The organism is Microbacterium sp. ER1, from assembly GCF_023383675.1.
Taxonomy (GTDB): Bacteria; Actinomycetota; Actinomycetes; order Actinomycetales; family Microbacteriaceae; genus Microbacterium.
The window spans coordinates 1-55,176 of record NZ_QCXO01000121.1 but is presented as its reverse complement, the minus strand read 5'-3'; the positions used below and the strand labels follow the sequence as shown (position 1 = coordinate 55,176).

At 70.3% G+C, this 55,176-nt stretch carries 49 protein-coding genes and 1 pseudogene; 33 read left to right on the top strand and 17 right to left on the bottom strand.

The annotated features are described in order from the left end of the window. Both BV453_RS02950 and speB read left to right on the top strand, forming a co-directional pair. Nucleotides 1–600: thiamine pyrophosphate-dependent enzyme (locus BV453_RS02950; RefSeq protein WP_249520843.1), on the top strand; the 600-nt coding region annotated here is incomplete at its 5' end. Between the two features lie 32 nt (nucleotides 601–632). After that, nucleotides 633–1,580, top strand: a complete 948-nt coding sequence (speB, locus tag BV453_RS02945; RefSeq protein ID WP_025102677.1) for an agmatinase — start codon at nucleotides 633–635, stop codon at nucleotides 1,578–1,580. Between the two features lie 9 nt (nucleotides 1,581–1,589). Here speB and BV453_RS02940 read toward each other — a convergent pair whose 3' ends face one another. Further along, complete coding sequence (locus BV453_RS02940; RefSeq protein WP_249520842.1) at nucleotides 1,590–2,462, bottom strand: serine protein kinase RIO; 873 nt, start codon at nucleotides 2,460–2,462, stop codon at nucleotides 1,590–1,592. Between the two features lie 249 nt (nucleotides 2,463–2,711). Between BV453_RS02940 and BV453_RS02935 the strand changes: the two genes are divergently transcribed. After that, entirely contained in the window at nucleotides 2,712–3,908 is a 1,197-nt protein-coding gene (locus tag BV453_RS02935) for an MFS transporter (RefSeq protein WP_025102675.1), read from the top strand. 127 nt (nucleotides 3,909–4,035) lie between these two features. Here the strand turns inward: BV453_RS02935 and BV453_RS02930 are convergent, their stop codons facing one another. Next, on the bottom strand, nucleotides 4,036–4,950 hold the full coding sequence (locus BV453_RS02930) for a helix-turn-helix domain-containing protein (protein WP_249520841.1): 915 nt from the start codon (nucleotides 4,948–4,950) through the stop codon (nucleotides 4,036–4,038). A 135-nt stretch (nucleotides 4,951–5,085) separates the two neighbouring features. Between BV453_RS02930 and BV453_RS02925 the strand changes: the two genes are divergently transcribed. Continuing rightward, a complete protein-coding gene (locus BV453_RS02925) occupies nucleotides 5,086–5,547 on the top strand; it encodes a DUF3817 domain-containing protein (RefSeq protein ID WP_025102673.1) in 462 nt (153 codons plus the stop codon). A gap of 33 nt (nucleotides 5,548–5,580) precedes the next feature. Here BV453_RS02925 and BV453_RS02920 read toward each other — a convergent pair whose 3' ends face one another. Further along, complete coding sequence (locus BV453_RS02920) at nucleotides 5,581–6,384, bottom strand: MerR family transcriptional regulator (protein ID WP_249520840.1); 804 nt, start codon at nucleotides 6,382–6,384, stop codon at nucleotides 5,581–5,583. Between the two features lie 210 nt (nucleotides 6,385–6,594). Here BV453_RS02920 and dnaK point away from each other — a divergent pair, with 210 nt between their 5' ends. The 6 genes from dnaK (at nucleotide 6,595) to BV453_RS02890 (ending at nucleotide 11,879) form a co-directional block, all read left to right on the top strand. Next, nucleotides 6,595–8,457, top strand: coding sequence for a molecular chaperone DnaK (dnaK, locus tag BV453_RS02915; protein ID WP_025102671.1), 1,863 nt, complete (start codon nucleotides 6,595–6,597; stop codon nucleotides 8,455–8,457). Between the two features lie 2 nt (nucleotides 8,458–8,459). Further along, on the top strand, nucleotides 8,460–9,104 hold the full coding sequence (gene grpE / locus BV453_RS02910; protein ID WP_060921591.1) for a nucleotide exchange factor GrpE: 645 nt from the start codon (nucleotides 8,460–8,462) through the stop codon (nucleotides 9,102–9,104). A gap of 7 nt (nucleotides 9,105–9,111) precedes the next feature. Next, the gene (locus tag BV453_RS02905; RefSeq protein ID WP_025102669.1) at nucleotides 9,112–10,095 is read left to right on the top strand and encodes a DnaJ C-terminal domain-containing protein; all 984 of its coding nucleotides are present in this window, start codon (nucleotides 9,112–9,114) and stop codon (nucleotides 10,093–10,095) included. 94 nt (nucleotides 10,096–10,189) lie between these two features. Beyond that, a complete protein-coding gene (locus BV453_RS02900) occupies nucleotides 10,190–10,603 on the top strand; it encodes a heat shock protein transcriptional repressor HspR (protein ID WP_062637270.1) in 414 nt (137 codons plus the stop codon). Between the two features lie 46 nt (nucleotides 10,604–10,649). Then, entirely contained in the window at nucleotides 10,650–11,309 is a 660-nt protein-coding gene (locus BV453_RS02895; RefSeq protein WP_025102667.1) for a GntR family transcriptional regulator, read from the top strand. 126 nt (nucleotides 11,310–11,435) lie between these two features. Further along, nucleotides 11,436–11,879, top strand: coding sequence for a DoxX family protein (locus BV453_RS02890; RefSeq protein WP_060921594.1), 444 nt, complete (start codon nucleotides 11,436–11,438; stop codon nucleotides 11,877–11,879). A gap of 4 nt (nucleotides 11,880–11,883) precedes the next feature. Here the strand turns inward: BV453_RS02890 and BV453_RS02885 are convergent, their stop codons facing one another. The 4 genes from BV453_RS02885 to BV453_RS02870 are packed head-to-tail and all read right to left on the bottom strand — an operon-like array spanning nucleotide 11,884 to nucleotide 15,736. Further along, nucleotides 11,884–12,315, bottom strand: coding sequence for an ATP-binding protein (locus BV453_RS02885; protein ID WP_025102665.1), 432 nt, complete (start codon nucleotides 12,313–12,315; stop codon nucleotides 11,884–11,886). Next, entirely contained in the window at nucleotides 12,305–12,637 is a 333-nt protein-coding gene (locus BV453_RS02880; protein WP_136050608.1) for an STAS domain-containing protein, read from the bottom strand. Before BV453_RS02880 ends, BV453_RS02885 begins: the two co-directional genes overlap by 11 nt. Continuing rightward, complete coding sequence (locus BV453_RS02875) at nucleotides 12,621–14,585, bottom strand: glycosyltransferase family 2 protein (protein ID WP_249520839.1); 1,965 nt, start codon at nucleotides 14,583–14,585, stop codon at nucleotides 12,621–12,623. Before BV453_RS02875 ends, BV453_RS02880 begins: the two co-directional genes overlap by 17 nt. After that, nucleotides 14,582–15,736, bottom strand: a complete 1,155-nt coding sequence (locus BV453_RS02870; RefSeq protein WP_025102662.1) for a PP2C family protein-serine/threonine phosphatase — start codon at nucleotides 15,734–15,736, stop codon at nucleotides 14,582–14,584. Before BV453_RS02870 ends, BV453_RS02875 begins: the two co-directional genes overlap by 4 nt. Before the next feature lie 198 nt (nucleotides 15,737–15,934). Here BV453_RS02870 and BV453_RS02865 point away from each other — a divergent pair, with 198 nt between their 5' ends. The 16 genes from BV453_RS02865 to BV453_RS02790 all read left to right on the top strand — a co-directional run bounded on the left by BV453_RS02865 (nucleotide 15,935) and on the right by BV453_RS02790 (nucleotide 31,703). Beyond that, entirely contained in the window at nucleotides 15,935–16,855 is a 921-nt protein-coding gene (locus BV453_RS02865) for a carbohydrate ABC transporter permease (RefSeq protein WP_025102661.1), read from the top strand. After that, nucleotides 16,855–17,808, top strand: a complete 954-nt coding sequence (locus tag BV453_RS02860; protein WP_025102660.1) for a carbohydrate ABC transporter permease — start codon at nucleotides 16,855–16,857, stop codon at nucleotides 17,806–17,808. The genes BV453_RS02865 and BV453_RS02860 overlap by 1 nt, the downstream gene beginning before the upstream one ends. Nucleotides 17,809–17,834: 26 nt before the next feature. Beyond that, a complete protein-coding gene (locus tag BV453_RS02855) occupies nucleotides 17,835–19,199 on the top strand; it encodes an extracellular solute-binding protein (RefSeq protein ID WP_249520838.1) in 1,365 nt (454 codons plus the stop codon). A 105-nt stretch (nucleotides 19,200–19,304) separates the two neighbouring features. Continuing rightward, nucleotides 19,305–19,628 carry a bifunctional 2-polyprenyl-6-hydroxyphenol methylase/3-demethylubiquinol 3-O-methyltransferase UbiG gene (locus BV453_RS02850; protein WP_025102658.1) on the top strand — a complete coding sequence of 108 codons (324 nt, stop codon included), beginning with the start codon at nucleotides 19,305–19,307 and terminating at the stop codon, nucleotides 19,626–19,628. A 54-nt stretch (nucleotides 19,629–19,682) separates the two neighbouring features. After that, nucleotides 19,683–20,642, top strand: coding sequence for a tripartite tricarboxylate transporter substrate binding protein (locus BV453_RS02845; protein WP_249520837.1), 960 nt, complete (start codon nucleotides 19,683–19,685; stop codon nucleotides 20,640–20,642). A 59-nt stretch (nucleotides 20,643–20,701) separates the two neighbouring features. Beyond that, complete coding sequence (locus tag BV453_RS02840; protein ID WP_025102656.1) at nucleotides 20,702–21,241, top strand: tripartite tricarboxylate transporter TctB family protein; 540 nt, start codon at nucleotides 20,702–20,704, stop codon at nucleotides 21,239–21,241. Beyond that, nucleotides 21,238–22,908, top strand: a complete 1,671-nt coding sequence (locus BV453_RS02835; RefSeq protein ID WP_249520836.1) for a tripartite tricarboxylate transporter permease — start codon at nucleotides 21,238–21,240, stop codon at nucleotides 22,906–22,908. Before BV453_RS02840 ends, BV453_RS02835 begins: the two co-directional genes overlap by 4 nt. Then, the gene (locus tag BV453_RS02830; protein ID WP_249520835.1) at nucleotides 22,905–23,774 is read left to right on the top strand and encodes a dihydrodipicolinate synthase family protein; all 870 of its coding nucleotides are present in this window, start codon (nucleotides 22,905–22,907) and stop codon (nucleotides 23,772–23,774) included. Before BV453_RS02835 ends, BV453_RS02830 begins: the two co-directional genes overlap by 4 nt. Before the next feature lie 182 nt (nucleotides 23,775–23,956). Next, nucleotides 23,957–24,673 carry a FadR/GntR family transcriptional regulator gene (locus BV453_RS02825; RefSeq protein ID WP_060921604.1) on the top strand — a complete coding sequence of 239 codons (717 nt, stop codon included), beginning with the start codon at nucleotides 23,957–23,959 and terminating at the stop codon, nucleotides 24,671–24,673. An 86-nt stretch (nucleotides 24,674–24,759) separates the two neighbouring features. Further along, nucleotides 24,760–26,007: a sugar ABC transporter substrate-binding protein gene (locus BV453_RS02820; RefSeq protein WP_249520834.1), complete on the top strand. Its 1,248-nt coding sequence runs from the start codon at nucleotides 24,760–24,762 to the stop codon at nucleotides 26,005–26,007. A gap of 8 nt (nucleotides 26,008–26,015) precedes the next feature. Then, nucleotides 26,016–26,969: a carbohydrate ABC transporter permease gene (locus BV453_RS02815; RefSeq protein ID WP_249520833.1), complete on the top strand. Its 954-nt coding sequence runs from the start codon at nucleotides 26,016–26,018 to the stop codon at nucleotides 26,967–26,969. Next, entirely contained in the window at nucleotides 26,966–27,820 is an 855-nt protein-coding gene (locus tag BV453_RS02810; protein WP_025102649.1) for a carbohydrate ABC transporter permease, read from the top strand. Before BV453_RS02815 ends, BV453_RS02810 begins: the two co-directional genes overlap by 4 nt. A gap of 39 nt (nucleotides 27,821–27,859) precedes the next feature. Beyond that, nucleotides 27,860–28,945, top strand: a complete 1,086-nt coding sequence (locus BV453_RS02805) for a mandelate racemase/muconate lactonizing enzyme family protein (RefSeq protein ID WP_025102648.1) — start codon at nucleotides 27,860–27,862, stop codon at nucleotides 28,943–28,945. 14 nt (nucleotides 28,946–28,959) lie between these two features. Further along, the gene (locus BV453_RS02800; protein ID WP_249520832.1) at nucleotides 28,960–29,787 is read left to right on the top strand and encodes an SDR family oxidoreductase; all 828 of its coding nucleotides are present in this window, start codon (nucleotides 28,960–28,962) and stop codon (nucleotides 29,785–29,787) included. Beyond that, nucleotides 29,781–30,692 carry a dihydrodipicolinate synthase family protein gene (locus BV453_RS02795; RefSeq protein ID WP_249520831.1) on the top strand — a complete coding sequence of 304 codons (912 nt, stop codon included), beginning with the start codon at nucleotides 29,781–29,783 and terminating at the stop codon, nucleotides 30,690–30,692. The genes BV453_RS02800 and BV453_RS02795 overlap by 7 nt, the downstream gene beginning before the upstream one ends. Before the next feature lie 27 nt (nucleotides 30,693–30,719). Next, on the top strand, nucleotides 30,720–31,703 hold the full coding sequence (locus tag BV453_RS02790; RefSeq protein ID WP_249520830.1) for a LacI family DNA-binding transcriptional regulator: 984 nt from the start codon (nucleotides 30,720–30,722) through the stop codon (nucleotides 31,701–31,703). An 11-nt stretch (nucleotides 31,704–31,714) separates the two neighbouring features. Here the strand turns inward: BV453_RS02790 and BV453_RS02785 are convergent, their stop codons facing one another. Next, entirely contained in the window at nucleotides 31,715–32,581 is an 867-nt protein-coding gene (locus tag BV453_RS02785) for a CCDC90 family protein (protein ID WP_249520829.1), read from the bottom strand. A 202-nt stretch (nucleotides 32,582–32,783) separates the two neighbouring features. On the opposite strand from BV453_RS02785, the gene BV453_RS02780 reads away from it, so the two are divergent. Both BV453_RS02780 and BV453_RS02775 read left to right on the top strand, forming a co-directional pair. Further along, a complete protein-coding gene (locus tag BV453_RS02780; protein WP_249520828.1) occupies nucleotides 32,784–34,301 on the top strand; it encodes an FGGY-family carbohydrate kinase in 1,518 nt (505 codons plus the stop codon). Beyond that, nucleotides 34,298–35,932 (top strand): fucose isomerase, encoded by a 1,635-nt coding sequence (locus tag BV453_RS02775; RefSeq protein WP_249520827.1) that lies wholly within the window; start codon nucleotides 34,298–34,300, stop codon nucleotides 35,930–35,932. The genes BV453_RS02780 and BV453_RS02775 overlap by 4 nt, the downstream gene beginning before the upstream one ends. A gap of 13 nt (nucleotides 35,933–35,945) precedes the next feature. On the opposite strand, the gene BV453_RS02770 is transcribed toward BV453_RS02775, so the two are convergent. Beyond that, a complete protein-coding gene (locus BV453_RS02770) occupies nucleotides 35,946–36,224 on the bottom strand; it encodes a hypothetical protein (protein ID WP_060922290.1) in 279 nt (92 codons plus the stop codon). 115 nt (nucleotides 36,225–36,339) lie between these two features. Then, nucleotides 36,340–38,202, bottom strand: coding sequence for a heavy metal translocating P-type ATPase (locus BV453_RS02765; RefSeq protein ID WP_249520826.1), 1,863 nt, complete (start codon nucleotides 38,200–38,202; stop codon nucleotides 36,340–36,342). 136 nt (nucleotides 38,203–38,338) lie between these two features. On the opposite strand from BV453_RS02765, the gene BV453_RS02760 reads away from it, so the two are divergent. Continuing rightward, nucleotides 38,339–39,271 carry an endo-beta-N-acetylglucosaminidase H gene (locus BV453_RS02760; RefSeq protein ID WP_025102639.1) on the top strand — a complete coding sequence of 311 codons (933 nt, stop codon included), beginning with the start codon at nucleotides 38,339–38,341 and terminating at the stop codon, nucleotides 39,269–39,271. 1 nt (nucleotide 39,272) lies between these two features. Here BV453_RS02760 and BV453_RS02755 read toward each other — a convergent pair whose 3' ends face one another. The 4 genes from BV453_RS02755 to BV453_RS02740 are packed head-to-tail and all read right to left on the bottom strand — an operon-like array spanning nucleotide 39,273 to nucleotide 45,632. Continuing rightward, the gene (locus tag BV453_RS02755; RefSeq protein ID WP_249520825.1) at nucleotides 39,273–42,476 is read right to left on the bottom strand and encodes a glycoside hydrolase domain-containing protein; all 3,204 of its coding nucleotides are present in this window, start codon (nucleotides 42,474–42,476) and stop codon (nucleotides 39,273–39,275) included. Next, entirely contained in the window at nucleotides 42,473–43,405 is a 933-nt protein-coding gene (locus BV453_RS02750; protein WP_085605062.1) for a carbohydrate ABC transporter permease, read from the bottom strand. Before BV453_RS02750 ends, BV453_RS02755 begins: the two co-directional genes overlap by 4 nt. Further along, entirely contained in the window at nucleotides 43,402–44,289 is an 888-nt protein-coding gene (locus BV453_RS02745; protein WP_249520824.1) for a carbohydrate ABC transporter permease, read from the bottom strand. Before BV453_RS02745 ends, BV453_RS02750 begins: the two co-directional genes overlap by 4 nt. Before the next feature lie 41 nt (nucleotides 44,290–44,330). Next, nucleotides 44,331–45,632: an ABC transporter substrate-binding protein gene (locus BV453_RS02740; RefSeq protein ID WP_126893964.1), complete on the bottom strand. Its 1,302-nt coding sequence runs from the start codon at nucleotides 45,630–45,632 to the stop codon at nucleotides 44,331–44,333. Nucleotides 45,633–45,809: 177 nt separating this feature from the next. On the opposite strand from BV453_RS02740, the gene BV453_RS02735 reads away from it, so the two are divergent. After that, nucleotides 45,810–47,108, top strand: a complete 1,299-nt coding sequence (locus BV453_RS02735; RefSeq protein ID WP_249520823.1) for a glycosyl hydrolase — start codon at nucleotides 45,810–45,812, stop codon at nucleotides 47,106–47,108. A gap of 96 nt (nucleotides 47,109–47,204) precedes the next feature. On the opposite strand, the gene BV453_RS02730 is transcribed toward BV453_RS02735, so the two are convergent. After that, nucleotides 47,205–48,230 carry a LacI family DNA-binding transcriptional regulator gene (locus BV453_RS02730; RefSeq protein ID WP_249520822.1) on the bottom strand — a complete coding sequence of 342 codons (1,026 nt, stop codon included), beginning with the start codon at nucleotides 48,228–48,230 and terminating at the stop codon, nucleotides 47,205–47,207. 133 nt (nucleotides 48,231–48,363) lie between these two features. Between BV453_RS02730 and BV453_RS02725 the strand changes: the two genes are divergently transcribed. Further along, nucleotides 48,364–51,378: a glycoside hydrolase family 38 C-terminal domain-containing protein gene (locus tag BV453_RS02725; protein WP_249520821.1), complete on the top strand. Its 3,015-nt coding sequence runs from the start codon at nucleotides 48,364–48,366 to the stop codon at nucleotides 51,376–51,378. A 100-nt stretch (nucleotides 51,379–51,478) separates the two neighbouring features. Here the strand turns inward: BV453_RS02725 and BV453_RS02720 are convergent, their stop codons facing one another. Continuing rightward, nucleotides 51,479–52,066 carry a hypothetical protein gene (locus BV453_RS02720; RefSeq protein WP_025102630.1) on the bottom strand — a complete coding sequence of 196 codons (588 nt, stop codon included), beginning with the start codon at nucleotides 52,064–52,066 and terminating at the stop codon, nucleotides 51,479–51,481. Between the two features lie 121 nt (nucleotides 52,067–52,187). Between BV453_RS02720 and BV453_RS02715 the strand changes: the two genes are divergently transcribed. Together BV453_RS02715 and BV453_RS02710 are read left to right on the top strand one after the other, a co-directional pair. Continuing rightward, nucleotides 52,188–53,417 (top strand): glycosyltransferase, encoded by a 1,230-nt coding sequence (locus tag BV453_RS02715; protein WP_249520844.1) that lies wholly within the window; start codon nucleotides 52,188–52,190, stop codon nucleotides 53,415–53,417. Between the two features lie 5 nt (nucleotides 53,418–53,422). Further along, nucleotides 53,423–54,649 carry a glycosyltransferase gene (locus BV453_RS02710; protein WP_249520820.1) on the top strand — a complete coding sequence of 409 codons (1,227 nt, stop codon included), beginning with the start codon at nucleotides 53,423–53,425 and terminating at the stop codon, nucleotides 54,647–54,649. A gap of 4 nt (nucleotides 54,650–54,653) precedes the next feature. On the opposite strand, the pseudogene BV453_RS02705 reads toward BV453_RS02710, so the two are convergent. Beyond that, a pseudogene (locus tag BV453_RS02705) lies at nucleotides 54,654–55,176 on the bottom strand (hypothetical protein); the annotation flags it as partial.

Genomic DNA, 55,176 nt, shown 5'->3' with positions numbered 1-55,176 from the left:
GACCCCGCCCGTCCCGCCCGGGACCTCGCGGCCGAGCGAGCCGCGATCGAGGCGGAATCGCGGGAGACCGCGCCGGACACCGTCGCGCTGGCCGAGATCATCGCCGACGCCCTCCCTGCCGACGCGATCGTCGCCGGCGACTCCTCCCAGATCGTCTACATGGCGCTCGGCAGCGTGCTGCGGCAGGAGCAGCCCCACTCCCTCCTCTACACGCCGACCTACGCCACGCTCGGCTATGGCCTCCCCGCCGCGATCGGCGCGGCCGTCGCGCAGACCGAACGCCCGGTCGTCACCGTCATCGGCGACGGCGCTCTGATGTTCTGCGTGAACGAGCTCGTCACCGCTGTCGAGCAGCGCCTCGATATCACCGTGGTGTGCGTCGACAACGGCGGGTACGCGGAGATCCGCCAGAACGAGCTCGACCGGGGCATGACCCCGGTCGGCGTCGACCTCGTGCAGCCGGACTGGGCCGCGCTCGCCACCGCCTTCGGGGCGACCGGGCGACGGGCGGCATCGCGCGCCGACATCGCCCCCAGCATCCGCGCGGCCATCGCCGACGGCGGGGTGCAGCTCGTGCACATCCCGCAGCACGCCCTCTGAGACCCACACCTCCCGACGAACAGGAACGAGAAATGACCGACAACATCGGCCCCGTCGACGCCTCCGTGAACCCGCGGTACTCCGGCATCGCCACCTTCGCCCGCCTGCCCCGCATCGAGGACGTGCCGCGCGCCGACATCGCGGTGGTCGGCATCCCGTTCGACTCCGGCGTGAGCTACCGCCCCGGCACCCGTTTCGGCCCGTCGCATGTGCGGGAGTCGTCCCGGCTGCTCCGGCCTTACAACCCCGCACAGGACGTGTCGCCGTTCCAGCTCGCCCAGGTGGTGGATGCGGGGGACATCCCGGTGAACCCGTTCGACCTCACCGAGGCCGTGACCGAGGTCGAGCGCGCGGCGCTGGCGCTCGGTGAGCAGGTGCAGCGCCTCGTCACGATCGGCGGCGACCACACCGTGGCCCTTCCCCTGCTGCGGGCGGTGGCCGCGAAGCACGGACCCGTCGCGGTCCTCCACTTCGACGCCCACCTGGACACGTGGGACACCTACTTCGGGGCCCCCATCACGCACGGCACCCCCTTCCGCCGCGCGAGCGAGGAGGGGCTGATCGACCTCACCGCGAGCTGCCACGTCGGCACCCGCGGACCCCTGTACTCGAAGCAGGACCTCGAGGACGACGAGCGCCTCGGCTTCTCCATCGTCTCCAGCGAATACATCGAGGAGCACGGGGTGGAGGCCGCGATCGACCGCATCCTCACCCGCATCGGCGACAAGCCGCTGTACGTCTCGATCGACATCGACGTGCTCGACCCCGCGCACGCGCCCGGCACCGGGACCCCCGAGGCGGGAGGGCTCACGAGTCGCGAGCTGCTGCGCATCCTCCGGGCGCTGCGCGACCGCGACATCGTCGGCGCCGACGTCGTGGAGGTGTCGCCCGCGTACGATCACGCCCAGATGACCGGGATCGCCGCGAGCCACGTCGTGTACGAGCTGGTGACCCTTCTCGCCGCCCGACTCGCCTCCTGACACCCGGGGTCAGAACAGCGTCCCGAGGAGGTCCGCGAACAGGGCCTCGGCGTCGCACTCCACCCGTCGCCGTGCGAACCAGTCGCACACGTTGACGCAGTCGCGGTGCAGGAGGTCGAGGCCCTGCGGATTCGCGATCACGTCGACGATCTGCGGCAGGTCGATCACCCGCACCCGCCCCTCGTGCACGAGGAGGTTGTAGGCGGAGAGGTCGCCGTGCGCGAAGCCTGCGGCGGCGAAGACCCGCATGAGTTCGACCACCTGCGTGAAGTACTCCTGCATCTCGGCGTTCGACCCGCGCACCTGGGCGAGCCGGGGTGCCGCGATGCCCCGGTCGTCGCCGAGGAACTCCATGAGCACCTCGGTGCCGCTGACCTGCACGGGATAGGGGACCGGGGCACCGCGCTCCCACATCCGGCACAGGGCCTCGAACTCCGCGAGCGACCACTGGGCTGCGGCGACCTCCCGTCCGTGGGCGGTCTTCTTGGCGAGGGCGCGCGTGTCGCGGGTGTTCCGCGTGCTGCGCCCCTCGGTGTAGACGGCGGAGCGCTGGAAGCTCCGGTTCTCGATGCCGCGGTAGCGCTTGGCGGCGAGGAGGGTGCGCTGCGTCGGGTCGTCGGGCACGGCGCGCTCCAGCAGGAACACGTCGGCCTCCTTGCCGGTCTTCAGGATGCCGAGCTCGGTGTCCAGGGCGCCGGCGGAGGTCACCACCCAGGCGGGGCGGGGGTCCGGCCCTCGCTCGGTGGGGGTGGACGAGGTCCAGGTCGTCCAGCGCTGGTTGGCGCCGGGCTCGACCTCGGCGAAGGAGAGGGCGGTCTCGAGGGAGTCGAAGGAGGTGGCGTCGAAGGACGCGGCGTCCGAGGAAGCGGGGGATTCGTTCACGGTGTGGCTCCGGGAAGGGAGGCCACGCGGCGATCAGGAGCGGGTGGCCTCGAAGGGAAGGTGGTCGGCGATAGGCGCGACGACGACAGCGTTCATCTCATCGCCTCCTTCGCTCGGGCTTCCCGGGCGGATCCCGGTGCGTCGTCGAGCCTAGGGGGTCTCCCGGGGGTTGTCCAGGGCCGGACGATCGGTCGGATGCGGCGGACGACCGGTCGGGCGCGCGCCCGCCCCCGTTGCGAGTCTGGAAGCATGACCACGACCGCCCCCGTCCCTACCCTGCCGACCACCCGCGTCGACCGCATCCGCTACGGCGGACTCATCGCCCTCATGGTGATGGGCTTCCTGCTGGTGACCGCCGAGTTCCTCCCCAACGGAGTGCTCACCGAGATGGCGGACGGCCTCGGGGTGACCCCCGGCCAGGCCGGGCAGACCGTCACCGTCACCGCGCTCGTCGGGCTCTTCGTCGCCCCGACCGTCGGCCTCGTGTTCCCCCGTCTGGACCGTCGGTCGCTGCTGGTGTGGATGGCGCTCGCCGCGGCCGTGTCGAACCTCGTGGTCGCGATCGCGCCGAACCTCGTGGTCGTGCTGCTGGCGCGGTTCCTGCTGGGAGCGGCGATCAGCGCCTACTGGACGATGTCGATCACGGTCGCCGCGCGGCTCGCGGGGCCGGAGCACCTCGGTCGCGGGGTGATGTTCACCTCCGCGGGCGTCTCGCTCGCCACGGTCGCCGGCGTCCCGCTCGGGGTCATGCTGAGCGAGGTCGTCGACTGGCGTGCCGTGTTCGCGATCGCGGGAGTGCTCATGGTCGTGCTGGCCGTGGCCCTGCGGTGGGCGCTGCCGACCGTCCCAGCCGAGCGCGCGTCGAGCCTGCGTCTGCTCGTCGACACGGTGCGGCGCCCGGGCATCGGCCTCGGGATGGTCGGACACGTGCTCGTCGTGCTCGGCCACTTCCTCGCCTACACCTACGTCCGCCTCGCGCTGGAGCGCATCCCGGACGTGGACGCCTCGACGATCGTCGTGCTGCTGGCGCTGTTCGGTGTGGGAGGTCTCCTCGGCAACCTCTCCATCGGCCTCGTGATCGACCGCTCCTTCGCCTTCTTCGCGGTGTTCGCGCCGCTGGTGATCTCGGCCGCCGTGCTGTCGATGGTGCTCTTCTCCGGATCGATCATCGGCATCGGCGCGGTCGTGCTCCTCTGGGGCTTCTTCTTCTCGTCGTGGCTGATCGTCGTGAACACCTGGGTGGGCCACCGCATGCCGGACCGCCTGGAGGCCGGGGGGAGCCTCGTGGTCGTCGGGTTCCAGGGCGCGATCACGCTCGCGGCCGGTGTGGGCGGACTCCTCGTCGACACCCTGAGCATCGAGCTCGTCTACACCATCGGTGCGGTCTCCCTCCTCGCCGGTGCCGTGCTGTTCGGCCTCTCGAACCGCCGCAGCTCCCGCCCCTGACCTCGTGCCCGCCCGGGCTCGACTTCGGAGCAGGCCGACGACACGCCGTCCCCTCGGGCTCGGGGCCGGCGTGTCGCCCCGGATCTCCGAAGCCATGCCCGCCCAGGCGGGGGAGGATGTCGTGGGATCAGGCGGGGACGAGGGAGTGCGAGGCGCGCCAGGAGGAGGGCGTCATCCCCGTCCGGCGGCGGAAGGCGCGACTGAACCCCTCGTCCGAGGCATAGCCGAGCTCGCGCGAGACGCTCGAGACCGACTGCCCGGCCTGGAGCATCCGCTTCGCGGCGTCGATCCGCACCTCCGTCACATAGTCGGCGGGGGAGCGGCCCACGGCCAGGCGGAACCGCTCCGCAAAGGCCGAGCGTGACATGGCCCCGACGGCGGCCAGGCGCTCGACGGTCCAGTCCCGTCCCGGCTGCTCGTGGATGGCGTCCACCACGCGGTCGAGGAAGGGGTCCTTCGACAGCGAGGGCCACCCCACGGGCGCACAGCCGTTGGCCGCCCAGGCCCGGATGACCGAGAGCAGCACGGTGGTCGCCATCATCCGACAGATCAACGGGTCTCCCTGGCGCACCGGGCACGCGGGCGCATCGACCACGCCCATGTTCTCGGCGAGGGCGGCGGCGGCCGGCTCCAGCGCGTCGAATCCGGTCACCGCGAGGAAGGGCGGCAGGAGCGCGGGGAGGGGAGAGGCGGTGTCCGCGAGCTCGATGTCGACGACGAGGAGCGTGGTGTCGGCATCGGCCTCCAGTGCGAAGGTGTCGCCGCGGAGCAGCAGGAAGGCGTCGCCGGACACGAGTCGGTCGCGGTGCCCTGGCTCCTCGACCGTGAGCTGCTGCGACGAGGGGTCCACGTCGAGGCGGCACCCCGTGCCCAGGGGAGGGTGTCCGTGCACGGCGCCGTCGGCGATGTAGACGAGGGTGATCCGGCCAGGCGGCAGCGGGAGGAGTCCTCCGGTGGTCAGCCGCACGCGGCGGGCGATCCCCACCCGCAGGTCCACCGTGCCGAGCACAGCGGACAGCGCATCCGCGTCCACCGTCACCATGCCTTCGGCAACGTCGGCCGCCGTCCCCCTATTCCCCTTCGAATCGCTCACCTTGCTCCATTTCGGCGCCGGATGGGGCCAAGTGGGCGATTCGAAGCGGGATACGCTGGAGGGGTACCCCACCCGAGGAGTTCCGTGTTCCGCACCCCTGGCCGCCTGTACCGTGTCCTCGCGATCGCGGAGGCGATCACCTGGACCCTCCTCATCGCCGCGATCATCGCCCGCGCCGTCGGAGCCCCCGGTGGCGTCGTGACGGTCGGCGGCGGTATCCACGGGTTCGTGTTCCTCGCCTACGCCGCGACCGCCGTCCTCGTCGCGCTCAACCAGCGGTGGCACCCGGGCGTCGGTGTGCTGGCGGTCCTCAGCGCCGTCGTGCCGTACGCCACCATCCCGATGGAGATCTGGCTGCACCGCACCGGCCGTCTTCGGGGCGACTGGCGCCTCGACGCCACCGACGACCCGCGCGACCGCCGCTGGTACGACCGCCTAATGCGCTGGTTCCTCCGTCGCCCCTGGGTGCTCGCGGTGCTGCTGGTCGTGGGCATCGTCGCGCTGTACGTGATCCTGCTGCTGGTCGGCCCGCCCGGGGGCAAGTGACCCCGGCGTCGCCCCGTCTGTGCGGCCTCCGCGTCAGCGGCGCGCGACGGGCTGCTGGAGTTCCGTGACCCAGTCCGACTGGTCCTCCCCGACGGCGCGGACGTAGAGCTCCCGACACGGCCCGGCGTGCACGAGGCCGCGCGCGACCACCTCGGTGTGGATGGCGTGCCAGCTCTCCGCGATCCGCTCCATCGAGCCGAGGTGCACCCCGCAGACGGCGTCCTCCTCGGCGGGGAGTTCGATGATCTCGATCCCGTCGGCGGCGGGGCCGGAGTAGGAGTATCCGGCGACGATCTCCATCCCGTCCGGCAGCGTCCGGTACTGGGCGATCGGGGTGGTGAGGGCGCCGCACTCGTCTCCGATGACCTCGGCCACGGCGTCGAAGGAGGGGCCGACGACCTCGGCGACCGCCGGCTGCTCGGCGACGACGGTGCGCACGGCCGCCAGGCGCACGGCGGGGAGGGGTTTCTGGACGATCTCGATCTGCGACATGTGCTTCTCCTTCTCGATGAGGTGGAGGCGCCGCTCCACATCGACGAGTCGCGCGGCGGCGAGCCGGTGCTCCTGCTCCACCTCGGCACGCCGGATGCGCAGGAGGGCCGCGATCCGGTCGGCGTCGACACCCTGGGCGAGGATCGCCGAGATGTCGTCGAGGCCGAAGCCGAGCTGACGCAGGGCGACGATCCGGTGCAGGCGCTCGAGCTGCGACGGGTCGTACGACCGGTAGCCGGTGAACTCGTCCACGTGGGCGGGTACGAGCAGCCCGGCCGTGTCCCAGTGCCGGAGCATCCGGTGGGTCACCTGGCCGATCTGCGCGAACGCTCCGATGGACAACATGTCTCTGTTCTCCCGTCTGACACCGTGTGAGAGTCAAGCATGGCGGCTCGCGGACACCTGACGGCCCGGCGAAAAACTTGAGCCTGTTCATATCAAGTTCATTTGACAGCGTTTCGGCCCCGGCGTACACTTGAGCCATCGCGACTCAGGTTTCCCTGATCGCCGCAGGTTTCCAGACCACTACAGACTTCCCAACAAAGGAGAGAACACATGGCACGTGCTGTCGGTATCGACCTCGGAACCACCAACTCCGTCGTCAGCGTCCTCGAGGGTGGCGAGCCCAAGGTCATCGCCAACGCCGAGGGCTTCCGCACGACCCCTTCGGTCGTCGCCTTCACCAAGGACGGGGAGGTGCTCGTCGGCGAGACCGCGAAGCGCCAGGCCGTCACCAACGTCGACCGGACGATCGCCTCGGTCAAGCGCCACATGGGCACCGACTGGAGCTTCGACGTCGACGGCAAGAAGTGGACGCCGCAGGAGATCTCCGCGCGCATCCTCCAGAAGCTCAAGCGCGACGCCGAGTCCTACCTCGGCGACACCGTGACCGACGCCGTCATCACGGTTCCGGCGTACTTCAACGACGCCGAGCGTCAGGCCACCAAGGAGGCCGGTGAGATCGCGGGCCTCAACGTGCTCCGCATCATCAACGAGCCGACCGCGGCCGCCCTGGCCTACGGCCTCGACAAGGGCAAGGAGGACGAGCTCATCCTCGTCTTCGACCTCGGTGGCGGAACGTTCGACGTCTCCCTCCTCGAGGTGGGCAAGGACGACGACTTCTCCACGATCCAGGTGCGCGCCACCGCCGGTGACAACCGTCTCGGTGGAGACGACTGGGACCAGCGTCTCGTCGACTACCTGATCAAGCAGTTCAAGGAGACCACGGGCGTCGACGTCTCGGGTGACAAGATCGCCCTGCAGCGCCTCAAGGAGGCCGCGGAGCAGGCGAAGAAGGAGCTCTCCAGCTCCACGTCCACGAGCATCAACCTCCCGTACCTGTCGCTCACCGACTCGGGCCCCGTCTCGCTCTCCGAGACCGTGACCCGCGCGAAGTTCGAGGACCTCACGAAGGACCTGCTCGACCGCACCAAGAAGCCGTTCGAGGACGTCATCCGCGAGGCCGGCATCAAGGTGTCCGACATCGACCACATCGTCCTCGTGGGTGGTTCGACCCGTATGCCCGCCGTCGCCGAGCTCGTCAAGCGCGAGACCGGCAAGGAAGCCAACAAGGGTGTGAACCCGGACGAGGTCGTCGCCGTCGGCGCCGCGCTGCAGGCCGGTGTCCTCAAGGGCGAGCGCAAGGACGTCCTGCTCATCGACGTCACCCCGCTCTCCCTGGGCATCGAGACCAAGGGCGGCATGATGACCAAGCTCATCGAGCGCAACACGGCCATCCCGACCAAGCGGAGCGAGACCTTCACCACGGCCGACGACAACCAGCCGTCCGTCGCGATCCAGGTCTTCCAGGGCGAGCGTGACTTCACGCGCGACAACAAGCCGCTCGGCACGTTCGAGCTCACCGGCATCGCGCCGGCTCCTCGTGGCATCCCGCAGATCGAGGTCACGTTCGACATCGACGCCAACGGCATCGTGCACGTGTCCGCGAAGGACAAGGGCACCGGCACCGAGAAGTCGATCGTCATCTCCGGCGGCTCGTCGCTGTCGAAGGAGGACATCGAGCGCATGGTGCGCGAGGCCGAGGAGCACGCCGCCGAGGACAAGGCGCGTCGTGAGGCTGCGGAGACCCGCAACCAGGCCGAGACCCTCGCCTACTCCATCGAGAAGCTCATCTCCGAGAACGAGGACAAGCTCCCCGAGGACGTGAAGACCGAGGTCAAGGCCGACGTCGATGCGCTCAAGACGGCACTGGCCGGCGACGACGACGAGGCCGTGAAGACCGCGTTCGAGAAGCTCAACCAGTCCCAGTCGAAGCTCGGCGAGGCGATCTACGCCTCCTCGCAGGCGGACGCCGCCGGCGCTTCGGCCGAGGGCGAGACCCCGACCGGTGACGCCCCCTCCTCCGACGAGGACGTCATCGACGCCGAGGTCGTCGACGACGAGGACGAGAAGAAGTAATCATGACGGACAAGAACTTCGACGAGAACGAGGTTCCGGAGGGGTCGGATGCTCAGGCATCCGGCCCCGTGCCGCAGAACCAGGACTCCCGCGAGGCGAAGGCCGCCGAGGGCTCTGACGAGACCCCGGTCGACGCGGCTGCCGAGGCGGAGGAAGGGCTGACGGTCGAGGACATCCTCGGTGCCGCGCAGACGGCCGATGCCGCCGCGGGCGACGCCGCGATCGCCGACGCCGAGAACGCCCTTCTGACCGACCTCAAGCGCCTGCAGGCCGAGTACGCGAACTACCGCCGCCGTACGGAGGAGCAGCGCCAGATCGAGATCGAGCGCGCGAAGGGCGAGGCCGCCAAGGGCCTCATCCCCGTGCTCGACGACCTGGCCCGCGCCGAGCAGCACGGCGACCTGGTCGAGGGCAGCCCCTTCGCCGTGATCGCCGAGAAGGTACGCGCGGTCGTGGAGCGCCTCGGCGTGGTCGCCTACGGCGAGAAGGGTGAGGAGTTCGACCCCCAGCGTCACGAGGCGATCTTCCAGCAGCCGACCCCCGGCACCTCGAAGACCACGGTGCTCGAGGTCGTCGAGGTGGGCTACCGCCTCGGCGAGGTCGAGCTGCGTCCTGCGAAGGTCGTCGTCGCCGTCCCTGCGGAGTAGGTGATCGATGGCCAGCCAGGATTGGTTCGACAAGGACTTCTACAAGACCCTCGGGGTCTCGAAGGACGTCAGCGACGCTGACCTGAAGAAGACGTACCGCAAGCTCGCGCGCAAGTATCACCCCGACTCCAATCAGGGCGATGCGAAGGCCGAGGCCAAGTTCAAGGAGATCAGCGAGGCGTACTCGGTGCTCTCCGACGCCGAGCAGCGCAAGGAGTACGACGAGATCCGCGCCATGGGTTCGGGCGCTCGCTTCACGGCGAGCGGCTCGGGCGCCGGCGGGTTCGAAGACGTCTTCAGCCGGTTCGGACAGCAGGGGCGCGGCCAGACCGCCGACTTCGAGGACATCTTCGCGATGTTCAACCAGGGCCAGGGCAGCTCGTTCGGCGGTGGCCGGTTCGGGCAGCCGAGCGGCGGCTTCCGCGGCTTCGGCGGTCCGCAGCGCGGCGCCGACGTCACGGCCCGCACCACGCTGGACTTCAGCACCGCCGTGCAGGGCGAGACCATCACCCTGCAGGGAGAGGACGGCAAGCCGTTCAAGGTGAAGATCCCCGCGGGCGTCGCCGACGGGCAGAAGATCCGGCTGCGCGGCCGTGGTCGCCCCTCGCCGGACGGCGGGGAGAGCGGAGATATCGTGGTGCAGATCACGGTGCGTCCGCACCCGGTCTTCACGCGGGACGGCCTCAACCTCCGCGTGGTGGTCCCCGTGACCTTCACCGAGGCGACGCTGGGCGCGACCATCGAGGTCCCGACGCTCGGCGGCGACGTGGTGAAGCTGCGTGTGGCCCCCGGAACTCCGTCGGGCCGCGTGCTCCGCGTCAAGGGTCGGGGTGTCGCGACCGCGAAGGGGACCGGTGACCTGCTCGCCGAGCTCCAGGTCGCGGTGCCCACGCACCTCGACGACGCCGCGCGCGAGGCTCTCGAGCGGTTCCAGGAGCTGGAGCCGCAGGAGAACCCGCGGGCCGAGCTCATGGCGAAAGCCCGCCGTTGACGAGCACAGGCTTTCGCGTCGGGTCAGGCGCTTCCGGAAGGGAGTTGCCTGACCCGGCGCGACGGCCTGACGTGAAATCAGGAAGGAAGGCGTGATGGACGCGGACACCCCGGTCTTCGCGATCGCCGCAGCCGCCAAGCTCTCCGGCCTGCACCCCCAGACCCTCCGTCAGTACGACCGGATCGGCCTCGTGGTGCCGGGACGGACGCCCGGCGGCTCCCGTCGGTATTCTCACCGCAACATCGAGCAGCTGCGCGAGGTCGCCCAGCTCTCCTCCGAAGGGGTCAGTCTCCCCGCGATCGCCCGGCTCCTCGACCTGGAGGACGAGAACCGGATGCTGCGCGACCGTGTCGTCGCGCTGGAGAGCGCCCTCCGCGCCGAGCGCGAGAACCGTCCCGGCGTGCGGGTGTTCGCCGCCGGATCCGCGGGGGTCGTGCCCATGCCGACCGGCCGCCGCATCCGCCGCTCGACCGAACTCGTGCTCTGGAGTCCGCGCTCCGGAGCCTGACCGCGCACCCGGTGTGTATCCTGTCAACTGTTAACAGGAGGTCACCATGACGCAGACCGTCACGCGCGGGGAGTCGCTCGGAGCGCAGGTCGCGCGCGTGCTGCGCCAGCGCATCGTCCGAGGGGAGCTCGCGCCGGGGGCCCGGCTCACCGAAGAGGCCCTCGCGGAGGAGTTCGCCGTCAGCCGCGGTCCCGTGCGCGACGCCCTCACCCAGCTCAGCTTCGAGAAGCTCGTCGAGGTGCAGCGCCCGCGCGGCGTCTACATCGTGGGCCTCACGAGCGACGACGTCGACCAGCTCTACAGCCTCCGAGGCGCATTGGAGCAGCTCGCCCTGTCGCGCGCGATGCGGGTCGACGACGACGACCGATGGCAGCCGATGGCCGATGCCGTCCAGCGCATGGCCGAGGCCGCGGACGCGGGTGACCATGCCGCCTTCGTCACGGCCGACCTCGACTTCCACTCCCAGATCTACGCCCTCGCCGATCACCCGCGGCTGGAGGGCGCCTGGAACCAGTACCTCCCCACGTTCACGGCGCTGCTCGAGGTCACGATCAACCACGACGAGGACCTGCACGAGTCGTCGGACGATCACGTGAAGCTGCTCGACGTCATGCGCACGGGAGCTCCGGAGGACGCCGCCGCGGTCCTCTCGGCTCACCTCGACGGCGCCCGGGAGCGGATGCTCCACGAGGTCGGCTCCCGCTGAGGTCGCCCCGTCCGCGAACCCGATGCGTTCAGCGGACGGAAAAGAACGGTTCCTACCGTGGGGGCCAGGGCAAGAGCCCTGGTCCGCGCCCGCGCGGGTGTCCTGCCGCGAAGGAAGAACCTCCTCATGACGAACACCACAGCCTCCGCCTCCTCCGCCTCGTCGCTCGGACTCCTCGTCCTGCGCATCGTCGTCGGCGCGATCTTCGCCGCCCACGGCGCCCAGAAGATCTTCGAGTTCACGATCCCCGGGACCATCGGCAGCTTCGCCGGCATGGGGGTCCCGCTCGCCGAGATCGCCGCGCCCGTCGTCGCCTTCCTCGAGCTCATCGGCGGGATCCTGCTGATCCTCGGACTGCTGACGCGTCCGGTCGGCATCCTCCTCGCCGTCGACATGCTGGTGGCCCTCGTGCTCGTGCACCTGCCCGCGGGCCTGTGGGTGACGGCCGGCGGCTACGAGTTCGTCGCCGTGCTCGGTGCGGCGGCTCTGGCGCTCGCGCTCACGGGGGCGGGCCGCTACTCCATCGACGCCGCGGCACTCCGCGGACGAGCACCGGCCTGGCTCGCCTGACGGGTCAGCCGCCCGCCTCGCGCGCCGGATCCACGCGCCGGACGAGGACCCAGGTGTTGCCGAGATCGGTGACCGTGTGGGTGAACTCGTCGAGCGCCGCCTGCGAAAGCGCGAGGCCGCGTCCGCTCTCCGCCTCCTCGCCCGGCATCGACACCGCGTCCCAGTCGATCGGTGCCGGCGGGGCGGTGTCGCGGATGTAGGCGCGCAGCTCCTCCGCCGTCACGCGGACGTCGATGCTCAGGACGACGTCCGCGTGCTCGTTGTGCTGCGCGACGTTGGTCGTGACCTCGCTCAGCGCCAGGGTGAACAGCACCTGGTCCTGCGCCGGTACCTCCGGAGCCTGAGTCCAGAGCCGGTCGAGCTCGTCGAGGGCGCGGTCGACGAGGGCGAGCCCGGCGGGCCCGTCGATGTGGAAGGCCCGGATGTCAGCGTCCATCGAACGCCGATTCCGGCGTCGGGTAGTCGCGGAGCACGCGGTCCAGGTTGGTGAGGTGGAGGACGGTGCGCACGGCCTCGGGGACGGCGGCGATGCGCAGATCGCCGCCCGCCACGCGGGCGGTCTTGAGGCCGCCGACGAGGGCCCCGAGGCCCGAGGAGTCGACGAACTCGGTGCCGCTCAGGTCGATCGCGATGCGCGGCTGCCCGGCGGTGACCAGGTCGCTCACCGCGTTGCGCAGCAGCGGCGCCCCCGAGGCGGTCAGGCGCCCCGTGATCGTGACGACGGCGTAGCCGTCCCTGGTGTCAGTGCTGACGTTCATTCGACTCCTTCTCGAGGACCTGCGCGGCGGGACCGCGGTAGCGCGCCGCCTGGATGATGACGCTGAGGACGACCAGGTCGTACAGGACCCAGGCCGTGTTGACGAGGGTTCCGGTGCCGTCGCCCGTCCCGACGATGACCCGGGCGACCCCGATGACGAGGGCGATCACGAGCACGACCATGGCGGTGAGCTGCGGCCAGATCTCCCGCCAGGGGACGCCGCGTGGGTCTCGGCCGTCCTTCCTGGTCACGGCGAAGGACAGCGGCCGACCGAGCACGACGTTGGCGAAGGCCGTCCAGCACGCGCGGATCCACACGGGGAACAGCGCGAGCGAGTACTGCTGACCGCGCCAGGTCTTCACCCCCTTGGCGACCACGAGGAACAGCGCCTGGTTGACGAGGAAGTACGGCAGGAACCGCACGAAGAAGTCGACCGACCAGGCGGTGACGGGGAGCACCCCGAACACGAGGTAGATCACCGGGGCGGCGAGATAGACGATCGCGGCGAAGCCGGAGAGGTAGCTCCACATCGTCGCGAAGTACATCAGGCGCTGTCCCACCGAGAGCCCGCGCTTGGCCAGGGGGTTGTCCCGCAGCATGACCTGCAGCGTCCCCTGGGCCCACCGCAGCCGCTGCGTGAGCATCGTCCTGAGGTCTTCCGGGGCGAGGCCGTGCGCCAGGATCTCGTGGTGGTAGACGCTCTTCCAGCCGAGGGCGTGCAGCTGCATCGCGGTCGCCATGTCCTCCGTCACCGAGATCGTGGCGAGGGGGAGGATCGGCTGGGCCTCATCGGCCCGGTCGAGGCGGAGCGCGTCGAGCAGTCCGCGGACGGCCTCGACGGCGGTGAGGGGGGAGAGGTCGGAGGCTGCCAGAGCGTCGAGCCCGGCCTCGTCCACGATCACCTGCCCGAGTTCGGCGTCGTGCTGCACCGGCAGGGACTCGATCACGGCGAGGTCGGCGCGGATGCCCTCGAGGTCGTGCGCCACGAGGATCCGGGAGGCGTTGTCGACAGCTTCCCCCACGCGCGCGGCGACCTCGGCGACGGAGTCGCCGCCGGCGAGCTCCTTCCGCCCGCGGGCGATCGCGATGCGGAGCGCCCCGAGTTCGGTGCCGAGCGCGGGGTCGGTGGCGGCCTCGGCCTCGCGAGCGATCAGCGCCTCGGAGGTCTTGAGCGCCCGCGCGGCGGAGTCGGTCACGTTCCGCACGTAACCCACGATGCCGAGCTGCATGAGCGCCTCGCGGCGGAGCACGGCGTTCGAGCCGCAGAAGAAGGCCGCGTTCCAGCCGTCCTTCCCCTGCTGGATCGGCCCGTAGAACAGCGGCGCCTGGCTGCCGAGCGGGTCGGCCTCGTCGACGTTCACGAACCACTGCGGCGTCTGCACGAGGGCGACTTCGGGATCATCGGCGAAGTAGCCGAGTGTGCGGTGCAGGATCAGCGGGTCGGGCACCTGGTCGGCGTCGAGGATGAGGAGGAACTCGCCGTCGGTCTGGAAGAGCGCGCTGTTGAGGTTGCCGGCCTTGGCGTGCCGGGGCTTGCCCGTCCAGTCCTCGGAGCGGGTGAGATAGCCGACGCCCGCGGCCCGGGCCTCGGCCTCGAGTTCGGGGCGGGAGCCGTCGTCGAGGATCCAGGTGGAGTGCGGATAGGCGATCCGCTTCGCCGCCCTGGCCGTCGTCATGACGAGCTCGATCGGCTCGTCGTAGGTCGTGATGAACACGTCGACGGTGCCCTGCGGCGGCGATACCGGTGCCGGGCGCTCCTTCGCGCGCCACATCGTGAGACAGAAGAGGAACGTGTCGATGAGGCTGTAGGTCTCGGCGATCACGAGCGGCACCGCGATCCACCAGGCCGACCAGTTCACCGACTCCAGCCACCGCCATGCGACGTAGTTCACGCCGAGCAGGACCGACAGCAGGGCGAGGACGCGGATGGTCGCGAACCGGGCGGTCACGCGTCCCTCCGCACGACCACGACGGTGATGTCGTCGGTGGCGCGCTCGTCGTTCGCGAGACGCAGAGCCTCGCCGACAGCACCGCCGGGGCCCATCTCTGCGAGGACGCGCTCGACGTGGCCGAACGGGTCGTCTGGATCGAGCACGTCGAGGAGTCCATCGCTGCAGCAGATGAAGGCATCGCCCGGTTCCAGGCGGGTGGTCACCGGAACCCGGGGGTCGACGAGGCCCATGCCCATGCCGAGGGGCAGGTTCGTGGAGCGCAGCGGCGTCCACGACCCGTCCGCCCGGACGACGAAAGCGAGGCTGTGGCCGGCGTCGATGACCTCGAGGTCTCCCGTCTCCGGCTGCAGCTCGGCGACGACGGCCGTGACGAACATCGACGTGTCCGCGAGATCGTCCTCGAGCAGGCGGTCCACCTCGATCACGGCGTCGGACAGCGAGCGCTCCGGCGCCGTCCGCAGGGAGGCGCGCACCGTGGCCGCGACCAGCGCCGGTCCCGTGCCCTTGCCCATCGCGTCGGCCAGGGTCACGCGCAGGGCCTCCCCGTGGCGTGAGAAGTCGTAGTAGTCCCCGGCGAGCGTTCCCCGTGGGGCGGCGCCGGCGGCGATCGTGTACCCGTCGATCTCCGGGTGCACCCGCGGGCGCAGAGCCCGCTGCACCACGGCGGCGTGGTCGACGTCGGCGTCCTGTGCCAGCTCCGTCTGCACCCAGAACGCGAGGTCGCGCAGGAGGTCCTGCTGGGCGTCGGTGAATGTGTGCGGCTCCGTGTCGAGCACGCACAGCGTCCCCACCGGCTCGCCGCCCGGCGCGTGCAGCGGATGGGCCGCATAGAAGCGGAGGTGCGGATCGCCGGTCACGAACGGGTTCTCGGCGAAGAGGTCGGTCGTGCTCGCGTCCTCCACCACCACCGTCCGGTCCTGCGACACGGTGTAGTCGCAGAACGAGTCCTGGCGCGGTGCCTCGTTCCCCCCGAGGCCGATCTGCGATTTGCGCCACTGCCGGTCGCGGTCGATCAGCGAGACGCTGACCATCGGCACGCCGAACATCTCCTTCGCCAGTCGTGCCACCCGATCCACCCGCTCATCGGGTGGTGTGTCAAGGATCCCCAGTTCCTCGAGCGCTGCCTGTCGCCGTCGCTCGTCGAACATTCCCCCGGCCCTCCTCCGTGTTTATTCCCCTCATCCTAGGGAGGAACGTCACCCGGGGCATCAGCGCGCCGACGAGGCATTCAGGCGAACCACAGGAAACGGTTCTGCGCAAGCCCCGAGGGGAACCGGTTCTCCGGATCTAGCATCGCGCCAGGACGGAGCGCCGTGTCTGCGCGTCCTCGGAAAGGAGGCAGGTGGATGCCGCTCAAGACCCGCCAGCGGGACCGGTACAACCGCCGAGAGGCCCTCGCCGGCTATCTGTTCATCTCCCCCTGGCTCCTCGGATTCCTCATCTTCACGGCCGGCGCGATGGTCTACAGCCTGTACATCTCGTTCAGCAGCTACAACCTCGCCACGAACAGCGCCCGCCCGGTCGGCATCGACAACTACGCCAACCTCTTCGAGGATCCGCGGGTGGGCGTCTCGCTCGCGAACACGCTGTTCTATGTGGTGATGGCGGTGCCGCTGGAGATCGTGTTCGCGCTGATCCTCGCCCTGCTGCTCAACCGCGTCGGGCGGGGTGCGGGAGCGTTCCGCGTGCTCTACTACCTGCCGAAGATGACGCCGGCCGTCGCGACCGCCGCCGTGTTCTTCCTCCTCCTGAACGGCAACTCCGGGGCGATCAACCAGTTCCTCCGGGTGTTCGGCATCCAGGGGCCGCAGTGGCTCGTCGACCCCGCGTGGGTCAAGCCGAGCATCGTGATCATGACGCTGTGGACCGTCGCGGGGACCATGGTGATCTTCCTCGCGGCGCTGAAGAACGTGCCCGTCGAGCTGTACGAGGTGGCCTCGCTCGACGGGGCGGGACCGATCAGGAAGTTCTTCTCGATCACCCTCCCGATGATCTCGGGGGCGATGTTCTTCAACGTCATCGTGCTCTCGATCGCCGCGTTCCAGATCTTCGACCAGGCGTACCTGCTGTTCTGGCGGGATCAGAGCAACTCGTCACCGGAGGCGTCCCTCTTCTACGCGATCTACCTGTTCCAGCAGGCGTTCCGGCAGTTCAACTTCGGCTTCGCGGCGGCGATGGCATGGCTGCTCTTCGTCATCATCATGATCATCACGCTCATCCAGGTGAAGGTCGGCAACCGCTTCGTCTACTACGAGGGAGACCGCTGATGTCCCAGACCCTGCGTCAGGTCCCCGTCGAGGCGGAGCCCGAGAAGGCCCCGGGCACGTTCACGACCACCGTCGCCACCCGCTCGCGCTGGCGTCGTCGGCTGCGGCAGCCGAAGAGCCTCGCCGCCCGGATCGTGCTGAACATCATCCTCGTGCTGTTCGCGCTGCTGTTCCTGTACCCGTTCGCGTGGCTCATCGCGGCGAGCTTCAAGCCCCGGGGCGAGGTATTCGACAACGCCCTCATCCCGAAGACGTTCGTGCCGGAGAACTACGTCGAGGTGTGGAATCAGCTCCCGCTGCTGAACTGGATGGGCAACAGCATCGCCATCGCGCTGCTCGCCGCCGGTGCCGTCGCGATCTCCAGCTCGATCGTGGCGTTCGGGTTCGCCTACTTCCGCTTCCCGGGGCGCGGCCTGCTGTTCGGCCTCGTGCTCGCGACGATGATGCTTCCCGGCGCGGTGACGATGATCCCGATCTACCTCATCTGGAAGGAGACCGGACTCCTCGGCACCTGGGTGCCGCTGTGGGGCATGAACCTCTTCGGCTCGGCCTTCTACATCTTCCTGCAGCGTCAGTTCTTCCTCGGCCTGCCGCGGGAGCTGTTCGAGGCGGCGCGGCTCGACGGGGCCAGCGCCTGGGGACTGTTCTGGCGGATCGCGATGCCGCTGTCGATCCCGTCGTTCGTCATCGTGTTCCTGTTCGAGTTCCAGGCCAGTTGGAACAACCTGCAGGCCGCCCTCATCTACCTCAACGCCGGATCGGTGGACGAGTTCACCGCGCCGCTCGGCATCGCGTACGCCATGACCAAGTACAGCCCCACCGCGGGCGGTCACGGCGACTACCAGTACGTCATGGTCGCCTCCCTCCTGGTGACCCTCCCGATGCTCATCCTCTTCGCCTTCGGGCAGCGCGCCTTCATCGAGGGCGTCGCGACCCAGGGGCGAAAGGGATGACGAACCACAGATCGAAAGGAGCAGTCATGCGCACACGCATGCTGGGAATCACCGCGGTCGCCGCGGCATCCGTCCTCGTCCTCGCCGGGTGCGGCGGGGGAGGGGGAGACGACCAGGCGGCCGACGCCGACTTCGGGGCGGAGCCGAGCGGCACGCTGAAGGCGTGGGGCTTCGAGAACGCCGACGACGTCGGCACCTCGCGCATGGACTACGCCGCCGAGCAGCTGAAGGACGTCGAGGTCGACCTCGACGCGACGGCCTTCGACGCGCAGAAGTTCACCACCCGCATCGCGAGCGGTGACGTGCCCGACGTGGTGCAGATGGATCGCCGGTACGTGACCACGTATGCCGCGCAGGACCTCATCATGCCGCTCGACGAGTGCTTCGCGGCCCAGGACGTCTCGCCGCGCGACCACTGGTACCCCTTCGTCGTCGACGACGTCACCTACGACGACGCGGTGTGGGCGGTGCCGCAGTTCTACCAGCCGCCGGCGATCCTGCTGAACAAGGCTGTGCTCGACGAGGCGGGGGTGACGGCGGACGAGATCGACACCTCGAAGCCCGACGTGCTGCTCGGCGCGATCGAGAAGATGTACCAGGAGTCCGGCGGTGTGCCCACGCGGCTCGGTTTCGACCCGGTCGCGACCGGTCAGGCCGGGCTGTGGATCCTCGGCATGGGCGGCCAGCTCAACGATGACAAGGGGGCGCCCACCCTGGACGACCCCAGCAACGTGGCCGGCATCGAGATGCTCAAGCAGATCACCGACGCGCAGGGCGGCTTCGCGGCCGTCAAGAGCTTCAGCGACTCGTTCGACGCCTTCGGCGACCAGAACCAGTTCGTCGCCCAGCAGGTCGGGGCGCAGGTGAACGCGCAGTGGTACCCGAACGTGCTGAGCCCCTACGCCGACCAGATCGACCTCGAGGCCGTGCCGTTCCGGAACGCCGACGGGGAGCCGTTCTCGGTCGCCTCGGGCACCGCGTTCGTGATCCCGGCCGGAGCGGAGAACCCCGCGGCGGCGTGCGCGTGGATGGTCAACCTCACCTCCGACGACGCGTGGAACGCGGCGGGCGAGGCGCGTGCCGAGACCCTGAAGACCGACGGCGGGATCAACACCGGGCTGTTCACCGGGTCGCCGTCGGCCGACCAGTCCATCCGCGAGACCTTCGTCACCGACAGCGGCAACGCCGGCTTCGACCAGGTCATCTCCACCTACTACGACGTGGTGGACTACGGGCAGTCGTTCGGCTCCTCCCCGGCGGGCCAGGAGATCCAGAACGAGCTGAACAACGCCATCACCGCGGCGCTGCTCGGGGACAAGTCGCCCGGGGACGCGCTGAAGGAGGCGCAGGAGGCCGCGATGCGGGCGTACGAGAACGCCACGGCCGGCTAGCCCGGCCAGACGCGGTGGGACGGCGCCAGGCGGGCATCCCCGCCTGGCGCCGTCCCTCGCGCAGGCGGGCGTGGATGATGGAAGCCTACCGATCGGAGGCCGACCATGGACCAGCGTGAGCTCGACGAGCGGATCCGCGACTACTACGAGGAGCAGTTCGACGAATCGGTGCGGTTGACGACCCGGTCGGCGCAGGGGCCGCTGGAGCACCAGCGCATCCAGGAGCTGATCGCGGAGCACCTCGCCGAGGGTCGCGTGATCGATGTCGGAGGCGGGGCGGGCGTCCATGCGCGTTCGCTCCTCGACCGCGGACATCGGGTCACCCTCGTCGACCCGGTGCGGGGTCATGTCCGGAGTGCGGCGGAGCGAGGTGTGGACGCCCGCGTGGGCGACGCGCCAGTGTTGACTGTTAACAGTCAACACTGGTAGCCTCGCGGTGTCGACAACACGGTCGACCCACGTAGAGGAGCAAAGATGCCCCGCATGCGCATCACTCGGGCGGCCGCTGCCTTCGCCGCCCTCGCCGCCACCGCTCTGGTGCTGTCGGCCTGCACGAAGGTCGACGAGAGCGAGGGGGCCGCCTCGACCTATCCCGAGGACGACATCCGGTTGATCATCCAGGCCAACCCCGGTGGCGGCTCCGACCTGTCGTCCCGCGCGCTCGCCACCGAGCTCGAGAAGATCCTCGGCGTCAGCGTGATCCCGGAGAACATGCCCGGAGCCGCGGGAGCGCTCGCGATGGAGTACGTCGGCTCGCAGGATCCGGACGGCTACGTCATCGGGTTCGCCCCGGTCGAGATCGCGATGCTCAACACGACCCAGAGCGCCGACGTGCTGCCCGACGACTTCGACCTGCTCGGACAGATCATGCTCGCCCCCGGCGTCATCACGGTGGGTGCCAACAGCGGCATCGAGACCCTCGACGACCTCGTCACCCAGGCGAAGTCCGGCGCGGTCACGGTCGCGAACTCCGGCGCCGGCTCGATCTGGGAGGCCGCCACCCTCGGTCTCGGCAAGGCCACGGACGCCGACTTCACCCCCGTCCCCTACGACGGTGGCGCCACGGCGGTCGCGGCCGCCGCGTCCGGTGAGACCGTCGCCGCCGTCTCCGGACTCGGCGAGGCCCTCGCGCAGGGCGAGGCCGTCCGCATCCTCGCGGTCATGAACGACGAGCGTCACCCGGACGCGGAGGACGTCGAGACGGTCGAGGAGGCCATCGGCGAAGAGGTCGTCTTCGGCGGCTGGGGCGGCATCTACGCACCGGCCGGCCTGCCCGACGACGTGCACGACGCCCTCGAGGCCGCCGTCAAGGAGGCCGTGGAGTCCGAGAGCTACCAGAAGTTCCAGGCGGACGCCGGCAACCTCGTGGTCTACCGCGACTCCGCGGAGTGGACCGGGTTCGTCGACGACCAGTTCGCCCTGTTCCAGGAACTCCTGGGCTGAACACCTCCGGTGGGGTCGGCACGCGCCGACCCCGCCGCGTCCTCCGACGAAGGAGCACCATGACCAGCCCCGACACCGCGGCCGAGTCGGCCGCGCCGGGCGGCTACGAGGGGGCGACCGCCTCGCGACCCCTCGAGATCGCGTTCGCCGCCGTCGCCCTCGCGATCACCGCCGGCTATCTCTTCCTCGCCACGCAGATCCCGCTGCGCCGCGAGGCCGCCCCCGGACAGATCGACGCCCGCTTCTGGCCGCTCGTCATCGGCGTGACCGGCGTCGTGATCGCGATCGCCCTGCTCGCCGTGGCGATCACGCGACCGGCACCCACGCGGGAGGACCTCGAGCGCATCCAGCCGGGCGGCGTCCTCCGGGTGGTCGCGACGATCGCGATCGCCGGTGCCTTCATCGCACTCTGGTCCCTCGGCTCGGTCATCCTCTTCGGCTACCGGATCGAGGTCTTCCCGATCGCCTGCGCCCTGCTCATGGCCGCACTGATGCTCCTCTACGGCCACCGCCGCTGGCTGAGCCTCGTCATCTACTCCGCCGCCGTCACGGCGTTCGTCTACGTCGTCTTCGGCATGCTCCTGAGGATCCCCCTGTGAACGCGCTCCTGGAGGGGCTGAACTCGCTCCTCGACATCTCGATCCTGCTGTACATGGCGGTCGGCCTCGTCCTCGGCTTCATGGTCGGCGCCTTCCCGGGCATCACCGCGACCATGGCCGTCGCGCTCGCGGCCGGCTTCACCATGACCCTCGAACCCGTGCAGGGCCTCGCGGTGCTGCTGACGATCTACGTCGCGGCGAACTTCGGCGACCGGGTGCCGTCCATCCTCATCAACACACCAGGGACTCCCGCCTCCATCGCCACCACCCTCGACGGCTATCCGATGGCGAAACAGGGCAGGGCCGGTCTCGCGCTGACGATCTCCGCGATCGTGTCGGCCGTCGGCATCCTCGCCTCGCTCGTGCTCTTCTCGGTCGCCGCCGTGCCGATCGCCAGCTTCGCCCGGGACTACTTCAAGTCGCCCGAGCTGTTCGCGCTCGTCGTCTTCGGCATCGCGATCATGATCGGCATCTCGTCCAAGTCGATGCTCAAGGGCATCCTCGCGGGCCTCTTCGGACTCATGCTCGGCAGTGTCGGAACGTACGCCGCCACCGCCGACCAGCGCTTCACGTTCGGTGTGCTGGAGCTCGTCGAGGGCGTGAACTTCATCGCCGTCATCATCGGCCTCTTCGGCATCGCCGAACTCTTCGACCAGCTCCTCACGCACCGGAAGTCGCACGTCCGACCGATCTCGAGCCTCGGGCGGTGGTGGCCGAACCGCGCGGAGCTGAAGCAGAGCGGACGGGCCACCGCGGTCGGCGGCGCGGTCGGCCTCGGTGTCGGCCTCATCCCGGCGGCCGGCGGCGACATCGCCGGGCTCATCGGCTGGGAGCGGGCGCGCAAGGCGTCGAAGCACCCGGAGATGTTCGGCAAGGGGTCGATCGAGGGCGTCGCCGCGTCCGACACCGCCTCCAGCGCCACGCTCGGCGGCTCGCTGACCACCACGATGGCACTCGGCATCCCCGGGGACTCCGTGATGGCGGTGATGATCGGCTCGATGATCATCTGGGGCATCACCCCCGGCCCCACGCTGTTCACCAACCGCCCCGACCTCGTCGTCTCGATCGTCGGGATCATGCTCGTCGCGACCCTCCTGTCGCTCGCGCTGAGCCTCGTGCGGATGAAGGGCATGGTCAAGCTGCTCGATGTGCCGCAGCCGTATCTGTGGAGCGGCATCCTCATCTTCTGCATCATCGGCACGTACGCCACCTCGAACAGCCTGTCGACGGTCGTCACGATGCTCGTCTTCGGTGTGGTCGGCGTGCTGCTCAAGCGCATGCAGGTTCCGGCAGGACCCGTGGTCCTCGGTCTCCTGCTCGGTCCGCTCGCCGAGGAGAACCTCGCCCGCACGCTGGCGATCCTGCCGACGCGGCCGTTCTTCGAGGTCGTCAGCCCGATCGCCCTCGTCCTGCTCGCGCTCGCGGTGCTGTCGATCGTCATGCCCGCGATCCGCGCCGCCCGCACGCCCCGCGCCGAGCGGGCCTCGTTGGAGGACTCGATCCTCCACACCGACAGCATCGTGCAGATCGAGAAGGCGCACGACGAGCTCGCGGCGCAGCCCGACCTGCTCACCTCCACCGTCCGCAACGTCGACGCCGGTGCGCGCCGGGGACGCGCCGACCGCAAGAACCGCAAGAGCACGACCCCCGAGGAGACCGAGAAGTGACCCGCTACGACATCCTGACCGCCGTCCCGACCGCGTTCCACCGCGACGGGACCCTCGACCTCGACGGGTCGCGTGCGATCTTCCGGTTCGTGGCCGACTCGGGGAACGAGGGCGCCTTCGTCCTCGGCACCACGGGCGAGTTCCCCGCCGTGGACGCGGACGAGTTCCGGGCGCTCGTGGGTGCCGCGCTGGAGGAGCTGGCGGACCGGATGCGCGTCATCGTGCACGTCGGACAGCCGAGCACCTTCGAGGCCGTGCGCCTGGTCGGCATCGCGAAGGAGCTGGGGGCCACGGAGTTCGCGGCCCTCACCCCCTACTACCTGCGTGCCACGGACGACGCGATCCTCGACTACTACCGCGCCGTCTCGGCAGCCGTGGGGGAGGGGCGCCTCTACGTCTACATCTATCCCGCGCGCAGCGGGAACCCCGTCTCGCCGGAGCTGCTCGTGCGCATCGCCGCCCTGCCGAACGTGGTCGGGGCCAAGGTGAGCGAGCTCTCGCTCGACGACATCGCGGCGTACCGCGCGGTGGTGCCGGCCGACTTCGAGCTCTACACCGGCGCCGACCGCGACCTCATCGCAGCCGTCGAAGCGGGCGCGCAGGGCGTCGTCTCTGGTGTCTCCTCCGTGACGCCGAAGCCCTTCCGCGCCCTTGCCGACGCCGGACGCTCCGGCGATGCGGACGCCATCGTCGCGGCACAGGCCGCCGTGGACGACGTCGTCGCGCTCATCGGCGGCGACATGGCGCGCATGAAGGAGGCGTACCGCGTGCTAGACGTCGTGGACACGCACTGCCGTATGGCCATCGCCGAGCCCTCCGCCGACCAGCGGGCGGCCGTCGCGCAGGTCGTGGCCGCGCACCGCTGACGCGAATCCGGGACACGCACGGACGGGATGCCGCGGCCTTCGGGTCGCGGCATCTCTGCGTATCCCCTCGCTTGCTTGTCTGACAAGTAGCGGCGACCGGATGGTCACTTGACGACAGGTACACGGACTGTCTAGGCTCATGAGCGGGAATTCCGCCGATGTCGCGAAGGAGCGAACGGAACATGTCAGACAAGATCGAGGTCACCGGGTCCGACTTGTCGGACGCGCTCGCGCGACGTCTGGCTCAGCACCTGCAGCGCTCCGGGCTGGAGATCGGCGACCCGCTGCCCACCGAGGCCGAGCTCGGCGCCGTCCTGGAGGTGGGACGGCAGCGTATCCGCGAGGCCCTCAGCGTCCTCGAGGCATTCGGCATCGTGGTGTCCCGGCAAGGGGCGCGCCGGGTCTGGCGAGGATTCCGCGCCGCCGATCTCGCCACCCGCTGGATCGGCTTCGTCGACGACCCGGAGGCCGCCACCCGCGAGCTCCTGGAAGTGCGTCACGCGCTGGAGACGTCTCTGCTGCCTCTGGTGATCCCGCGCCTGCAGCCGAGCGACCTGGCCCGTCTGCGGCTGCTCTCGGAGGAGATGGTGGAGCGCGCCCTGCGCAACGAGAGCTTCGCCGAGCTCGACCAGCAGTTCCACCGCGGGCTGCTCGCGCCGATGGGCAATGCGTTCGTGGATCAGTTCCTGCAGTCCTTCTGGGTCGTCTTCGCCGCCGCGCGACGCGAGGAGCCCGTCGAGGAGGATCCCGCCATCGCCGCGATGCACGGTCGCATCATCGATGCGATCGAGGCCGGCGACACCCGCCGGGCCGTCCATGAGCTGGACGCCCACTTCTACGGTGTCCGCAACCGCTATCCGGACATCGACTTCGGCACCACGGCCCCGCTGCCGGTCTGACCCTCCCCGCACCGGCGCGTTCTGCCGCACCCGTCTTGAAATCGATTTCGCACGACCCTCATCTGATCGACGAAGGAGTACGCATCATGAGATCCACCCGAATCCTCCCCGCCCTGGCCGCCCTCGGCGTCGTCGCCCTCGCCACCGGCTGTGCCAGCAGCGCCCCGTCAGGGGAGGGCGACGGCCCTGTCGAGATCACGTACTGGCTCTGGCAGGACGACGCGACCGACCCCACCTGGACAGAGCTCGCGGACGAGTTCAACGGCGCACAGGACGACGTGAAGGTCGTTCTGGAGACGATCCCGCTCGACCAGTACCAGAACCAGCTCGTGTCCTCCGCGATGAACGGCACCGGGCCGGACGCCGCCCGCAGCAAGGACTGGTGGCTCGGGCAGTTCGCGCCGCAGGGCGCCATCGCCGACCTCACCTCGTACGTCGACGGCTGGGACGCCTCGGACGACGTCGTCGACTCGCTCTGGGCGACGGGTCAGCTGCCCGGCGAGGACGCGGTGTACATGCTGCCCCACCAGTACACGACGCTCTACCTCTACTACCGCACGGACTACTTCGAGGAGCTCGGGCTCGAGGCTCCCCGCACCCAGCAGGACCTCCTGGACGCGGCGGCCGCCCTCACCGGTGACGGCAGGTACGGCATCGACGTCCGCGGCGGTGCGGGCGGACAGGACCAGTGGCTCGCGTGGATGTACGCCGGCGGGGCGTCGGTCGTCGACGACTCCGGCGAGGTCGTCCTGGACGACGCGAAGGGCGTCGCGGTGAACGAGGACTACCTCCGCATCGTCACCGACCTGCAGGCGGCGCCCCCCGGATCGATCACGGCCGCCTTCGCCGACGTCAAGACGAACTTCGTCGAGGGCCTCACCGGCATGATGATCCACCACCCGGGTTCCCTGAAGGAGCTGCAGGGGGTCTTCGGCGACAAGCTCGGCGTCGTCCCGATCCCGACGGCCGACGGCAAGCCCGGCGCGACGCTCGGCAGTATGAGCGGCAACGTCATCCTCGAGGGCTCCGACAAGAAGGACGCCGCCTGGGAGTGGATCTCCTGGCTGAGCGAGGAGGCGCAGATGGAGAAGATCTCCGCCTCGCCGCAGGGTCAGCTGCCGGTGCTCGAGTCGGTCATCGACACCGAGGCGTACTCGTCCGACCCGCAGCTCGCGGTCGCCGTCGACGCGATCCCCACCGCCAAGACGTGGCCTGCGCTGGAGGGGGTGGCCGAGCTCGCCGCGAAGGAGTGGAACCCGCTCATCCAGCAGGCGTTCCAGGGCGAGATCAGCAGCCAGGACGTGCTGACGAAGATGTCCGACGTGCTGCGCTGAGGATCGACATGGCAAGCTCCACCCTCACGGAAGCGGTCGTCACCGGCCGGCCGGCCCCGCGCCGGCCGGTGACCCGGCCCCGGCGACGCGCGCGCCGCGGCTCGGTCGCCCCCCTCGTCCTGCTCGCGCCGGCGATCGTGCTCGTCGCGGTCTTCGCCGGATATCCGCTCGTCCGCTCGATGTGGTTCTCGTTCAACGACGTGAGCGTCTTCACCGGCGTGCTCGAGTTCGTCGGGTTCCAGAACTTCGCCAGCGTCATCGGCACCGCGGAGTTCGTCCCCACGCTGGGCCGCACGGCGTTCTGGACCTTCGGTGCCGTCGCGCTCCAGCTGATCGGCGGGCTGTCGCTCGCGCTCATGCTGAACAACCGCTTCCCCCTGCGGGGCGTGTACCGCGGGCTCATCATGATCCCGTGGGCGACGCCGAGCGTCCTGGTCGCGCTGATGTGGAAGTGGATCCTCGACCCCAACAACGGCGTCCTCAACCAGTGGCTGCTGAACGCGGGGATCATCGACGCGCCGATCGAGTTCCTCTCGCAGAACAGCACCGCGCTGCCGACGCTCGTGATGATCGACGTCTGGCAGGGCATCCCGCTCTTCGCCATCATGATCCTCGCGGCACTGCAGAGCGTGTCCGGCGAGCTCAAGGAATCGGCGCAGATCGACGGGTGCGGCCCGGTCGGCGTGTTCCGCCACGTCGTGCTGCCCGCCATCCTCCCGACGATCCTCATCACGACGCTCCTGCGCCTGATCTGGACCTCGAACTACGTCGACCTCATCTTCATCCTCACCGGCGGCGGGCCGGGCACCTCCTCGACGACCCTGGCGCTGGAGTCCTATCTGACGACCTACAAGGCCAGCGACTTCGGCGCCGGCGCGGCGTACGCGGTCATCCAGGCCCTGTTCCTCGCCGTCTTCATCGCGCTCTACGTGCGCCTCACCCGGAAGGACACCACGCGATGAGCACGACGACCGCTCCCGTCCGCTTCGGCCGTCTCGCGGGACGGACCGGCTTCGCGATCGCCCTCCTCGGCGTGCTCGCGATGGTGCTCGGTCCCTACATCGTCATGTTGCTGACGTCGCTCACGCCCCGGGACGAGCTCGCCGGCGCCGGAGCGAACCTCATCCCCTCCGAGTTCACGACCGCGTCCTACGCCGAGCTGCTGTCGACCACGCCGTTCCTGACCTATCTGCGGAACAGCCTCACCGTCGCCGCGATCGCCGTCCCGGTCACGCTCGTCGTCTCCACCGGCGCCGCGATCGCGATGTCGCGGTTCGACTTCCGCGGCCGCGGGGCCGTGATGATCGGGCTGCTGCTCGCGCAGATGTTCCCCGCCGTGCTGCTCGTGATCTCGCTGCAGGGGCAGCTGCGCGGGATGGGGCTGATGGACACGACGCTCGGTCTCGCGCTCGTGCACGCCGCGTTCGCCACGCCGTTCGCCACCTGGCTGCTCAAGGGGTTCGCGGACTCCATCCCCCGGGAGATCGAGGAGGCGGGCCAGATCGACGGGGCCTCGTCCGCACAGATCGTCCGCATCCTCCTGCTGCCCCTGCTGCGGCCCGGGATGGTGGCGGCGGGAACCTACGCGTTCATCCTCACCTGGAACGAGTTCCTCTACGCCCTCACCTTCACCTCGCAGACGGCGACGCGCACCCTGCCGGTCGGCCTGCACCTGTTCATCGGCGAGTACCAGATCCGGTGGGACCTCCTCACCGCGGGCGGCGTGCTCTCGGTGCTCCCCGTCGTCGTCGGCTTCCTCCTCGTGCAGAAGCGCCTCGTCGCCGGTCTCGCCGCCGGCGCCGTCAAGGGCTGAAGCTCCCGTCCCCTCCTCGTCGTCCCGGAAGGACCACGCATGAAAATCGAATCGATCGACCTCCAGCTCTCCCGCATCCCCCTCCCCAAGGGGCCGTGGGGAGACCAGATCCATCGGGTGACCCACATCGAGATCATCCTCGCCGACATCACCACCGACACCGGGCTGGTCGGCACCGGGTTCAGCCACACCTCCGGTGTCGGCGGCCAGATGATGATGGCGGCGCTGCGCGAGCTCATCCCGACGCTCATCGGCCGCGAGGTCAATCCGCGGGCCGTCTGGCAGCACTCCTGGCAGCACCTGCGCGACAACGGCCCCGGCGGCACCACCACGCTCGCCCTCGCCGCGATCGATGTGGCGCTGTGGGACCTGCTGGGGCTGCACTACGAGCAGCCGCTCGCGAAGCTCCTCGGCCAGGTGCGCGATCGGGTCGCACTGTACGGCAGCGGCATCAACCTCAACCTGTCCGCCGAGGAGGTCGTCGAGCAGGTCAAGGAGTGGAAGGCCGACGGGTACGCCGCCGGGAAGGTCAAGGTCGGCAAGCCGGACCTCGAGGAGGACGTCTACCGGCTCACCAAGATCCGCGAGGCGGTCGGCGAGTATCCGCTCATGGTCGATGCCAACCAGGGATGGACGTACGGGGAGGCGGTCCGGGCGGTCACCCGGTTCCGCGACCTCAACCTCTACTGGGTGGAGGAGCCGCTGCGCGTGGACGACGTCGCCTCGCATGCCCGCCTCCGGGCCCGCTCGCCGATCCCGATCGGGCTGGGCGAGAACGTCTACACGCTCCAGCAGTTCAACCAGTACCTCCTCGCCGACGCGTGCGACTTCATCCAGGCCGACGTCGGTCGCGTGGGCGGCATCACGCCCTACATGGACATCGCCGCCCTGGGCCGGGCGTACAACGCCCCGATGACGCCGCACTTCGTGATGGAGCTCACGGCCAACGTGCTCTGCGCGGTGCCCAACGCCCTGTTCGGCGAGATGACGGACGGGGGCACGCTCAGCGACCTCGGCGTCATCGTGCCGCAGCGGCCGCAGAACGGGTTCTTCGTCCCGACCGGAGCGCCGGGGAACGGCCTGGAGTACGACCGCGAGAACCTCGCGCGGCACGCGGTGAGCTGAGGGAGACGAACGACATGACGGACATCTTCGACCTCGCCGACCGCATCATCCTGGTCACCGGCGGCCTCGGCCAGATCGGATCGGCCTTCGTCCGCGAGCTCCACGGACGCGGTGCCCGGGTGGCCGTGGCATCGCGCACCGTCGACGCCGCGCGCCTGCAGGAGACGTTCCCCGAGATCGCCGACAGCCCGCGCCTCCTCGGCGTCTCCGTGGACATCGTCTCGAAGGACAGCGTCGAGGCCGGCCTCGACGCGATCGTCGAGGCGTGGGGTTCGGCGCCGGACGGCGTGATCAACAACGCCGGTCTGGACACCCAGCCGAGCGCGCCCCCCGAGGTCTCCGGGCCCTTCGAGGACTTCCCCCTCGAGGTGTTCCGGGAGGTGGTCGACGTGAACCTCGTCGGCACCTTCCTCGTCACGCAGGCCGCCGGCGCCCGGATGCGCGCGGCCGGCACGCCGGGCTCGATCATCAACGTCGGCTCGATCTACGGGATGGTGTCGCCGGTGCAGGACATCTACGCCTACAAGGAGGAGCAGACCGGGGTGCCGTTCGTGAAGCCGGTGGCCTACTCGGCGGCGAAGTCGGGGCTGTACAACCTCACCCGGTACTGCGCGACGTACTGGGGCCGACAGGGCATCAGGGTCAACACCCTCACGCCCTCCGGCGTCGGTCGGGACACGCAGGACGCGACCTTCCGGCAGAACTACACCGCGCGCATCCCGATCGGACGCATGGCGGAGGCGACCGACTTCAACGGGGCCGCGGTCTTCCTGCTCTCGGACGCCTCGCGCTACATGACCGGAGCGAACCTCGTCGTGGACGGGGGGTGGACCGCATGGTGACCACCGCGGCGGACCTCGGGGTGCTGATGGCCGCGATCGCCACTCCCTACGACGCGGACGGGGCGGTCGACACGCGGCTGCTCTCGACGCTCGCGGAGGACTACGTCTCCCGCGGCGTCGAGGGGATCTACTGCTGCGGGTCGTCGGGGGAGGGTCTCCTCCTGTCGGCGGATGAACGGACCGCGGTGGTGGAGACCGCCGTGCGCGCCGCCGAGGGGCGCATCCCCGTCGTCGCTCACGTCGGCGCGCTGTCGACGCGGGAGGCGATCGAGCTCGGGCGGCGGGCGCAGCGCGCCGGCGCCTCCGCCCTCTCGATGATCCCGCCGATCTACTACTCCTTCGGCATCGAGGCCGTCCTCGACCACTACCGCGCGGTGCTGGACGCCGTGGATCTCCCGCTCATCGTCTACAACATCCCGCAGTTCACGGGGACCGAGTTCACGCTCGAGACGGCCGGAGAGCTCCTGGGCGACGATCGCGTGATCGGTCTCAAGCAGACCGCGCACAACATGTACGCCCTCGAGCGCATGACGGCGGCGTTCCCCGACAAGGCCTACATCAACGGGTTCGACGAGGTGTTCGTGCCCGCGCTCGCCGCGGGTGCCCGCGGGACGATCGGCACGACCGTGGGGCTCCAGGTCGAGCTCTTCCAGGCGGCGCGGCGCCTCCTCGACGCCGGCGACCTGGTCGGAGCGCAGCGGGTGCAGAGCCGGATCAACCATGTCATCGCCGAGCTCGTCGCGATCGACGTCTTCCCCGCGGCGAAGTACCTCTCCGGTCGCAGCGCGGGAGGTGCGGGAGCGCTGGGGGACTGCCGTCGTCCGTTCCGACCGCTCTCGGAGGCGGCTCGGACCCGGCTTGATGCTCTCGGAACGACTCTCGATCGATTCCTCGCGGAGGGCTGAGGCTGAAACCGGTTACAGTGGGTGCCCATGGCCACGATCTACGACGTCGCGCGGCGGGCCGGCGTCTCCCCGGCCACGGTCTCGCGCGTCTTCAACGGCACGAGCGTGTCGGAGGAGAAGGCGGCGGCGGTGCGGGCGGCGGCCGAGGAACTGCGCTTCACCCCGAACCGGACGGCGCGTACGCTGCGGACCCAGAGCTCCGAAGTCATCGCCCTGGTGATCCCGGACATCGAGAACCCGTACTTCACCGAGATGGCGCGCGGCGTGGAGGATGCGGCGTCCGAAGCGGGGTATTCCGTCGTGCTGTGCAACTCCGACGCCCAGGCCGAGAAGGAGGCGACGTACCTCCGGATCGCGATCGCCGAGAACATGTCGGGCGTCATCATCGCGACGGCGGACGAGCACTCGGATCTGGCGCCGGTGCGGGCGACGGGACGGCCGGTCGTCGCGGTGGACCGTCGCACGGGCGCCGACATCGACGGTGTGGTCATGGCCAACCGGGAGGCGGGCGCCGCAGCGACGCAGAGCCTTCTCGACGCCGGGTACCGGCGCATCGCGTACATCGGTGGCCCCGCGCACATCGACACCGCGGCGGAGCGTGCGGAAGGCTGGCGGGAAGCGCTCTCGGCGACGGATTCCGATCATGACCTCTCCTCGCTCCAGCGCTTCGCCACGTTCCGCGTCGATGGCGGGCGCGCGGCCATGGAGGAGCTCCTCGCGCTGCCGGAGCCGCCGGACGCGGTGGTCGCCGGGAACAACCTCATCGGCGTCGGCGCGATCCAGGTCCTCACGGAGCGCGGACTCACCCCGCCGCAGCTCGGCGTCGCGGTGATCGGGTCGCTGCCCTTCACGACGCTGTCGCCGTCCGCCGTCACCGTCGTGAGGCTCCCCGCGCGCCTCATGGGCGTGACGGCGGCGCGGATGCTGTTGGATCGGATCAAGGGCGACGAGCAACCGGCCCGGACGATCGTCCTCTCCGGCGAGGTGCAGCGCGCGGCCGCGCGCGCCTGAACGGGGCGTCGCTACTGAGAGCGCCAGAATCGCGCCGCGAGGTTCGTCATCTCCTTGTCGAGATCGTCGACCTTCACCTCCAATCGATCGAGGCGGTGATCGAGGCCGTCGAGCCGCGCGGTCATCTCGCCACGGAGGCCGATCATTTCGCCACGCAGCCCGATCATCGCCCCGTGCAGCGCACCCATCGCCGCGCGCAGCCCGCCGACCTCGCGCATCATCACTGCGTGCAGCGCTGCCAACGCTCCGTGAAGTCCGCTGACCTCGTTCGTCATGTCGGTGCGGAGGCCCGCGGTCTCGGTTGTCGTGTCGGTGCGGAGGGTGCCGATCTCGGTGGTCATGTCGGTGCGGAGGCCGGAGATCTCGGTGGTCATGTCGGTGCGGAGGCCGGAGATCTCGGTGGTGACCTCGGTGCGGAGGGCGCCGATCTCGGTGGTCATGTCGGTGCGGAGGGTGCCGATCTCACTGCGTAGTCGTGTGGTCTCGGTGGTCATTTCGGTGCGAAGGGTGCCGATCTCGGTGGTCATCTCGGTGCGGAGGGTGCCGATCTCGGTGGTCATCTCGGTGCGGAGGGCGCCGATCTCATTGCGTAGTCGTGTGATCTCGGTGGTCATCTCGGTGCGGAGGGTGCCGATCTCGGTGGTCATGTCGGTGCGGAGGGTAGCGATCTCGGTGGTCATGTCGGTGCGGAGGCCGGAGATCTCCCTGGTCATCTCGGTGCGGAGGGTGCCGATCTCGCCGGTCATCTCCCCACGCAGTCCGCCGATCTCCGCACGGAGCACGCGGCCGAACTGCGTCGTCATGAGGGTCATGCCGCCGAGCATCGTCGTCACGAAGATGCCGATCAGCGTCCATACCTGCGGGTCGTTCAAGGGCATGCCTCCAGTCTCGATCGGAGGGGTCAGGATGTCACGGTATTCCGGTGCTGAACCGGCGTTTTTCCGGCCGGAGGCGAAGATTGTGGAGACTCTCGATATCGGTCCTCGTGGTGCAGAAGCAGTCAGCTCCTTGCGCCTTGAAATCGATTTCGCGTAGCCTGGGTCCAGGCCTGCACGGCCCGTCGGGATCGAAGGAGAGACCATGCGCTGCACCCTCGGGGTGGACATCGGCACGTCCAGCAGCAAGGGCGTCCTCGTGGACCCCGCCGGCACGATCCTCGCGACGGCGACCCGCGCGCACGATGTCTCCCGTCCGCAGTCCGGATGGGTCGAGATGGACGGCCGGATCTGGTGGGATGAGTTCGTCGAGCTGGCTACCGACCTTCTCGCCGCGGTCCCCGACGCGGAGGTCGTGGGCGTCGGCGTGAGCGGCATGGGCCCGTGCGTCCTGCTCGCCGACGAGGACGACGAGCCCGTGCGCCCCGCGATCCTCTACGGTGTGGACACCCGTTCCACGGTGCAGATCGAGCGCATGACGGCGGAGCTCGGCGTCGAGGAGATCACCCGCGTGGGCGGCTCGACGCTCACCTCGCAGGCCGGTGGGCCGAAGATCGCCTGGGTCACCGAGGAGGAGCCGGAGTCCTGGCAGCGCGCGCGGCGGCTCTACATGCCCGCCTCCTGGCTGGCCCGCAAGCTCACCGGCGCCTACGTCCTCGACCACCAGTCGGCCAGCCAGGTCTCGCCACTGTACGACATCGAGCGCGAGCAGTGGCACGACCCCTGGTGGCAGCGGTTCGCCGGGACGATCGAGCAGCCGCCGCTGCGCTGGGCGGGGGAGATCGCGGGCACCGTGACCGCCGCTGCAGCGGACCTGACCGGCCTGCCCGAGGGGACCCCGGTCATCACCGGCACGATCGACGCCTGGACCGAGGCGGTGAGCGTCGGCGCCCATGAGGTCGGCGACCTCATGCTGATGTACGGCACGACGATGTTCCTCGTCGCGACCGGGGAGCAGACGCTCCGCACGCCCTCGATGTGGACGACGGCCGGCGCCTTCGCGGGCACGCGCAACCTCGCCGGCGGGTTGTCCACATCCGGAGCGCTCACCGCGTGGCTGAAGGACCTCTCCGGCGCCGACTACCCGGCGCTGCTCGCCGAGGCGGAGGAGTCGGGTTCCGGCGCGAACGGCCTGCTGATGCTGCCGTACTTCGCCGGTGAGCGCACCCCGATCCAGGATCCCGACGCCCGCGGCGTCATCGCCGGGCTCACCCTCCGGCACACCCGAGGAGACCTCTATCGCGCGGCCCTCGAGGCCACCGCGCTGGGCGTGCGCCACAACGTCGAGACCATGCGAGCCGCCGGCGCCGATATCCGCCGCATCGTGGCGGTCGGCGGCGGCACGCAGGGACGGCTGTGGCTGCAGATCGTCTCGGACATCACCGGGCTCGTGCAGGAGGTGCCGCAGACGACGATCGGCGCGAGCTACGGGGCCGCCTTCCTCGCGGCGACCGCCACGGCCGCCGACGGGGCCGCGCCCGCGATCACCGACTGGAACCCCATCGCCGACACCGTCCGCCCGGACGAGGCGCTGCGTCCTTTCGCGGACGCCCTCTTCGACCGCTACGTGCGCCTGTACGACGGCTCGAAGGACGTCGTCCATGAACTCGCCGCCGCCCAGCGCGACGGATCCCCCACCCCCTCGACCCCGGAGAACTCATGACCGCCTACACCCTGCCCACCCCGGCATCCCGTCCCACCGCTGCGCCGAAGACCGCGTACCTGATCGCCTCCGGCGACCTGCGCGAGTCGGCCAACACGGCCGGCTGGCCCACCCAGGTCGAGCTCGAGGCCGGGGTCACCGGCGTGCTGAACGACCTCGGCTGGTCGGTCGTCCGCGCCAATGAGGTCGACCCGGAGACCGGTCACGGCTTCATCTCCAGCCAGCGCATGGGTCTCGAGGTGTTCAAGAACATCCCCGTCGACGCGCCGCTCATCGTCGCCGAGGCCGTCTGGCAGTACTCGCACCACGTGCTCGCGGGCCTCCGCACGCACGAGGGCCCGATCCTCACGGTGGCGAACTTCGCGGGCGACTGGCCCGGCCTCGTCGGCCTCCTCGGCCTCAACGCGGGCCTGACGAAGATGGACAAGCCGTACGCGACGATCTGGTCGGTCGACTTCACCGACGACTGGTTCCGCGACGGCATCCGGGAGTGGACGGAGACCGGCGCCATCACCCACGATGCCTCCCACGTGCGTCCGCTCCCCGCACTGCCGGACAGCCCGGAGAAGCAGCTCGGCGAGGCGCTCGCCGCGGAGCTGCGCGCCGAGAAGGCCATCATCGGCGTCTTCGACGAGGGCTGCATGGGCATGTACAACGCCATCTTCGACGACGAGCTCCTCAACCAGACCGGCATCTACAAGGAGCGCCTGTCGCAGTCGGCTCTCTACGCGGAGATGCTGAACGTCACCGAGGAGGAGGCCGACGCCGCCTACGACTGGCTGATCGAGCGCGGCATGACCTTCCGCTACGGCGAGGACGCCGCGACCGAGCTCACCCGCGAGCAGGTGCAGTGGCAGCTGAAGATGTACATCGCCGCCCTCCGCATCGCCGACGACTTCGGCCTCGACGCGGTCGGCATCCAGTACCAGCAGGGCTTGAAGGATCTCGTTCCGGCGTCGGATCTGGCGGAGGGCATCCTGAACTCCACCGAGCGCCCGCCGGTGACCTCGCGCGACGGCTCCCGCGTGCTGCACGAGGGTCGCGCGTTCCCGCACTTCAACGAGGCCGACGAGGGCGTCGCCGTCGATGCGCTCGTGACCGACCGCGTCTGGCGGGCGATGGGGCTCGTCCCCGACAACACTCTCCACGACGTCCGTTGGGGCGAGGACTACGACGGGCAGTTCGTGTGGGTGTACGAGATCTCCGGCTCGGTGCCGGCCTCCCACCTCGGCGGCTGGCAGAACGCGGAGGGGTGGCGCCAGGGTCACGTGTTCTTCCCCGCGGGCGGCGCCACGATCAACGGCGTCTCGAAGCCCGGCGAGGTCGTGCTCTCCCGGGTGTTCATCGCCGAGGGGGTCCTGCAGGCGGACATCTTCCGGGCGTCGGTCGTCGAGCTGCCGGCGGAGGAGACGCAGCGCCGGAAGGACGCCACGAACCCGGAGTGGCCGATCGCCCATGTGGTGCTGCACGGCATCTCGCGCGACCAGTTCATGGCGCGGCACAAGGCGAACCACGCGCAGCTCGTCTACGCGCCCGACGCCGAGACCGCGGACAGGGCGCTGATCGCGAAGGCCGCGATGTTCGACGGCATGGGCATCAAGGTCAACCTCGTCGGCGACGTGGCGATCTGAGGCCGCGGGCCGGTCACTGCGAGCGCCAGAACCGCGTCGCGAGGTTCGTGAGCTCCCTGTCGAGATCGTCGACCTTCGTCTCGATGCGTCCGAGCCGGGCGTCGAGGCCGTCGATCCGTGCGGAGAGGGTGCCGTCGATGCGATCGATCCGTGCGGAGAGGGTGCCGTCGATGCGGTCCACCTCCGCACGGATCACGCGACTGAGCTGCGACGTCATGAGCGTCATGCCGCCGAGCATCACGGCGGCGAAGACGCCGATCAGTGTCCATACTTGCGGGTCGTCCACGGTCATGCCTCCAGTCTGAGTCCGGGGCCTCAGGCTGTCACGGTATTCCGCGTCCACAGGATCGCGAACACGGGACCTGTGGACGGGAGAGGCGGAACCGCGTGCGGTGCAGGAACAGCGCTCAGGCGGAGGGGCGGAGATCGCTCGGCGGGCCGCTCAGCGCGCGCAGGGCGTAGAGGATCGTCGCGAGGTCGACGAGCTCCTGGACCAGCGCGCCGACGACCGCGGGGATGGCGCCGGTCATCGCGACGACCATCAGCCCCACGCTCAGCCCGATCCCGATCCAGATCGCGGTGAGGGCGACGCGGAGGGTGTGCCGTCCGATCGCGACGGCGTCGACGACCTTGGCGAGCGAATCCACGAGGATGACGACGTCGGCGGCGTCCCCGGCGGCCGTCGCTCCCTTCGCGCCCATCGCGATGCCGATGTCGGCCGCTGCCAGCACCGGCGCGTCGTTCACACCGTCGCCGACCATCAGCACAGGCCGTGGTTGCATCTCGGCGGCCAGACGCACCTTCTCGGGCGGCAGGAGTTCGGCGTGGATCTCGTCGATCCCGACCTGCCGTCCGATCGACGCCGCGGTGGTCTCCACATCCCCGGTCAGCATCGCGAGCCGGTCGACCTCGTGCGTCCGCAGCCACGAGATCACGGCCGGTGCCTCCGGGCGGGCGGCATCGGCGAGGACCAGGACCCCCGCGAACCGTCCGTCCACGGCGACATAGGCGGCGGCCTGTCCCGGCGCGAGCTCCGCCCGTACGGTGTCCGGGGCGAGGGACGCCACATACGCCGGCTTGCCGACGACAACCGCGCGGCCGCCGATCGTCGCGGACACCCCGTTCGTCGCGGTCTCGCTCGCCTCCGTCGCCCCGTGCAGCGCCAGGCCTCGGGCGGCGGCGGCGCGGCGGATGCCGTCGGCGAGCACGTGCGAGGAGTACTGCTCGGCCGAGGCGGCGAGTCTCAGGATCTCATCCGCATCGAAGCCCTGTGCCGGACGCACGTCGACGAGCTCCGGCCTCCCCTGGGTGAGCGTCCCGGTCTTGTCGAACGCCGCGGAGCGCACGCGCGCGATCTGCTCGATCACCGCACCGCTCTTCATGATGACGCCCGACTTCGCCGCCCGGGAGAGTCCGCCGAGGAAGGCGACGGGAGCGGCGATCAGCAGGGGACAGGGCGTCGCCAGCACGAGCACTTCGGCGAACCGCGTGGCGTCGCCGGAGAGCGCCCAGGCCGTCCCCGCGAGCACGAGCGCGACGGCGGTGAACGGGATCGCGAACCGGTCGGCGAGGCGCACGATGGGCGCGTGGGAGGACTCGGCCTGGGCGACCAGGGCGACGATCTGCTGGTACTGGCTGTCGGCGCCGGTGCGGAGGGCACGGAGGCGGATGGCCCGGCTGCCGTTGATCGCGCCAGACAGCACCTCGTCGCCCGCGCCGCGCGTCACGGGCAGGCTCTCGCCCGTGAGCGAGGATTCGTCGAACGACGCGCTGTCCGTGAGCAGTTCACCGTCCACGGGGATGATCTCCGCCGGGCGGACGAGAAGCACGTCGCCCACGGCCACATCGTCGACCGGCACCTCCCTCGCCGCGTCCGAGTCCGCATCCTCGGGGTGTGTCAGCACATGGGCGCTGCGCGGCGAGCGATCCAGCAGAGCGGAGAGGTCGCGCTTGGCCCGGCGGCCCGCGAAGTCCTCCAGCGCCTCGCCCCCGGAGAGCATGAGGACGATGATGAGCGCCGCGATGTACTCGCCCACCGCGAGTGTCGCCACCATGGCGACGACCGCGAGGATGTCGAGTCCGACGTGGCCGCGGAGCACGTCGCGGACCATGCCGATGAGCGTCCACACGACCACCGCAGCCACGAAGATCGTCGCGACCCATCGGCCGATGGTCTCTTCGCCTGCGGCGTGGAGCGCCCCGACCACGGCGAAGACCAGGACCGTGAGCGTGATGACCGGATACCGCCAGAGGAGTCGGAGGGCGCGCATGCGTCCAGCATCGTCGGAATCGGTGCGCACCGCCAGCATCCCCTTCCGACACCTGTGCTTAAGCGATATAGTCAGGCCGCGAGTCGCGACGTCGCGACCCGATCTCGACAACGACGCCGAAGGAGAAGATCCCGTCATGAGTTCCTCACCCGCACGATCGTCCCGCCTGAGAAGAGGTATCGCGGCAGCAGCGGCGTTCGCCGCCGCCGGAGCCGCCGCCCTCGCCGCCTCGACCGCGGCGGTCGCCGATGCCGCCGCTGCCGACCCGAAGCTCGCCGTCTACGTCGAGGTGAACTCGAACGATTTAGCGAACGTCGCGGACTACACGCTCGCCGAGTCGGGCCGTCCCGCGGTCGATCTGGCCATGATCTTCGCCGCGAACATCAACTACGACGGGGAGCAGGCGGTCCTCCACCTCAACGACCGGGTCACCGAGACGCTGCAGGATGCGCAGAACCAGATCCGTCCGCTGCAGGCCCAGGGCACCAAGGTGCTGCTGTCGGTGCTCGGAAACCACCAGGGGGCCGGCTTCGCGAACTTCACGTCGTACGCGGATGCCGACGCCTTCGCCGCGCAGCTCGCCGACACCGTGACCGCCTACGGCCTCGACGGCATCGACTTCGACGACGAGTGGAGCAACTACGGGGCGAACGGCACCCCGCAGCCGAACCCGCAGTCCTTCGGCTGGCTGGCCTCTGCGTTGCGCGACCGGCTCGGGCCGGACAAGCTCATCACGCTGTATGCAATCGGCCCGTCCTACACGACCACGGACTTCGGTCTCTTCGACGCCGGCAGCGTGCTCGATCACGCCTGGAACCCGTACTACCCGACCTACGACGCTCCCACCGTGCCGGGCCTGGACGACCGTGGTCGGCTCGGGGCCGCGGCCATCGACCTCGCGAACACGAGTGCCACGACGGCCGCCGACTTCGCTCAGCGCACGGTGGCCGACGGGTACGGCGTCTATGTCGCATACAACCTCACCGCGACGAACCAGTCGGCCTACCTCTCCGGCATCACCGAGGCGCTGAAGGGCGAGGCGACCGTCTACCGCGCAGCGGCGCAGTGAGTCAGTCCAGATCGAAGAGCTCGATCTGACGGAGCGTGACCTCGGCCTCCGCGCGCATGCGGACGGCCGAGGTCACGACCCGCGTCTCCAGAGCGAACGGCGTCGTGCGATCGGGCGCCAGGTCTTCGAGGTGCGTCGTGGTGAGCGGGCGCCAGCGACCGTCGGCCCCCTCCACCTCCCCGCGCAGCACACCGGCCGCGACGGGCTCGCGGCTCGTGAGGGTGATGTCGGTGAGGCCGCGGGGCGAGGGGAATCGCCAGCCCACCCACGAGCCTTCCGACAGCCGGACGCCCTCGTCACCCCGCGGGTCGCCATCGTCGAACAGGTGCCGCGCCTCGCGGACATCCGCGGAGGCGACGGCCTCTCCCTCTCCGCCCGTGAGGTCGCGGTGCCACGGCTCCGCGTCGAGCGCGTCCTCCCCGCTCTCCAGCGCGCGCGCCGGGTCCGTGCCGAACACGAGCTCGAGCACCGCATCTCCCTGGAGCGCGTCTATTGGCAGGTCGGCGGTGGGCAGAGGGCGTCCGTCCAGCCGGGCGTCCTCCAGCACGTGGGCTTCGGGGGAGCTCCGTCGCGAGCGGATGCGCAGCGACGAGCCGTCTCCGCGCGCGACCCGGATGTCTTCCGAGAGGGGCGATCCGATGCGCAGAGACCCCGCCGCGAGCTCCAGGGGATACAGGCCGAGCGCGGCCCAGAGCCACCAGGCGCTCATCTCTCCGTTGTCCTCGTCACCGGGGAATCCCTGGCCGATGTGCGCACCGGCGAAGAGACGGCGCGCGAGGCCGTGCACGAGGCGCGCGCTGTGCCACGGCCGGTCGCTGAAGGCATACATGAAGGGGATGTGGTGGGCCGGTTGATTCGACAGGGCGCACATGCCCGACCGCTGGGCGCGGGCTTCGCGCTGCTCGTGGATGACCGTGCCGTACGCACCGCCGAAGCGCTCGTCGGCGGTTTCCGGCTCCGCGAAGAGGGCGTCGAGGTGCCGGCCGAGTCCGGTCCGCCCGCCGTGCAGCGCCGCGAGTCCCGGCCCGTCGTGCACCGTGCCGACCGACATGCCCCAGGCGTTCGTCTCGACGTTGTCGCCACCCCAGACCCGAGGATCGAAATCCGGCGCGAACGAGCCGTCCGCCGCGCGACCGCGGAAGAATCCGGACGCCGGGTCGAAGAGCACGCGCGCCGCGCGGGAGCGATTCGCGAAGTACCGCGCGAAGGCCCGATAGCGCGCGGCCTGGTCCGTCGCTGATGCCGCGAGCCGGGCGGCGAACCGCCCGAGGGCGGCGTCGCTCACGGCGTTCTCGATGCTCCAGCTCATCCCCTCCGGCACGTCCGACGGGATGAAGCCGAGGAAGCGCCCGCGGCCGATGCCCTTGCGCCCCCGTCGCGGATCGGGTCCCGGCTCGCACGCGTGGCGCCACCCGCTCTCGAACGCCGTCTCCCGGTCGAAGGGCACGTCCCAACGCGCGGCGTCGGCGAAGATCTGGTCGCTCGAGGTGCCGACCATGCTGTCGACGTACCCGGGGGCGCTCCAGCGGGCCATCCAGCCGCCGCGGCGATACTGGGCGAGCTGCCCGTCCAGCAGGCGCCCGGCCAGCGCGGGGTCGAGGAGCGCGAGCGCGGGCCACTCGGTGCGGTACGTGTCCCAGTAGCCGTTGTTGACGACGAGCTCGCCCTCCGCGACCGGCGCCCCGGTGGTGGTCTCTCCGAAGACGGTCCGGGGCGCGAACACGTCGGCGAACCGCCATTCCGGCGTGTCCGCGGTGCCCGCGTTCTCCGCCGCCGTGTTCGGATACAGGTGCATCCGGTGGAGTGCGGCGGCGATCCGGGCGCGCTGCTCCTCGTCGGCCAGGCCGCGGAACGGACGTTCGGCCTCGGGGAGCGGAGGGATCGTCACGCGTCCGAGCAGGCGGTTCCACGCGGTGGCCGCGCGGGCGCGGAGCTCGTCGTAGGGAACGGCGGGAGGGGCCTCGAGGGCGAGGTTGTGCCGAGCCTGCCCGACGGAGAGGAACGAGACCCCGATCCGCACCTCGACAGCGCCCCCGGCGCGGACGAAGCCCGCGACCTGGGCGCGTCCGTCGTCGTCCAGGGCGCCGCAAGCGACGTCCGAGGCGCTGTGCACGGTCCCGGCGAAGTAGCAGCGCGGCGCGTTCCCCCAGTCCTCGGGCCCCTCGGGGATCCAGCCCTCGAAGCCGGCGTCGGTGAAGGTGAGTCGGCCGTCGTCCGTGAGCTGGTCGATCACGAACCCCACGGCGGCGTGCGGGTCGTCGCACCGCGCGCGGAACGCGGCGGCATGCGAGGTCGCGGTCATCTCGACCTGCAGCCCGTCGCCGAGGTCCGCGGCGTACTCGTGCGGGCGGGCCCGCTCGCTCTCGGGGGCGATCCAGCGACGCCGGGCCGCCCTGTCCGACGTCGGCGTCCCCCGGAACGGCATGAGCTGGAGCACCGAGCGATCGCCGATCCACGGGCTGGGCTGGTGCGAGAACTGTAGGGCTTCGAGACGCCGCCCCGGCGGATCGTCGTGCACGAACGGACGATAGGGCCAGCGCGGGTCCGCCGCGTCGGTGGCGGGCGTGACGAAGGTGAAGCCGTGCGGCACGGCGACCGCGGGGATCGTGTTCCCGCGGGAGAAGCGGGGGCCGGAGTGGGAGCCGCGCCGGGTGTCGACCCGCTCGACGGGTGGGAGGTCGCCGGGGCCAGGGCGCTCCTCGACGCGGACCTGGACGAAGCCGCTGACCTCGGCGGGCACATCCGGCGCGGTCGCGAGATCGGCGGTACCGAAGACGAGCTCGACCGTGCCCGTGCCCCTCCCGACGGCGAGGGGCGCGAGGGCGACGCTGTCGGCGTTCCACTGCTCGGGCATGCTCCACCGGGCGGCGAACTGCCCCTCGGCCGTGAGCGGGAAGTCGTAGCGGTCGCGGACGGCGGCGATGTCGCTCAGCCGGCTGCCGTCGGGGGTCCGCACGTCGACGGCGACCGCGAGCGCGGCCCAGGGGGCGAGGGTCGCGGCGGGGCCGTCGGCGTAGAACGCCCAGTGCAGCACGGTGTCCGGGGTGAGGGCGATGCCGTCGAGGCCGGGGACATCGATCCGCTGCGCGCCGTGGGAGGGGTCGAACGAGTACGCGAACACGACTCCGGGGAGCACCCCGGCGTGCGGGCGCGACGACGGAGGATCCGCGGGACCGGAGGCCGGGCGGAGCAGCGGCGCGCTCACCCCTTCAGTGCACCCTCCTGCACGCCCTTGAAGAAGAAGCGCTGCGTGAAGGAGAACATGATGACGATGGGCACGAGCGCGATCATGGTGCCGGCGGCGATGAGTCGCGGATCGACCGAGAAGCTGCTGTTGAGGTAGGCCATGCCGACGGTCAGGGTGTACTTCGCCGGGTCGGAGAGCACGATGAGCGGCCAGAGGTAGTCGTCCCACGCGCCGATGAACGCGAAGATCGCCACGACCGAGACCATGCCGCGGATGTTCGGCCACACGATGTGGCGGATGCGCTGCCATGTGGTCGCACCGTCGACGGTGGCCGCGTCCAGCACGTCCTTCGGGATCATGCGGCACGCGGTGGCGACGAGCAGCACGTTCATGGCGCTGATCGCTCCGGGCAGGAACACGCCCCACAGGGTGTCGGCGAGCCCGAGCGCGCGGATGGTGAGGAAGTTGCTGGTGACCGTGACCTCGCCGGGGAACAGCAGCGTGGACAGCAGGATGCCCATGACGATCCACTTCCCGCGGAAGCGCATGCAGCCCAGGGCGTAGCCGGCGAACGTGGCCAGGATCACGTTGCTGAGCACGGTGCCGAGCGAGACGAGCAGCGAGTGCCAGGCGTAGAGGTAGACGGGGACGATGTCGGCGACCCTCGTGTAGTTCTGCAGCGTCGGATCGCGGGGGATGAGCTCGGGCGGGAAGGAGTAGATGTTCTCCTGCGGTCCCTTGAACGAGGTGGAGAGCTGCCAGACGAAGGGGCCGATGACGAGGAACAGGACGAACAGCAGCAGCGCGTACCGGCCGATGAGTCCGCCGAGCGTGGGCTTGCTGAAGTCGCCGGAGCCGCGGCGGCGGAAGATGCGCTCGCGGCCGGGCCGCGGTGCCTCCTCCGCGGGCGGAGTGCTCTCCACCGGGGGCGTCGTCAGAGTCGTCATGCGGAGACCTTCGCCTTCTTCTCGCGGTTCATGAACGCGATCGCCGCGAGCGGCACGAGCGTGAGGAGGAACAGCGCCACGCTGATCGCGGACGCGTAGCCGATGTTGCCGTTCAGGCCCGAGCCCACCTGCCGGATGAGCATCACGAGCGACATGTCGTAGCCGCCCGGGCCGCCCGTGCTCTTGGAGAGCACGTCGAGCTCGGCGAACACGCGCATGGCGGACACCGCGATGAGGACGGCGATGAGGAGCATCGCCCCGCGCACCGACGGGATCGTGACGGAGAGGAAGCGGCGGAAGGAGCTCGCCCCGTCGAGCATCGCGGCCTCGTGCAGCTCCTTGCCCACGTTCCCCAGGGCGGCGAGGTACACCACCATGTAGTACCCGAGTCCCTTCCACACGGTCAGCAGGATCGCGCAGCCGAGCAGCAGCCAGCGGTCGACGAGGAAGGCCATCGGCTGGTCGATGAGGCCGAGGAACTCCAGGGTCTGGTTGATGATGCCGCGGCTGTCGAACAGCCAGGTCCAGATGAGGGCGACCACGACGACCGAGGCGATGACGGGGAAGTAGAACGTGGTGCGGAAGAACGAGATGCCGGGGAGCTTCTTCTGCACGAGGAGGGCGAGCAGCAGCGGGAGGATCGTGAGCAGCGGCACGCACACGACCACGTAGATGAGGCAGGTGGTCAGCGCGTTCCAGAACATCTCGTCGCCGAACATGCGCTCGTAGTTCGCGTCGCCGACGAACTCCGGGGTCCGCAGGGGGCGGGCGTCCGTGAAGCTGAGGACGACGGTGTTCAGGAACGGCCAGAGCGCGAACACCAGCACCCAGATCACGGCGGGGGCGAGGAGCAGCCACGGGGTGAACCACTTGTGGGATCTCATCGTCGACCTCCGCTGCCGGGTGCCGGTGTCCGCGCGCATGCTCACTGGTCCACGCGGTTCGCGTTGGCGTACTCGACGATCTTGTCGAGCTGCGTCTTGGCGTCGGCCTCGCCGTTCACGGCCAGGGCGATCTGCTGGGTCATGTAGGTGGCCATGTCCGAGGTCCACTGGAACGGCAGCGCCTTGGCGTCCTTCATCGCGCCGAACACGGTGTCGATCGCGGCGAGCTGCTTCTCGTCCGTGACGGAGGAGGCGATGTTCTCGACCACCTGGTCGCCGCCGTCGGCCGTGCCGGGGGCGGTGCCGACCGCGAGGGAGGAGAACGCGACCTGGTTCTCCTCGTTCGTCGCGAACTCGGCGAACGCGAGTGCGGCTTCCTTGTTGTCGGAGTCGGCGGAGACGTTGAGGCCCTGCACGTAGAGCGGGGCGACACCGAGGCGCGGGGTGGCGACGGTGTTCTCCAGCAGTGCCGGGGCGTCCTTCTGCAGATCGGTCGTGAAGCCGGTGCCGCCGGTCGTGAAGGCGACCTTCTCCTGGATGTACGCCTCCGCGTTGCCGCCGTAGTCGCCGGTCAGTGCCTCGGCGGGCATCGCGCCCGCCGCGTAGGCGTCGGCGTACTGCTCGATGATCGCGGCGGCCTCATCGGTGTTGAAGTCGAACTCGCCCTCGTCGTTGATGACCTCCATGCCGGCGGCGGTGAAGGTGTCGAGCGCCGGGATCGAGGAGAGGAGCTGGACCTTGCCGCCGGACTCCGTGGCGACGTCCTTCGCGAGCGTGAGCAGCTCGTCGACCGTCGTCGGGAGGTTCTCCTCGGTGACGCCGTACGGGGCGAGCTGGGCGAGGTTCCACCAGGATGCGTCGCTGGAGAGGTACCAGGGCAGGCCATAGGTGCCCTCGACGCCGGGGTACTGGCTGTACGCGTCCCAGGCGCCGGCGTTGTACGTCGCCTTCAGGTCCGGATCCGCGGTGTCGAGGTCGACGAGCTTCCCCGCCGCGACGAGGGGGTAGGCGATGTCCGGCGGCAGGTTGAGCACGTCGGGCAGCGTGTCGGCGTTCGCCTGGCTCAGGATCTTCTCCTGGTAGCCGTCGCCGGGCTGGTCGAGCCACTCGACGGTCACGTCCGGGTGCTCCTCCTCGAACGCGGCGATGAGGTCTTCGAAGTACGGGGTGAACTTCTCGTTCTTCAGCGACCAGGTCTGGAACTGGATGGTTCCGCTGAGCTCGCCGGAGGTGTCGATGGGGCCGGCGCCGTCCGAGGCGGCGCCGCCTCCGGTGCAGCTCACGAGCGCCAGGGCGCCGATCGTGAAGGTTGCCAGAGCGACAATGCGTGCGGGAACTTTCATCGTGCTTCTTCCTCGAGGCGGGCGAATCGGCGCAGTCCGACGGAGGGACTACAGCGCTTTAGCAGATGAAACCATCGGATCCGGTCGGTGTCAAGGTGTGCGCTATCGACCGTGGTGCTCAAGCGTTATAGTGGTGCGCATGTCCTCGCGGGAGGGCACGGTCCGAAAGGTGCACACATGACGCAGCGCGGCGCTCTCGACGCCCCACTCCGCTTCGGGGCGAACTACACGCCGTCGACGGACTGGATGCACTCCTGGCTCGACTTCACCCCGGACGACGTGCGCCGCGACTTCGCGGCCCTCGCCGCGCTCGGCCTCGACCACGTGCGCGTGTTCCCGCTCTGGACCGTCCTGCAGCCGAACCGCACCCTGATCCGGGCGAAGGCGATCGACGACGTGCGCGCCATGGTCGACATCGCCGCCGAGTTCGGGCTGGACGCGAGCGTCGATGTCGTCCAGGGGCATCTGTCGAGCTTCGACTTCGTCCCGTCCTGGCTGTACACCTGGCACGACCGGAACATGTTCACCGATCCGAGCGCCCTGGACGGCCAGGCGCAGCTCGTGGAGCGGCTGGCCGGCGCGCTGCGGGACGCCCCGAACTTCCTCGGGCTCACGCTCGGCAACGAGACGAACCAGTTCTCCGCGCACACCCACCCCTCGCCGTGGCCGGTCACGACGGATGAGGCGGGCGCCTGGATCGAGGCGCTGCTCGCCGCAGCGGACCGGGGCGCTCCGGAGTTGCCGCATGTGCACAGCGAGTACGACGCGGTCTGGTACATGGACGAGCACGGGTTCACGCCGGCGCATGCCTCCCGGCTCGGCGCGATGACGACCATCCACTCCTGGATCTTCAACGGCACGGCGCAGCGCTACGGTGGGCGCTCCGTCGCGGCGGACCGTCATGCCGAGTACCTCATCGAGCTCTCCCGCGCCTTCGCGACGGATCCCGCCCGGCCCATCTGGCTGCAGGAGGTGGGTGCCCCCTCGAACTGCCTCGACGAGAGCGAGATGCCCGGATTCCTCGAGGCCACCGTGCGCTCGGCTCTCCGCACCGAGAACCTCTGGGGTGTGACCTGGTGGTGCTCGCACGACGTGAGCCGGGAGCTCGCCGACTTCCCGGAGCTGGAGTACTCCCTCGGGCTGATCGACCAGGAGGGTGCGGCGAAGCCCCTCGGCCGCCGGTTCGCGGAGCTCATCCCCGAGCTGCGTACCCGCACCGCGGCTCCGGCTCGTCCGACGGCGATCGTCGTGGACGTCGACGAGCAGGAGGTGCCGGTGAGTCGGGCGGCGCTGAGCCCCGGCGGCGCGGTCTTCCAGGCCTGGGTCGATGCCTGCGCCGCGGGTGAGGACCCCGCCCTGGTGACCTCCCGCACTGCACAGGACCCCGCGGCGCTGGAGGCACGCGGCATCCGCCGCCTCATCCACCCCGCCCCGTCCGCCGTGACGCGCTACGCCTCCGTCAACACCGTCGTCTGAGTTTCTTCCCGTCTGAGTCGCCGAGACCCCGGGTTGTCGTCGAGACCCCGGGGTGCGTGCGTCGAGAGCCCGGGGTGTCGGCGGGGAGGCGGGGGCTCAGCGGGGCGGAGGTGCCGTGCTCTCGCGAGCGGTGAGCACCGGGGTCGGGCCCTGGACGCTCGGCAGCGCGGTGCCGGCCTCGATCTGCTGCAGCAGGAGCGTGGCCGCCTGCTCCCCGAGCTCGAACGTGTCGCGGGTCATCGCGGTGATCGACGGGTTGATGAGGCCTGCGATCACCGAGTCGTCGAACGACGCGAGGGAGACGTCGCGGGGAACGGCCCTGCCCATCTCCTGCGCCACACGGAGGCCGGCGACGGCCATCACGTCGTTGTCGTAGACGATCGCGGTGGGGCGCTGGCGGCCGGAGAGCAGCGCGCGCGTCACGGCGGAGGCGCGGGCGGGGGAGAAGTCGGTCGTGATGACCTCGCCGGCGATGCCGTCCGCAGCCATCCGCTCCAGCACCTCGGCGCGCAGGCGGGTGTGCTCCAGCTCCGCCGGACCCGCGACGTAGGCGATGCGGGTGTGGCCGAGAGCCGCGAGGTAGGAGAAGAGCGTCTCCGCGACGGCGTCGTCGCCGATCCACACGCTGGGCACCGCGCCGTCCGGGGACGGCTTCGAGCCGATCATCACGGCGCGCGCGTCCAGGGCTGTGATGCGCTCGCCGCGGGGGTCGTCGTCGCGCGGGTCGATGAGGATGATGCCGTCGACCTGGTTCGACGAGCGCCACTGCCGATGCACCTCCATCTCCTCGTCGATGTCGGCGACGAGGCGGAGCTGCAGCCCGACCTTGCTCTCGGAGAGCCGGGACTCGATGCCGGCGATGAGGTCGGTGAAGAAGGCCTCGGAGCCGAGGGAGCGCGCCGGGCGGGCGAGGGCGAACCCGACCGCGTTGGCCCGGGCGCCGACGAGGGCGCGGGCGGCGGAACTCGGCTGCCAGTGGTGCTCCTCGATGATCGAGAGTATGCGCTGCCGCGTCTCCTCGCTCACGCCGGGGCGGCCGTTGAGGGCGAACGAGACGGCGCCGGGGGAGACGCCGGCCATGCGCGCGATGTCCGCGATCGTCACGCGTTTCCCCGGGGCCATAGGCATCACCCTACTTGATCGGTTTAGCCTCTCGAAAGCAGCGGAGAACGTGCCGTAGACTCCCGTGCTAGATCGTTTTAGTAGCACGCGCATCGAACCCCATCCCTCACCGTCGAGCCCGGAGAATCCCACCATGCATGACGACACCTCGCTCACCGTCGGCCGCGTCAAGCGGGTCCTCGAAGAGCGCATCCGCCCGGCGATCCACTCGGCCGCGGTTCCCCTCACGGTCGAGGCGCACCAGCTCCCCGGAGAGCCCCTCGCCCCGGCGGAGGGTCTGGCGCTCTCGTTCGCCCCGGTAGCGGTCGGCGAGCTCTGGGGTCCGGCCTGGGGGACGACGTGGTTCAAGCTCACCGGTCGGGTGCCCGCGGAGTGGGCGGGACGCCGGGTCGAGGCGCTGATCGACCTGGGCTTCGACGTGAACATGACGGGCTTCCAGTGCGAGGCCCTCGCGTACCGCCCCGACGGCACGCCGATCAAGAGCATCAACCCGCGCAACCAGTGGCTGCCGATCGTGGAGACCGCGGCGGGAGATGAGCCCGTCGAGCTCTACCTGGAGGGTGCGTCCAACCCTGTCCTCCTCGACTACCACCCCTTCCTGCCGACCCAGGAGGGCGACATCCTCACCTCCTCGAAGGAGCCGCTGTACCGGCTGCGGCGCCTCGACCTCGCGGTGTTCGAGCCGGAGGTGTTCGACCTGTCGCTCGACCTCGAGGTGCTGTTCGAGCTGCAGGCGGAGCTCCCTGCCACGTCGCCGCGCCGTATGCGCATCCTGCAGGCCCTGGACGACGCGCTCGACGTGCTCGACCTGCAGCACATCGTGGAGACCGCCGGCGACGCGCGGGCCAGGCTCGCGGACGTGCTCGCGGCTCCGGCCGAAGCGAGTGCGCACCGGATCTCGGCCGTCGGCCACGCGCACATCGACTCCGCCTGGCTGTGGCCGGTGCGCGAGACGATCCGCAAGGTCGCGCGCACCACCTCGTCCATGACCACGCTCATCGAGGAGCAGCCCGACTTCCAGTACGGCATGTCGAGCGCGCAGCAGTACGCCTGGATCAAGGAGCACCGTCCCGAGGTGTGGGAGCGGGTCAAGGCCGCCGTCGCCGCCGGACGCTTCCTGCCCCTCGGCGGCATGTGGGTGGAGTCCGACACCGTGATGCCGACGGGGGAGTCGCTCGTGCGGCAGTTCTCGCACGGGCAGCGGTTCTTCGAGCGGGAGTTCGGCCTCCGGTCGAAGGGCGTGTGGCTGCCGGACAGCTTCGGCTACTCGCCGGCCCTGCCGCAGCTGATGCGCCGTGCCGGGTTCGAGTGGTTCTTCACGCAGAAGATCTCCTGGAACCAGCAGAACGTCTTCCCGCACCACTCCTTCCTCTGGGAGGGTATCGACGGCTCGCAGGTGTTCACGCACTTCCCGTCGATGGACACCTACAACTCGCAGCTGAGCGGCATGGAGGTCGCGAAGGCCTCGCGTCAGTTCAAGGAGAACCGCCTCAGCTCGCGGTCGATCGCCCCGGTCGGCTGGGGTGACGGCGGCGGCGGCACGACGCGCGAGATGACGGGCAAGGCCGAGCGGCTGCGCGACCTCGAGGGCAGCGCGCAGGTGGTGTGGGAGCACCCGGACGTGTTCTTCGACGCCGCCAAGGCCGAGCTGCCGAACCCCGCCGTGTGGGTCGGCGAGCTCTACCTCGAGCTGCACCGCGGCACGCTCACGAGCCAGCACGCCACGAAGGCGCTGCACCGGTGGGCCGAGCACGCGCTGGTGGAGGCCGAGCTGTGGGCGGCGACCGACGCCGTGCGCACCGGCGCCGCGTACCCGCAGGCCGAGCTCGACCGGCTCTGGCAGGCCGTGCTGCTGCACGAGTTCCACGACATCCTGCCCGGCACCTCGATCGCGTGGGTGCACCGCGAGGCCGTCGCCGTGCTGTCCGACGTGCTGTCGGATGCGCGCGACATCGCCGACGCCGCGCGCCGGTCGCTCGCCGGGGAGGGTGACCGCGAGCTGCGGTTCGAGCCGAGCTCGGTGGGTCGGGGGCGCGCACTGGGCGCCTCGTGGGTCCCTGAACCCGTCGAAGGGCCGGTCTCGCTCGTCGAGGACGCTTCGGCAGGCTCAGCGACCCACCCGGGATGGCGCCTGGAGAACGAACTCGTGTCCGTGCTGGTCTCGGCCGAGGGGCTGATCGTCTCGGCCGTCGACAAGGCCACAGGGCGGGAGACGGTCGCGCCCGGCAAGGCCGCGAACCTGTTCCAGCTGCACCAGGACTTCCCGAACATGTGGGACGCGTGGGACATCGACCGGTACTACCGCAACAGCGTCGACGACCTCACCGCGGTCTCGTCCATCGAGGCATCACTCGTGAACGGTGTCGCGCAGATCGTCGTCGTGCGTCCGTTCTCCGAGTCGACCATCACGCAGACGATCCTTCTCGCGCCCGGCTCGCGCACGGTGCTGCTGCGCAACGAGGTCGACTGGCACGAGACCGAGAAGCTGCTCAAGCTCGCCTTCCCGCTCGACATCCAGGCGTCGCACACTGAAGCCGAGACGCAGTTCGGCTACCAGGCGCGCGTCACCCACACGAACACGAGCTGGGAGGCGGCGAAGTTCGAGACCTCGATGCACCGCTTCGTGCTGGTGCGCGAGCAGGACTTCGGTGCGGCCCTCGTGAACGACTCGATCTACGGGTACGACACGACGCGCGAGGTCGGCGAGGACGGGGTCACCACGACCGTGCGGCTCTCCCTGCTGCGGGCGCCGCGGTTCCCCGACCCGGATACGGACCACGGGCTCCATGAGATCGAGGTCGGCTTCGTGATCGGTGCCGACGCCGCGATCGCGACCGCCGAGGGCATCCGCCTCAACAGCATGCCCACGGTGATCCGCGGGGCGCGCGAGGTCGAGCCGCTGGTGGAGGTGTCGGGCGAGGGGATCGTCGTCTCGGCCGTGAAGCTCGCCGACGACGGCTCCGGCGATGTCATCGTGCGGGTGTATGAGGCGCTCGGGCGTCGGGCGGTCGGCGAGCTCTCCGTCGGCTTCGACCACCGGGAGGTGCGCGAGGTGAGCCTGATCGAGGACGAGATCGAGGCGCCCCGCCTCGGCGGCGGGCTCCACCTCCGCCCCTTCGAGGTCCGCACCCTCCGCATCGTCCGCTGAGCCCCCGGCCTCCTCGCGCCGGGCTCTCCGCGCCGGATCAGAAACGCGCCTCCCGGCCCTTCGGGAGGCGCGTTTCTCATCCCGCCGGGCGGGATCGCTCTCAGGCGGGCGGGAGGCGGAGGACGTCGGGCGACTCGCCGCCGGTGAGGTCGTCGGCGATACGGAGGCTGCGGGCCAGCTCGTCGAGCGCGCCGATGAGCGTGCCGAAGCGTTCGCGGTCGCTGCAGACGGCCGTCAGAGTCACCAGGTGTGTACCGGTGTCCCACGTGTAGGTCGCGAAGGGTGGCGCCGAAGGGGAAGGCGGAGTCGGGACCACGAGCTTCTCGCCGACGCCGAGCCGGGTCGGGAAAGAGGTCGTGTCGTCGTACTCCATCGGCATCGACGCGCGGGCGATCCGGATGTCGGGGGTCAGCGCCTGCACGGTCGCCATCGCCACGACGAGGTCGGGCTCCGCCTTCCACGTCCACGCGAGGACCCGGCCGTCGGCCTTCTTCATGAGCATCGGCGCGGCCTGGCTCATCGCCCAGGCTCCGAACCGCGAACCGGGGCGTTCCGTCGCGCCGACCGCGGCGTTCACCTGGCCGAGCAGCATCCGGATCGCGGCCTTGCGATGCCGGCGTCCCCTCCACCCGAGCGAGTCCGTCACGGGGATCCACAGCTGGGGGTCGGCGTCGGCGTGCAGTCGCATGGCTTCACGGTATCGGCCGAGGCTGAAGGATGCCGGTATGGCTCGGCGTCGGGGACAGGGCCCTCGGGTAGAGTTGCCACCGCCCGACCAGGGCTTCTCCTTGGCCGCCACCCCGTTAGGCATCTCTGTGACCTCCTCCGACGATCCGATCGATGCGTCGCGCGACGCCACCGCCGTACAGCCCCGTCCGCTGAAGATCCTCCTCGGGTGCGACACGTTCGCCCCCGACATCAACGGCGCCGCCCGCTTCGCCGAGCGTCTGGCCGCCGGACTCGTGCAGCGCGGGCACGAGGTGCACGTCGTCGCGCCCAACCAGGCCTACCGTCGCACCGCGCCCCGCACCGAGGTCATCGAGGGAGAGCCGATGACGCTCCACCGCCTGCCCTCCGTGCGCTGGGCCCCGCACGACTGGCTGCGCTTCGTGTGGCCGTGGCGCTCCAAGCACTACGCCCGGAAGGTGCTCGACGCCGTGCAGCCCGACGTCGTGCACATCCAGTCCCACATCGTGATCGGGCGTGGACTCGCGCGCATCGCGAAGCAGCGCGACATCCCGGTCATCGCGACGAACCACGTCATGGCCGAGAACATCCTCGACCACACGACCATGCCGAAGTTCGTCGACGACCTGGTGCTCAAGTTCGCCTGGGCCGACGCGAAGCGCACCTTCGACCTGACGCGGGCGATCACCACGCCCACGCGTCGGGCCGCCGACTTCCTGGAGAAGACGGTCGAGGTGCGCGGCGTCATCCCGGTGAGCTGCGGCATCGACCGCTCGCAGTACACCCCGGTCATCGCCCCGCGCGAGGAGAACCGGCTCGTGTTCGTGGGCCGGTTGACGGCGGAGAAGCAGGTCGAGGTCATCCTCAAGGCGATGACGAAGCTCGACCCGGCGCTGAACACGACGTTCGACATCGTCGGTGGCGGAGACCAGCGCAAGCAGCTCGAGCACCTGACGGCACAGCTCGGACTGTCGGACCGGGTCACCTTCCACGGCCGGACCACCGACGAGGAGCTGCGGGCGCTGCTGTCCCGCGCGAGCCTCTTCGTCATCGCGTCGATCGCCGAGCTGCAGTCCATCGCGACGATGGAGGCCATGGCATCGGCGCTGCCGATCGTCGCCGCAGACGCCGTCGCCCTTCCGCACCTCGTGCACGACGGCGAGAACGGGCACCTCTTCACGCCGGGAGACGTCGACGACCTCGCCGCGAAGCTCACCGCCGTGCTGACCGCCTCCCCCGGCGAGTACGAGCGGATGCAGAAGGCGTCCCTCGACGGCGTGGCCATCCACGACATCAACCGCACGCTCGACACCTTCGAGGCGCTGTACCGCGACGAGCCGCTGCCCGAGTGACGCGGATGCACGTCGTCTTCTTCGCCGATCAGCACCTCGACTCCCTCGGCGGGGCGCAGGTGTCGATGCGGCTGCAGCGGACGTTCCTGGAGCGCGCCGGGCACACCGTGACGGTCGTCGCGCCCCGTATGCACGCACGGCGTGACGACGCTGCACCGTCGGAGGGGAACGTCGACCTCCCGTCGCTGCCGATCACCCTCGACCGGGAGTACGCGATGACCTGGCCGGGGCGGGCGACCGACCGGGTCCTCGACCGGGCGATGGCACACCGTCCGCCCGTCGATCTCGTCCACGTGCAGGCTGACTTCTGGGGCGCCTTCATCGGGCACCGCTTCGCCGCCCGCCACGGGATCCCGGTCGTGCACACGATGCACAACCGCGTCGATGTCGGGCTGGCCGCGGTCACCCCGTTGCACCGCCCCGTGCTCGCCGTGCTCAACCTGTGGCGCCGCACCGCCCTCCGCGGCATCGGTGTGCCGGTCGGTGGCAGCGACGGGTGGTCGTACCTCCGAGGTCTCGCGGCGGGCGCCGCCGCCGTCACGGCCCCGTCCGGGCACTTCGCGCGACGCCTGGAGCAGAACGGCGTCGCCCGCGTCGTCGACGTCGTGTGGAACGGCATCGACGACGACGTCCGTGCGCAGACCCTCGCAGCGGCACCCGCGGAACGGACGCCGGGGCGCCCGCGCTTCGTCTGGCTCGGGCGGATGAGTCCGGAGAAGCGCCTGCTCCCGTTCCTCCAGGCCTGGGTCGACGCGGGCATCGACGCCGAGCTCGAGGTGATCGGCGGCGGCGGACAGCGCGCCGCGGCCGAACGCATCGTCGCGGGGCGTGCGGACGTGCGGTTCGCCGGCCGGCTCTCGTATGCGCAGACGCTGGAGCGGATCGCCGCCGCCGATGCGCTCGTGCAGACGTCCATCGGGTTCGAGACCCAGGGCATGACGCCGTTCGAGGCGGCGACCCTCGGCACGCCCTCCGTCGTGTGCGACCCCGACATCGCCGCGGAACTCCAGGGCGGGCTCTGGGCGGTGCCGACGACGGACCCGGCCGCCCGCGGGCGAACCGTCGAGGCGCAACGGATCGAGGCCCTCTCCGCGACGCTGCGGCAGGCGGCCGCGGACATCGCGGACGGGACCGCACCCCAGCCGGTGCCCGCCGTGGCGGACGCCTTCCGGCAGTCGTCGCGGACGGCCGCCATGATCGAGGTCTACGAGCGGGTGCTCCTGCGATCCTGAGCGGTCAGAGGAACCCGTAGAAGTTCGACGAGAGCCAGCTCAGCACCATCGTCAGCAGGCCGGCGCCGGAGATGCCGACGGCGATCCCGGCGAGCAGCCGCGGCCCCGGTCGGCGTGCCGCGATGAGGCCGAGCACGAGCGCCGCCCCGTAGCCGAGGAAGGTGAGGATGCCCGATGCCCCCTCGATCAGGCCGATCATGCTGTAGGTCCGGTCCGACATGTAGACGAAGGGCCGCGCCAGGATCAGGAACAGATCGATCACCAGGGTCACGAGCGCGACGGTGAACGCGGCGCGGCCGAGGCCGTCGCCGGATGCGCGCGGGGCCGGGGCGCCGTAGGGCGGGATGCCGGCGGATCCGGGGACGAATCCGGGTGCGGTCGGTGACGGCTGCGGGCTCGCCGTGGGGAAGGCCTGCGGGGGCGCGGTCGGGAACACGTGGCCGCCGCCGGGAGCGGGTGCGTACGGTGCCCCCGGGGCGGGGGCCTGGGCGCCGGGGTACTGCGGCTCCGCCGGGAGCGACGGAGGG

Coding starts and splice junctions, on each gene's coding strand:
- BV453_RS02710 (WP_249520820.1), top strand. CDS start 53,423: ATGCACGTCGTCTTCTTCGCCGATCAGCACCTCGACTCCCTCGGCGGG.
- BV453_RS02780 (WP_249520828.1), top strand. CDS start 32,784: ATGCGCTGCACCCTCGGGGTGGACATCGGCACGTCCAGCAGCAAGGGC.
- BV453_RS02865 (WP_025102661.1), top strand. CDS start 15,935: ATGCCGCTCAAGACCCGCCAGCGGGACCGGTACAACCGCCGAGAGGCC.
- BV453_RS02825 (WP_060921604.1), top strand. CDS start 23,957: ATGTCAGACAAGATCGAGGTCACCGGGTCCGACTTGTCGGACGCGCTC.
- BV453_RS02730 (WP_249520822.1), bottom strand. CDS start 48,230: ATGGCCCCGGGGAAACGCGTGACGATCGCGGACATCGCGCGCATGGCC.
- BV453_RS02900 (WP_062637270.1), top strand. CDS start 10,190: ATGGACGCGGACACCCCGGTCTTCGCGATCGCCGCAGCCGCCAAGCTC.
- BV453_RS02870 (WP_025102662.1), bottom strand. CDS start 15,736: ATGTTCGACGAGCGACGGCGACAGGCAGCGCTCGAGGAACTGGGGATC.
- BV453_RS02880 (WP_136050608.1), bottom strand. CDS start 12,637: ATGAACGTCAGCACTGACACCAGGGACGGCTACGCCGTCGTCACGATC.
- BV453_RS02720 (WP_025102630.1), bottom strand. CDS start 52,066: ATGCGACTGCACGCCGACGCCGACCCCCAGCTGTGGATCCCCGTGACG.
- BV453_RS02765 (WP_249520826.1), bottom strand. CDS start 38,202: ATGCGCGCCCTCCGACTCCTCTGGCGGTATCCGGTCATCACGCTCACG.
- BV453_RS02775 (WP_249520827.1), top strand. CDS start 34,298: ATGACCGCCTACACCCTGCCCACCCCGGCATCCCGTCCCACCGCTGCG.
- BV453_RS02805 (WP_025102648.1), top strand. CDS start 27,860: ATGAAAATCGAATCGATCGACCTCCAGCTCTCCCGCATCCCCCTCCCC.
- BV453_RS02840 (WP_025102656.1), top strand. CDS start 20,702: ATGACCAGCCCCGACACCGCGGCCGAGTCGGCCGCGCCGGGCGGCTAC.
- BV453_RS02735 (WP_249520823.1), top strand. CDS start 45,810: ATGACGCAGCGCGGCGCTCTCGACGCCCCACTCCGCTTCGGGGCGAAC.
- BV453_RS02820 (WP_249520834.1), top strand. CDS start 24,760: ATGAGATCCACCCGAATCCTCCCCGCCCTGGCCGCCCTCGGCGTCGTC.
- BV453_RS02750 (WP_085605062.1), bottom strand. CDS start 43,405: ATGACGACTCTGACGACGCCCCCGGTGGAGAGCACTCCGCCCGCGGAG.
- BV453_RS02895 (WP_025102667.1), top strand. CDS start 10,650: ATGACGCAGACCGTCACGCGCGGGGAGTCGCTCGGAGCGCAGGTCGCG.
- BV453_RS02860 (WP_025102660.1), top strand. CDS start 16,855: ATGTCCCAGACCCTGCGTCAGGTCCCCGTCGAGGCGGAGCCCGAGAAG.
- BV453_RS02745 (WP_249520824.1), bottom strand. CDS start 44,289: ATGAGATCCCACAAGTGGTTCACCCCGTGGCTGCTCCTCGCCCCCGCC.
- BV453_RS02850 (WP_025102658.1), top strand. CDS start 19,305: ATGGACCAGCGTGAGCTCGACGAGCGGATCCGCGACTACTACGAGGAG.
- BV453_RS02855 (WP_249520838.1), top strand. CDS start 17,835: ATGCGCACACGCATGCTGGGAATCACCGCGGTCGCCGCGGCATCCGTC.
- BV453_RS02935 (WP_025102675.1), top strand. CDS start 2,712: ATGACCACGACCGCCCCCGTCCCTACCCTGCCGACCACCCGCGTCGAC.
- BV453_RS02790 (WP_249520830.1), top strand. CDS start 30,720: ATGGCCACGATCTACGACGTCGCGCGGCGGGCCGGCGTCTCCCCGGCC.
- BV453_RS02725 (WP_249520821.1), top strand. CDS start 48,364: ATGCATGACGACACCTCGCTCACCGTCGGCCGCGTCAAGCGGGTCCTC.
- BV453_RS02800 (WP_249520832.1), top strand. CDS start 28,960: ATGACGGACATCTTCGACCTCGCCGACCGCATCATCCTGGTCACCGGC.
- speB (WP_025102677.1), top strand. CDS start 633: ATGACCGACAACATCGGCCCCGTCGACGCCTCCGTGAACCCGCGGTAC.
- BV453_RS02770 (WP_060922290.1), bottom strand. CDS start 36,224: ATGACCGTGGACGACCCGCAAGTATGGACACTGATCGGCGTCTTCGCC.
- BV453_RS02905 (WP_025102669.1), top strand. CDS start 9,112: ATGGCCAGCCAGGATTGGTTCGACAAGGACTTCTACAAGACCCTCGGG.
- grpE (WP_060921591.1), top strand. CDS start 8,460: ATGACGGACAAGAACTTCGACGAGAACGAGGTTCCGGAGGGGTCGGAT.
- dnaK (WP_025102671.1), top strand. CDS start 6,595: ATGGCACGTGCTGTCGGTATCGACCTCGGAACCACCAACTCCGTCGTC.
- BV453_RS02845 (WP_249520837.1), top strand. CDS start 19,683: ATGCGCATCACTCGGGCGGCCGCTGCCTTCGCCGCCCTCGCCGCCACC.
- BV453_RS02885 (WP_025102665.1), bottom strand. CDS start 12,315: ATGGACGCTGACATCCGGGCCTTCCACATCGACGGGCCCGCCGGGCTC.
- BV453_RS02890 (WP_060921594.1), top strand. CDS start 11,436: ATGACGAACACCACAGCCTCCGCCTCCTCCGCCTCGTCGCTCGGACTC.
- BV453_RS02760 (WP_025102639.1), top strand. CDS start 38,339: ATGAGTTCCTCACCCGCACGATCGTCCCGCCTGAGAAGAGGTATCGCG.
- BV453_RS02815 (WP_249520833.1), top strand. CDS start 26,016: ATGGCAAGCTCCACCCTCACGGAAGCGGTCGTCACCGGCCGGCCGGCC.
- BV453_RS02810 (WP_025102649.1), top strand. CDS start 26,966: ATGAGCACGACGACCGCTCCCGTCCGCTTCGGCCGTCTCGCGGGACGG.
- BV453_RS02795 (WP_249520831.1), top strand. CDS start 29,781: ATGGTGACCACCGCGGCGGACCTCGGGGTGCTGATGGCCGCGATCGCC.
- BV453_RS02920 (WP_249520840.1), bottom strand. CDS start 6,384: ATGTTGTCCATCGGAGCGTTCGCGCAGATCGGCCAGGTGACCCACCGG.
- BV453_RS02785 (WP_249520829.1), bottom strand. CDS start 32,581: ATGCCCTTGAACGACCCGCAGGTATGGACGCTGATCGGCATCTTCGTG.
- BV453_RS02740 (WP_126893964.1), bottom strand. CDS start 45,632: ATGAAAGTTCCCGCACGCATTGTCGCTCTGGCAACCTTCACGATCGGC.
- BV453_RS02930 (WP_249520841.1), bottom strand. CDS start 4,950: ATGGTGACGGTGGACGCGGATGCGCTGTCCGCTGTGCTCGGCACGGTG.